Source organism: Ichthyenterobacterium magnum (assembly GCF_003610635.1).
Classification (GTDB): Bacteria; Bacteroidota; Bacteroidia; order Flavobacteriales; family Flavobacteriaceae; genus Ichthyenterobacterium; species Ichthyenterobacterium magnum.
Window position 1 is genome coordinate 288,358 of sequence record NZ_RAQJ01000002.1, and the last position, 57,671, is coordinate 346,028.

The 57,671-nt window shown below is 30.2% G+C and carries 46 protein-coding genes (2 of these 46 only partly in view); 22 read left to right on the plus strand and 24 right to left on the minus strand.

The annotated features are described in order from the left end of the window. From asnB (BXY80_RS07365) to BXY80_RS07410, 10 genes are all read right to left on the minus strand, one after another. On the minus strand, nt 1-1,289 hold the 5' portion of the coding sequence (gene asnB, locus BXY80_RS07365; RefSeq protein WP_120200621.1) for an asparagine synthase (glutamine-hydrolyzing). The gene continues 610 nt to the left of window position 1, outside the view; 1,289 of the gene's 1,899 nt are visible here — the first part of the coding sequence; the start codon lies at nt 1,287-1,289; its stop codon lies off the left edge, out of view. A gap of 2 nt (nt 1,290-1,291) precedes the next feature. Next, nucleotides 1,292-2,452 carry a glycosyltransferase gene (locus BXY80_RS07370; RefSeq protein WP_120200622.1) on the minus strand — a complete coding sequence of 387 codons (1,161 nt, stop codon included), beginning with the start codon at nt 2,450-2,452 and terminating at the stop codon, nt 1,292-1,294. Then, a complete protein-coding gene (locus BXY80_RS07375; protein ID WP_120200623.1) occupies nt 2,452-3,531 on the minus strand; it encodes a glycosyltransferase in 1,080 nt (359 codons plus the stop codon). The genes BXY80_RS07370 and BXY80_RS07375 overlap by 1 nt, the downstream gene beginning before the upstream one ends. Nucleotides 3,532-3,534: 3 nt before the next feature. Then, a complete protein-coding gene (gene asnB, locus BXY80_RS07380; protein ID WP_120200624.1) occupies nt 3,535-5,385 on the minus strand; it encodes an asparagine synthase (glutamine-hydrolyzing) in 1,851 nt (616 codons plus the stop codon). 79 nt (nt 5,386-5,464) lie between these two features. Further along, nucleotides 5,465-6,586 carry an O-antigen ligase family protein gene (locus tag BXY80_RS07385; RefSeq protein ID WP_120200625.1) on the minus strand — a complete coding sequence of 374 codons (1,122 nt, stop codon included), beginning with the start codon at nt 6,584-6,586 and terminating at the stop codon, nt 5,465-5,467. 53 nt (nt 6,587-6,639) lie between these two features. Next, complete coding sequence (locus BXY80_RS07390; RefSeq protein WP_120200626.1) at nt 6,640-7,632, minus strand: glycosyltransferase family 2 protein; 993 nt, start codon at nt 7,630-7,632, stop codon at nt 6,640-6,642. Nucleotides 7,633-7,638: 6 nt separating this feature from the next. Beyond that, nucleotides 7,639-9,165, minus strand: a complete 1,527-nt coding sequence (locus BXY80_RS07395) for a lipopolysaccharide biosynthesis protein (RefSeq protein ID WP_120200627.1) — start codon at nt 9,163-9,165, stop codon at nt 7,639-7,641. Nucleotides 9,166-9,207: 42 nt separating this feature from the next. Next, complete coding sequence (locus BXY80_RS07400) at nt 9,208-10,218, minus strand: glycosyltransferase family 2 protein (protein WP_120200628.1); 1,011 nt, start codon at nt 10,216-10,218, stop codon at nt 9,208-9,210. Nucleotides 10,219-10,359: 141 nt separating this feature from the next. Then, entirely contained in the window at nt 10,360-11,310 is a 951-nt protein-coding gene (locus tag BXY80_RS07405) for a glycosyltransferase family 2 protein (RefSeq protein WP_120200629.1), read from the minus strand. A gap of 7 nt (nt 11,311-11,317) precedes the next feature. Continuing rightward, entirely contained in the window at nt 11,318-12,406 is a 1,089-nt protein-coding gene (locus tag BXY80_RS07410) for a glycosyltransferase family 4 protein (RefSeq protein ID WP_120200630.1), read from the minus strand. A 453-nt stretch (nt 12,407-12,859) separates the two neighbouring features. Between BXY80_RS07410 and BXY80_RS07415 the strand changes: the two genes are divergently transcribed. After that, nucleotides 12,860-16,312, plus strand: coding sequence for a T9SS type A sorting domain-containing protein (locus tag BXY80_RS07415; RefSeq protein WP_162843284.1), 3,453 nt, complete (start codon nt 12,860-12,862; stop codon nt 16,310-16,312). 45 nt (nt 16,313-16,357) lie between these two features. Here the strand turns inward: BXY80_RS07415 and BXY80_RS07420 are convergent, their stop codons facing one another. The 5 genes from BXY80_RS07420 to porX all read right to left on the minus strand — a co-directional run bounded on the left by BXY80_RS07420 (nt 16,358) and on the right by porX (nt 20,927). Beyond that, entirely contained in the window at nt 16,358-16,729 is a 372-nt protein-coding gene (locus BXY80_RS07420) for a hypothetical protein (RefSeq protein WP_120200632.1), read from the minus strand. A gap of 19 nt (nt 16,730-16,748) precedes the next feature. Next, nucleotides 16,749-17,948: an alanine dehydrogenase gene (locus tag BXY80_RS07425; protein ID WP_120200633.1), complete on the minus strand. Its 1,200-nt coding sequence runs from the start codon at nt 17,946-17,948 to the stop codon at nt 16,749-16,751. A 68-nt stretch (nt 17,949-18,016) separates the two neighbouring features. Continuing rightward, nucleotides 18,017-18,574 carry a hypothetical protein gene (locus tag BXY80_RS07430; protein WP_245977205.1) on the minus strand — a complete coding sequence of 186 codons (558 nt, stop codon included), beginning with the start codon at nt 18,572-18,574 and terminating at the stop codon, nt 18,017-18,019. A gap of 269 nt (nt 18,575-18,843) precedes the next feature. Next, nucleotides 18,844-19,269: a tRNA (adenosine(37)-N6)-threonylcarbamoyltransferase complex ATPase subunit type 1 TsaE gene (gene tsaE / locus BXY80_RS07435; protein WP_120200845.1), complete on the minus strand. Its 426-nt coding sequence runs from the start codon at nt 19,267-19,269 to the stop codon at nt 18,844-18,846. A gap of 104 nt (nt 19,270-19,373) precedes the next feature. Continuing rightward, entirely contained in the window at nt 19,374-20,927 is a 1,554-nt protein-coding gene (gene porX, locus BXY80_RS07440; protein ID WP_120200634.1) for a T9SS response regulator signal transducer PorX, read from the minus strand. A 37-nt stretch (nt 20,928-20,964) separates the two neighbouring features. On the opposite strand from porX, the gene BXY80_RS07445 reads away from it, so the two are divergent. The 13 genes from BXY80_RS07445 to BXY80_RS07505 all read left to right on the plus strand — a co-directional run bounded on the left by BXY80_RS07445 (nt 20,965) and on the right by BXY80_RS07505 (nt 35,962). Continuing rightward, nucleotides 20,965-22,194, plus strand: a complete 1,230-nt coding sequence (locus tag BXY80_RS07445) for an HD domain-containing protein (protein WP_120200635.1) — start codon at nt 20,965-20,967, stop codon at nt 22,192-22,194. Nucleotides 22,195-22,218: 24 nt separating this feature from the next. Next, complete coding sequence (gene lpxD, locus BXY80_RS07450; protein WP_120200636.1) at nt 22,219-23,247, plus strand: UDP-3-O-(3-hydroxymyristoyl)glucosamine N-acyltransferase; 1,029 nt, start codon at nt 22,219-22,221, stop codon at nt 23,245-23,247. Further along, a complete protein-coding gene (locus BXY80_RS07455; RefSeq protein ID WP_120200637.1) occupies nt 23,234-24,640 on the plus strand; it encodes a bifunctional UDP-3-O-[3-hydroxymyristoyl] N-acetylglucosamine deacetylase/3-hydroxyacyl-ACP dehydratase in 1,407 nt (468 codons plus the stop codon). Before lpxD ends, BXY80_RS07455 begins: the two co-directional genes overlap by 14 nt. Nucleotides 24,641-24,650: 10 nt before the next feature. Further along, complete coding sequence (gene lpxA / locus BXY80_RS07460; RefSeq protein WP_120200638.1) at nt 24,651-25,436, plus strand: acyl-ACP--UDP-N-acetylglucosamine O-acyltransferase; 786 nt, start codon at nt 24,651-24,653, stop codon at nt 25,434-25,436. 47 nt (nt 25,437-25,483) lie between these two features. Continuing rightward, nucleotides 25,484-26,050, plus strand: coding sequence for an elongation factor P (efp, locus tag BXY80_RS07465; protein WP_120200639.1), 567 nt, complete (start codon nt 25,484-25,486; stop codon nt 26,048-26,050). A 6-nt stretch (nt 26,051-26,056) separates the two neighbouring features. Beyond that, nucleotides 26,057-26,992, plus strand: coding sequence for a UDP-3-O-(3-hydroxymyristoyl)glucosamine N-acyltransferase (locus BXY80_RS07470; protein WP_120200640.1), 936 nt, complete (start codon nt 26,057-26,059; stop codon nt 26,990-26,992). Further along, nucleotides 26,993-27,397, plus strand: a complete 405-nt coding sequence (locus BXY80_RS07475; protein WP_120200641.1) for a nuclear transport factor 2 family protein — start codon at nt 26,993-26,995, stop codon at nt 27,395-27,397. It abuts the gene before it with no gap. A 69-nt stretch (nt 27,398-27,466) separates the two neighbouring features. Continuing rightward, nucleotides 27,467-28,339, plus strand: a complete 873-nt coding sequence (gene sucD / locus BXY80_RS07480) for a succinate--CoA ligase subunit alpha (protein WP_120200642.1) — start codon at nt 27,467-27,469, stop codon at nt 28,337-28,339. 94 nt (nt 28,340-28,433) lie between these two features. Next, a complete protein-coding gene (locus tag BXY80_RS07485; RefSeq protein ID WP_120200643.1) occupies nt 28,434-31,403 on the plus strand; it encodes a M16 family metallopeptidase in 2,970 nt (989 codons plus the stop codon). A gap of 108 nt (nt 31,404-31,511) precedes the next feature. Next, a complete protein-coding gene (gene fabG, locus BXY80_RS07490; RefSeq protein ID WP_120200644.1) occupies nt 31,512-32,258 on the plus strand; it encodes a 3-oxoacyl-[acyl-carrier-protein] reductase in 747 nt (248 codons plus the stop codon). A gap of 4 nt (nt 32,259-32,262) precedes the next feature. Continuing rightward, nucleotides 32,263-34,296, plus strand: a complete 2,034-nt coding sequence (locus BXY80_RS13920; protein ID WP_162843285.1) for a VWA domain-containing protein — start codon at nt 32,263-32,265, stop codon at nt 34,294-34,296. Between the two features lie 10 nt (nt 34,297-34,306). Further along, nucleotides 34,307-35,122 carry a prohibitin family protein gene (locus BXY80_RS07500; RefSeq protein ID WP_120200645.1) on the plus strand — a complete coding sequence of 272 codons (816 nt, stop codon included), beginning with the start codon at nt 34,307-34,309 and terminating at the stop codon, nt 35,120-35,122. A 57-nt stretch (nt 35,123-35,179) separates the two neighbouring features. Then, nucleotides 35,180-35,962, plus strand: a complete 783-nt coding sequence (locus tag BXY80_RS07505) for a tRNA pseudouridine synthase A (RefSeq protein WP_120200646.1) — start codon at nt 35,180-35,182, stop codon at nt 35,960-35,962. Between the two features lie 53 nt (nt 35,963-36,015). Here BXY80_RS07505 and tsaD read toward each other — a convergent pair whose 3' ends face one another. After that, nucleotides 36,016-37,038: a tRNA (adenosine(37)-N6)-threonylcarbamoyltransferase complex transferase subunit TsaD gene (tsaD, locus tag BXY80_RS07510; protein WP_120200647.1), complete on the minus strand. Its 1,023-nt coding sequence runs from the start codon at nt 37,036-37,038 to the stop codon at nt 36,016-36,018. A 105-nt stretch (nt 37,039-37,143) separates the two neighbouring features. Between tsaD and BXY80_RS07515 the strand changes: the two genes are divergently transcribed. From BXY80_RS07515 to BXY80_RS07535, 5 genes are all read left to right on the plus strand, one after another. Then, nucleotides 37,144-41,550, plus strand: coding sequence for a translocation/assembly module TamB domain-containing protein (locus BXY80_RS07515; protein ID WP_120200648.1), 4,407 nt, complete (start codon nt 37,144-37,146; stop codon nt 41,548-41,550). Nucleotides 41,551-41,687: 137 nt separating this feature from the next. Continuing rightward, the gene (pfkA, locus tag BXY80_RS07520) at nt 41,688-42,674 is read left to right on the plus strand and encodes a 6-phosphofructokinase (protein WP_120200649.1); all 987 of its coding nucleotides are present in this window, start codon (nt 41,688-41,690) and stop codon (nt 42,672-42,674) included. 49 nt (nt 42,675-42,723) lie between these two features. Beyond that, nucleotides 42,724-43,725, plus strand: a complete 1,002-nt coding sequence (gap, locus tag BXY80_RS07525; RefSeq protein WP_120200650.1) for a type I glyceraldehyde-3-phosphate dehydrogenase — start codon at nt 42,724-42,726, stop codon at nt 43,723-43,725. 64 nt (nt 43,726-43,789) lie between these two features. Continuing rightward, the gene (locus tag BXY80_RS07530; protein WP_120200651.1) at nt 43,790-44,650 is read left to right on the plus strand and encodes a BadF/BadG/BcrA/BcrD ATPase family protein; all 861 of its coding nucleotides are present in this window, start codon (nt 43,790-43,792) and stop codon (nt 44,648-44,650) included. A 3-nt stretch (nt 44,651-44,653) separates the two neighbouring features. Next, nucleotides 44,654-45,016 carry a methylglyoxal synthase gene (locus tag BXY80_RS07535; RefSeq protein WP_120200652.1) on the plus strand — a complete coding sequence of 121 codons (363 nt, stop codon included), beginning with the start codon at nt 44,654-44,656 and terminating at the stop codon, nt 45,014-45,016. 2 nt (nt 45,017-45,018) lie between these two features. Here BXY80_RS07535 and BXY80_RS07540 read toward each other — a convergent pair whose 3' ends face one another. The 3 genes from BXY80_RS07540 to BXY80_RS07550 form a co-directional block, all read right to left on the minus strand. Continuing rightward, a complete protein-coding gene (locus BXY80_RS07540) occupies nt 45,019-46,743 on the minus strand; it encodes a sodium:solute symporter family protein (protein ID WP_120200653.1) in 1,725 nt (574 codons plus the stop codon). Nucleotides 46,744-46,849: 106 nt separating this feature from the next. Continuing rightward, entirely contained in the window at nt 46,850-47,272 is a 423-nt protein-coding gene (locus BXY80_RS07545) for a hypothetical protein (RefSeq protein WP_120200654.1), read from the minus strand. A gap of 144 nt (nt 47,273-47,416) precedes the next feature. Next, a complete protein-coding gene (locus BXY80_RS07550) occupies nt 47,417-47,641 on the minus strand; it encodes a hypothetical protein (protein WP_120200655.1) in 225 nt (74 codons plus the stop codon). Between the two features lie 236 nt (nt 47,642-47,877). Here BXY80_RS07550 and BXY80_RS07555 point away from each other — a divergent pair, with 236 nt between their 5' ends. Continuing rightward, a complete protein-coding gene (locus BXY80_RS07555) occupies nt 47,878-48,561 on the plus strand; it encodes a DUF2461 domain-containing protein (RefSeq protein WP_120200656.1) in 684 nt (227 codons plus the stop codon). Here BXY80_RS07555 and BXY80_RS07560 read toward each other — a convergent pair. Continuing rightward, complete coding sequence (locus tag BXY80_RS07560) at nt 48,554-48,961, minus strand: glyoxalase (protein WP_120200657.1); 408 nt, start codon at nt 48,959-48,961, stop codon at nt 48,554-48,556. The genes BXY80_RS07555 and BXY80_RS07560 overlap by 8 nt on opposite strands. A gap of 173 nt (nt 48,962-49,134) precedes the next feature. On the opposite strand from BXY80_RS07560, the gene BXY80_RS07565 reads away from it, so the two are divergent. Together BXY80_RS07565 and BXY80_RS07570 are read left to right on the plus strand one after the other, a co-directional pair. After that, entirely contained in the window at nt 49,135-50,031 is an 897-nt protein-coding gene (locus tag BXY80_RS07565; RefSeq protein WP_120200658.1) for a DUF72 domain-containing protein, read from the plus strand. Continuing rightward, on the plus strand, nt 50,032-50,418 hold the full coding sequence (locus BXY80_RS07570; RefSeq protein ID WP_120200659.1) for an acyl-CoA thioesterase: 387 nt from the start codon (nt 50,032-50,034) through the stop codon (nt 50,416-50,418). On the opposite strand, the gene BXY80_RS07575 is transcribed toward BXY80_RS07570, so the two are convergent. The 4 genes from BXY80_RS07575 to BXY80_RS07590 form a co-directional block, all read right to left on the minus strand. After that, the gene (locus BXY80_RS07575; protein ID WP_120200660.1) at nt 50,410-51,651 is read right to left on the minus strand and encodes a mechanosensitive ion channel family protein; all 1,242 of its coding nucleotides are present in this window, start codon (nt 51,649-51,651) and stop codon (nt 50,410-50,412) included. The genes BXY80_RS07570 and BXY80_RS07575 overlap by 9 nt on opposite strands. A gap of 9 nt (nt 51,652-51,660) precedes the next feature. Continuing rightward, nucleotides 51,661-51,942 (minus strand): DUF3817 domain-containing protein, encoded by a 282-nt coding sequence (locus tag BXY80_RS07580; protein WP_120200661.1) that lies wholly within the window; start codon nt 51,940-51,942, stop codon nt 51,661-51,663. A 47-nt stretch (nt 51,943-51,989) separates the two neighbouring features. Further along, a complete protein-coding gene (locus tag BXY80_RS07585) occupies nt 51,990-54,200 on the minus strand; it encodes a T9SS type A sorting domain-containing protein (RefSeq protein ID WP_120200662.1) in 2,211 nt (736 codons plus the stop codon). Between the two features lie 965 nt (nt 54,201-55,165). Then, on the minus strand, nt 55,166-57,671 hold the 3' portion of the coding sequence (locus BXY80_RS07590) for an HNH endonuclease (protein ID WP_120200663.1). Its footprint extends 26 nt past the window's final position; only the last 2,506 of its 2,532 coding nucleotides appear in the window; the start codon falls outside the window, past its right edge; the stop codon is at nt 55,166-55,168.

A 57,671-nucleotide genomic window follows, 5' to 3' on the forward strand; every position in this document is an offset into this window, starting at 1 on the left:
GCCTTAATAAGCTTGTTGAGTTTGTATTTAAATCCGCGATTATCATCCTTTCGGTTTAATAATTTTGAAGACCAATTATTTATAACACTATGAATTCCTTTAGGGACAATATTTGTGTATCTATTATTAAGTTTTCCAATGTAATATTTATTATAACCTCCAAATATTTCATCTCCGCCATCTCCAGTTAAAGCAACCTTTACATGAGATTTGGTGCGATTAGACACTAAATAGGTTGGGAGCGAAGACGAATCGGCAAACGGCTCGTCAAAGTTGTAGAGTATATCATCAATATGGTGCTTTAAATCATTTTCACTAATAATAAACTCATGATGATTGCTATTTATGAGTTTTGCAACAACCTGTGATTTATCTGTTTCATCATATGATTTCTTTTCAAAACCAATAGAAAATGTATCGATTTTAGAATCGGTTATATCTGACAGACAATATGAAACCACTGAAGAATCTACGCCACCAGATAAAAATGTTCCTAAAGGCACATCAGATATAGAACGACTTTCAACACTTTTATAAACACGGTCTTTTACTTGTACTTTGGCATCATCAAAAGTTATGTTTTGTAGTTTTGATTTTTGTTGTTTATGTATGGTTTTAATCTCAAATGTATTCAACTTTAAATCATAAGTCATAAAACTATTAGATTCTAACTTGTGAATACCATCATAGATTGTGTATGGTGCTGGGATGTATGTAAGTCTAAAAAATAGATTTAAGCCTTTGGTATTGATTTGCGGCTTGTAGTCAAGCATATTTATGATTGACTTTAGCTCTGAAGCCCAATAAAATTCGCCATCTTGAGCAGAATAATACATTGGTTTTTCCCCAAAATAATCTCTAGCAATAAATATTTTGTCACTATTTTGGTCATGAATACTCAAGCCATACATGCCATCGAGTAATTTAAAAGCATCGCTGCCTTTTTGTTCGTAGAGTTTTAAAATAACTTCTGTATCACTAGTTGTTTTAAAAGTTACACCATCAGAAATTAATTGTGTCTTTAGTTGTTTGAAATTATAGATTTCCCCATTAAAAACAATAGTAATTTTTTTGTCTTCGGAAAACATAGGTTGTTGGCCTGAGCTTAAATCAATAATAGATAAACGGCGCATTCCCATTGCCACAGTCATATTATCTGAATTGCTCACAGAAACACCATAATCATCTGGACCACGATGAATAATTAAATCATTCATCTTGGTTAAGGCTTCTTTTAGTTGCTGCGTACTAGTAGCTTTTTTAGATATAATACCGTTTATTCCACACATAACTATGAGTTTGTTAGTATATCTTTCATTTGGTTGTAAATTTTTGGCATATTATACATTTTAGCTCTTTTAAATGCTAGATCACTATATTTAAGACGTTCTTTAGGATGCTCTAAGTAATATTGAATTGCTTTAGACATTCCTAATGCGTCATTTACATTAACTAAAATGCCATACTTTGCTTTTATAAATTCGCCATCTTTAATAGTAACAGATTCATTATCATTGAGCATTTCTAAAGGACCAGATAAGCAATTTGTTGAAATTACTGGTAACCCAACAGAAAGTGCTTCAAGCAATACATTTGGAAAACCTTCAGTATCTGAAGACAAAATAAAGCAATCATGTTGAATTAAATGAGCTTTTATATCATTCACTTTTCCTAATTGATGAAAATTAGTATTTAAACCCAAATTTTTTGATTGTAATCTTAATGTTTCTGCTAATTCTCCATCTCCTAAAATAGTAAAATCAAAATCGCCAATTTGTAATAAACTCATTGCATCGAGAATCAGTTTCTGATTCTTAACGCTATACATTGTACCTGCATTAATTAATTTTAAATGCTTAGTTTTTTTAAAAGAACTAGAATTAATTTTAATAGTGTCATCTGTAGTAATTGGGTTGTAAATAACTTGCATAGGTATTTTTACCCCAAAATTTACTTTTAAATCTTCATTAATATGTACAGAATTTGAGAATAAAGCATCATTTCTGTTATAAAAAATTGGAAAAAAGAGTTTTGCCAGCTTTAATTGCATGTGCTTATCTTTATACATTACAGATGGATAACAACGTTCACTAATTACTGTGCGAACGTTTTTTAAACCCATATGAATAAAACTATTGATAATATTTGGAATAGGAAGTAATGAGAATGAAATATCTATGCCTTCATTTTTTATGAACCTTTTGTATTTTAAATACAGGCTAACAAAATTTTTAATCTTAAACAGGTAAGATTTTGATTTTTTTGTTTCAGGTTTTAAGATTAGCAGATTTACATCTTCTGGAATGTCATAATCAATATATTTATAAAAGATAACTAACGTGACTTCAAAATGATTTTTAAGTTCAGGTAATAACAAACTAATGAAACGCTCGGTTCCACCCATACCATAATCTATGGTTAAAATACTGAGTTTTTTCTTAGATTGTTTCATTATTGTTTTATTACCTTTTTTATAAGGTCTTCAAATTGTTTTATGATAAGATCTTTATTAAATTTCGAATATACACTTTGACTTACTGTTTGTGAATTTAAAGGGTTTTTGTTTAACTTTTTTAGGTAATGTAAAAACTCATCCTCATCTTTAGCTAAATACCCATTCACGCTATGTTCTATAATTTCATTTGTACCACCTATGGCATGAAAAGCAATAACTGGAGTACCAATAGCACAGCTTTCTAATAAAGCATTTGGGAATCCTTCAGCAAAAGACCCTTGTAAAAATACATCACTGGTTTCTAAATATTTTGGTATTTTATTTGTGTAATCTATAAGCTCAACTTGTGTTTTAAGACCTAGTTTTTCAATATGTTTTTTGATATTATTTTTCCATTCACCATTACCAATAATTGTATATCTAAATGGAGTTTTGAGTTTTGACAAAACATTAAGCAACCTTAAATGCCCTTTTTCTTCGTGTAAACGACCAACGGTAATATACTTTTTTACAGTATTGTTTTTTGTATGCTGTGATAGTTTAAATTCATCAGATATTGGGTTATTTATAGTTGTGATTTTTGACTTAGGTATTTTAAATTCTGTAATTAACTCTTGAGCCATATCATACGATTGACATATAATTGCATTAGTTCTTTTATTTGTTATTTTTTTCAGAATATTCCCAAAAAAGGATTTTTTTGATAAATGATATAACGCTGTTACTTTTTTAATGTTTGCTTCTCTGTTTATTAGTTTAATTTTAGGAAAACATAATAGTATAAGAGCTAATACAGTGTTTAAATGCGCCATACAACTAATAACCACATCTGGTCTTGATTTAGACATATGTCTAAATAGCTTAGTAAAACTCTTACTCACTCGAGGCTCATTGAGATAAACAACATTTAATCCATCAACATTGTATGCTTTATCTTTTTTGTAACCAATTACAATTAATGTGGTATTAAATTCATTACTATTTAAGTTTTTTGCTACTAGTGACATCACTCGCTCTGCGCCACCAGCGACTAAAGACGGCAAAACAAAAACTACATCTATTTTAGAGTTTTTCATCACCTATTTAATAGAATACGATTTACCATTATTATTTAACCACTGTTTTAGGACAAGAAGTTTCCAGATTAGAGGATATCTATCCCAAGAGCCATCCATATGTTGTTTAATCATAAATTGAACTTTTTCAGCATCAATACATGGTATTGATTTTAAAGATTTGTCATCAAGTTCATTTAATACATACTCTTTTAGGTCTTCTTTGAACCAACGAGAAAACGGCATAGTGAACCCAGCTTTTGGTCGATCAAAAATATGCTTAGGAACAGACTGATATAGGACATCTTTTAAAATGCGCTTCATATTTCCTTTATAGAATTTAAATTCTGTTGGAAGTGAATTAGCAAAATCTACAACGCGGTGGTCGAGCAGAGGCGCACGAGCTTCTAGTGAAAAAGCCATAGTAGCTCTATCTACCTTGGTGTTTATGTCAAAATTGAGATAGGTTTTTGTGTCAAAATCAGTAATACGTTCATAAAAGTTTTTGTTGTTATGAAAAAGGTATTTTAATTCATCAACATCTTTGTTATTATATGTTGTGTTTATATACGATTGGTCTACACCAGTCATTGCACTTAAATAGACTTCATTTTGATTCTTGTAGCGTAATGCTTTGGCAATAATTTTTAATCTGTAATTAGGAGCGAGTTCTAAAACACTAGCTCCTATTTTTCTTATTGGTAATGGAAGTTTATAAAACATCTTTCCTTTTTTTGCCCATTTATATCTATGATAGCCAATAAAACTTTCGTCACCGCCATCACCAGATAATGCAACAGTAACTTGTTTTTTTGTATGTTTTGCAAGTAACATAGAAGGAATTGCTGAAGAGTCTGAAAAGGGCTCATCATAGTAATGACAAAAATCTTGAATAAGATCCATACCTTCTTCATAATTGCATTCTATAACATTATGGTCGGTTTGTAGATGATCGGCAACTTGCTGAGCATATACGCTTTCATCAAATCCTTTCTCATTAAATTTAACTGAAAAAGTTTTTATTTTAGTAGATGAAGTCTGTGTTGCTATAGAAGCAACAAGTGATGAGTCTACACCACCTGAGAGAAATACTCCTACAGGAACATCTGCAAATAGACGAGATGAAACGGTGTCTTTTAAAATCTCTTTAAGCTCTTCTTTTGCATCTTCATAACTACCTTGATATGGCCTCTCATTTTTATAATCTATATCCCAATACGGTTCTGTTTTAAATTGACCTGAGTCTAAATTGAATGTAAATTTATGACCAGCTTTAAGCTTTTTTACTTCATTAAATATGGATTGTGGATCTGGAATATTTCCCCAAGCTAGGTAGTAAGCAATAGCTTTTTCTGAAATGGTAAGATTATCCATATACATTTGGATTGAAGAAATTTGGCTTGAAAACTCAAAATCTTTACCGTCATGATAATAATAAAACGGTTTTTTTCCTAATCGATCACGAGCGCCAAAAAAGAGTTGCTTCTTTTCGTCGTAAATTACAAAGGCAAACATACCATGAAAGTGGTGTATACAGTCTTGACCATATTCTAAATATGCTGCGCATAATACTTCAGTATCACTCGTAGTTTTAAATTTATAGCCTTTTTGAATAAGTGTTTTTTTGATGGATTTGAAGTTGTATACTTCACCATTAAATACTATATGAATATGATTGAAATAAGTAAAGGGTTGATCAGATCTTGGGTCTAAATCAATAATTGAAAGTCTATTGTGACCAAATATGACGTTTTGATTATTCTTGTTATAATATTTCCAGCCCATTTTATCTGGACCTCTAAAGGCTGTACGCTGTAATTTGTCTTTTACTTGTTGTTCATTATAATGAAGAGTAGTTCCGTAAATTCCACACATGAATGTTTATTTTTATTACAATTATTTAACAGCTCCTTAAATAAAGATGCTTTGATTTTTACTAGCAAATAAAAAATATTTAAGTTTCAATTTTTTTGGTTTCCATTTGATTTTCGATATCTGTAAATAGTTTTTTTTGTATAACTATTTGATACTGAATCCACATTGTTATTAATATTATATAGTAATTAACAAAGAAATTATGATCTGTTAGCAAGTATAAAGCTACTGCAATAGTTTGCATAATTAAATAAGGTGCTTTTTTAAACAAGAAGAAGCTCCAATAAAACAGGTAACCAATGTATGCTAAAAAGATAGTGAATGGAATTATGCCAGATTCACCAATAATCATTAAATAGGTATTATGTGTACCTTGACCTATCTTGCCAGAAAGAGTGCCATAACCATTTCCAAAAACTGGAGATTCTAAAATTTTATCATAAAATTTTGCCCATGTATAAGTTCTTGAGTCATCATTTATCTCATTTACTGATACACTTTTATTAGTAACAATATTTTTTAATTGTTTGAAACGTGGATTATTAAGCCCAACTACTTCATCAATAAAAACAAGAGAGCTAAATATTAAAACGCCAACTCCTAAAATTCTAATATTTTTTATACTAATTCTTAAAGAAATTATATTAAGTAAAAGCCAAATAACAACAAAAGTTCTTGAGAACGTAAGTAGACCCATTAAAGTAAAAACAAACTGTCCTAATAATTTTATGCTTGTATTTTTAAGACTATAAGCTAGTGCATATCCTGATATACATATAAACCCTGCTTGATTTGGGTTAAGGTAAAAACCAGAGTATCTCCCAAAATTAGAAGGGAATAAAAAAGCTTCAACAACTAAGCTTAAAGAGCCCAGAAAAATAAAAAAAGACAATTCTTCTTTACTTACTCTTTTTACGAGCTCGTATCCACCTATTACAAACACAAAATATTTTACTGTTTCACGGATGTAATCACTAAAAGGTTCATAATATTGAAAGCTTGAGATTATAAAGTAAAACAGCGAGAGTATTATAATCCACCAATTTGGAGTCGTCTTAGTTTCAAATAAGTAATAGAGCCCTAATAGTCCTATTGTACTATAGCTTAGTAGGCTTCCTAGGCTTGGGTTATAAGCAAAAAGAGCTATTGATGGTAAATTCCACAATAGCAGCATTAATAATATAATCCTAATAATCTTCATTTAAACAATTTAATAAATCAAATGTATTCCTTTTTTCTTTATTCATAACTATACTATTGTGTATCTGTTTTATAAGTCTTGTTTACTAGGAAGAAATAAAAACGGTAGAAATATTTTAGTTGTTTTGTATTTAATAACCTAACTATTGTTTTAAATGTTGAAGGTTTTTTAAAAAAGCTAAAATTATCATTATAAACTTGTTTTGCTTTAGTTTTCAATACGCCATCTTTATCTAAATGTGTGTTTATTTTAAGGTATAGGTTTTGAAAGTGATAAAGGCAGTTACCAATAATTCTATTTTTAATAAAATCATGTAAATCTATATCATTTGGAAATATATCTTTCATCTTTGTTTGCATATAAGTATTTGCTTTTAATGACAAAAATGTGTTTTTATTATAGTTCACTTTTGTTAATGAAGTAGTATTATCAACATTATAAAAATATAAGGGAGCGTTTATAAATACACCTTTATTGGCTTTAGTAATGATATCGGTGCCAAAAAATATATCTTCTACAAATGGAATGTTTTCATCAAACTTACAAGATGTTATTAGTTTTTTAGAATATAAATTTCGCATAACATAAAAACCGTAGTTAAAATAGTTATATAAAATTTCTTTTTTACCAAGCGCTATTGGTTGCATATTTTCTAGTTGTACTTCATTGTTATTTTTACTAGATTCTATAATTGTACAACTTGTTAAATCACTTTTATGTAATAGAGTTTGAGTAATTAAGGTCTCATACATTTTTTTATGAATATAGTCATCACTATCAACAAATCCAATATAACTACCAGTAGCTATTTTTATACCTGAATTTCTAGCGCCACTAAGCCCTTTGTTTTTTTGATGAATAACCTTTATTCTATTATCTTTTTTTGAATATTGATCACAGATTAAACCACAATTATCTGGTGATTCATCATCAACTAAAATAATTTCTAGTTGCGTATAAGTTTGATTAATTATACTATCAATACATTTGTGTATATACTTCTCTACATTGTAAATAGGGACAATTATGCTTATAGTTGGGTTCATTTCTTTCTATTTTAGTATCATAGCTATAATTCTCTTTACGAAATTTCTAAAACCTTGATTAAGTAAATATAATATTGAAACATATATTGCGAGTACACTTATTGATATTTTAATAGCATATAAAGTCCAATCAAAGTAATTTGTTGGTTCAGAATTGATAATATTTTGTGTTAAATATTGTATTAATAGAAAAGTAAATACGAATGAAATAATTAATTTAATAAAGCCTTTCCAATATTCCCAAACCGCTTTCTTAAAGCCTTGGCTGTACAAGTAATAAGGTTTCCATAAAACAACAATAAAAAATGTACTAATAAAGGTTCCTAAAAGAATACCTGTAATCCCTAAATACATTCCTAAAATAATTGATACAGCAAGGTTTAATAGCATTTCTGTTATAGGAGCCCAAGTATCTGCAAAAAGACCATAGCCATTAATAAAATCGTCTACTGGTTTTCTGCTTTGTGATATATAAGCATTAGCACACATGAGTAGTAATATATCTTCGCTCAAAATAAATTGCTCTCCAATCCAAATATTAATAAAAAAACCAATTAATAAATAAATAGTCATAAAAAGAAAACCTCCAAAAAAATGCCTAATAGCCATCATTTCCCAAAATACTTTTTTTGTGTTTTTAAAGTTATTTTCGGCAAGTAAATTACCGATACTTGCTTGGGTTCCTCCAAATCCTTTATGCACAAATGCTATTAGGTAATTAAAGATTAGTTGATAATTACTAAAAAAAGCTACACTTTCTAAGTTTACAAATATGTAAATTAATATTTGATCTGTTCCTGTTAGTACAAAAAAGCTAATTTTGTGAACAATAATTTGTTTAATCTTAACTAGTATTTTTGGATATTTTATATGTTTAGCTTCAGAACTCAAATTTACTTTTAGCCATGGATAGATTTTTTTTACGCGCCATCTAATGATGATTGCCGTAACAAAAGCAAAAACAAGTTCAATTGTAATCCATAAGTAATAATTAGAATAAAAATAAATGAGAATGATCTGTAGTAAAGATTTGAAAATTCCTGCGGTCTGAAAATATTGTGATATTAAATACTCTTTTTGATCGGCTTGAAATAAAGTTAAGTGGTAGTTTAGAAAATACCCAAGAAGAGTTGATGTAACAAATGTGAAAAAAGCAAAATAAATGAGAGTAAGAGAAAACGGAACATCTGAGAAGAAGATTGGAAAAAAGAATGATACTAATAAGCTAAGTAAGAGTATTATTAAACCTATCTTTCTATACAAGTTCCCAAAATATTGAATGAGTTGATTTATTTCTTTTTGATTTCCATCAAAAATAGGTTTGTACAAGGCATAACCAATTGCAGTACCAATACCCAATTCTACTAAGTTTAGAAATCCTAAAATACTTTGTAAAACAGAAATAAGACCAACAAAATCTGCTCCTAAATAGTCTAAAAATATTTTGCGTGAGAAAAACGCAACAAAAATTGTAATGGCATAGAAAAATAAGCCAACCTTTGCATTTTTTATAGACTTAGAAACTCTAGACATTTTTTATGAAATATTTTTTAGGTACTAAACTTAAATTTAAAACTATGAAAAATGTTTAGTTCTAAAAATTCTATGTTTTAATTTATTTAGTTTTATAATAATTTCAAATGAGACAATGGGTAATGATTTGGCAAGTTTTAAGTTAGAGCTATGCGTTTTGCTCTTAAAGTAATTCTCGTTAATTAGTTTTTTTAATCTTTTACGATGAATATAGTTTTGATCTAATTTTGGGTAATAGTTTAGCATTTTATAATGATACATTAATTCCTTTAAAACAAAAGATGACAGAATAGTTGTTAATTCTCTATTTTTTTCAACTTGGCTTAAGTCTTTTTCATAAGAGATAAGTGACATTACTTTTTCTTTTACAAATAAGCATGCTGTTATAGAATCATTAAAACGCTTTAAATTATAGGGGCTTTTTGTAATACCTTCTGGATTTGGTCTATAATAATAAAATGGATAATCAAAATATCCAAGTTTATTCATCTTTGAAATGTTTTCAAATAAAAAGTAAATATCTTCTGAAGTTTTATTTAGTAAAAATCTAGAATCATCAATTATTGATTTTTTAAATAATTTTGTACAGGCAGAGAACTGTGAAGTTTTTAAAACTCGTTTTAGAGTTTGCCAAGTATTTTCTATTTTTATTTTAGCATGCTCTACAGTATTATTTTTTTCAATATCAGACTCAGTGATACCACATTCTATCATATCTAATTGATATTTTTTAGCAATTTTAATCATGGTGTCGTACATATTTAAATCTACCCAATCATCACTATCAACAAATGCAATATAGTCTCCAGTAGCAATGTTTAAACCTGAGTTTCTTGCACCACTTAAACCTTTGTTTTTTTGATGTATAACAACTATTCTGTCATCTTTTAATTTATAGTCATCACAAATTTTTCCGCAATTATCAGGAGATTCATCATCAACAAGAATGATTTCAAGATTCTTGTATGACTGATTAATTATGCTATCTATACACTTGACTAAATAGTTCTCTACATTATATATTGGTACTATAATACTTATTTTCGGTTCCATTAAAAATTGGTTAACTTAATTAGTAGCTCTAATTAAAATTGAAAAAAATTGATTATACCTCATTTGTTTTAATTTTTATGCTAGAATATTTGGCTTTATTTATTTTAAATTGAAATAATTATGTTAATTTTTAATAGTATACTATATTGTTAATTTTCTAAATGGCCACAAGGATATAAATAAAAATTTTATAACTTTTGAATCTATAGCTCTTAAATAGTCTCCTAAGTTGTAGGGTAGATATTTTGATGCACGTAGCAAAACGTAAAGTTTTTTTAAAAAATACTTAGGGGTTTTAAAATGATACGCATTAAAAAACCAATTAAATCCCGCAATACTATCAAGAGCAGAACCATAAGATCTCTTGTCAACGCTAGTTGAACTTAGTGAATTTTCAATATCAACATGATAAATACGCAGGTGTTTATTAATATACTTTGTAATATACCCTTCTTTTGCAATTAAATTCCAAATAATGCTCTCAGGAATTAAGCCTTTTGAAAATATCTGACTATTTACATTTATTCCTTTTAAAATGTCTGTTTTAGTAAACCCCCATTTTTCCCCTTTAATGTTGTTTAAAGTGGTAGACTTAAAAGTATTACTAAAGTATGGTGTTTCGGGATATGTATCGCCAACTCTATTTCCAAATTGGTCTTCACATAAACCAGTAACTGCACAAACTTTATTTTTTAAATTAGTTGGAATGTTTAAATATTCTTCATTAAAAATTTTCAGTGCATTTGGGTGGCACTCATCATCCCCATCAAAAGTCAATAAAAACTCACCTTTTGCCAAAGAAATAGCTTGTATAAAGCACCCCATTTTATGTTGATTTTCTGGATTATTTATATAATTAATAGAAAGAGAAGAAGTGTTAGTCAACCGCTCGATTATTTCATGAGAGTTATCAGTAGATCCATCATTTATTATAAGCCACTCAAAGTTTTTATATGTTTGATTAATCAATGATTGATGTACTTTTTCAATTGATTTTTCACAATTAAAAACAGGTGTAAATATTGTGAATCTATATTGGTAGCTTTCTTCTTTTACTTTATTATAAGTAGGTATTAATTCTTTTAAATCCATAATTCTATTATATTAATTTTAGAATTAACTCATCCCATTTTCTAACTACATTTTCAGTTTGATATTTCTTGACACTAAGAAATGCATTCTCTCCAAATTTTTTACAAAGATTTTCTGAATGCATTAAATCTGTTAACTTTTGTTCTAATAAAAATTGATCATTAATGGGTATTAAATAACCATTGATACCATCATTGATGATTTCAGATGGACCATTAGGGCAGTTTGTTGAAATACAAGGTAACTGAAAATACATTGCTTCGGTTAAAACATTTGGGAAGCCTTCAGATTGAGATGTAAATGCAAATATTTTTGATGAGTTATAGTAGTTATATACTTTTGTGTCATTACCAACAAAAGATACCATAGATTCTATACCAAGACTTTTTGTTAAATTAATATAGTTGCTTTTTTCTTCACCATCACCAACAAATATAAGACGCCATCCATCAGTTTTAATGTTACTAAAAGCTCTTATTAGTAAATCTTGAGATTTATTCTTATCTAATCTACCAACATTTAAAATAATATTATCCTTATTAGGGTTTCTTTTTTTGTTGCGAGTTAATTCTTTGGATAACGGATTTGGAAGCACTATTAATTTTTTATTAGTAGTAAATTTGTTAAAATATGATTGATTTTGCTTAGTCTGTACTACTAAAAAATCAGCTCTTTTATATGTTTTTTTTCTTAGATAATTCCATAGTTTATTGAGAGTATAAATGTTTGGGTTTGAGCGTTCACTAATTATACAAGGGATTTTTTTAGACTTAGAGGCCAGAGTAGCTAATATGTTAGCTGTTGTGGTAAAACCAATAGTGAGCTCAATTTCATAATTGCTAATAATTTTTTTAATTTTTTTTAAAAGAAGGAAATTATTCCAAAGAGCTTGAAAAATGTTTACACTAATTAAAGGTTTTTCAGCACATTTAATGTGTTTGATAGCATTATTGAGATGATAAAATGGTTCTACATCCCAAAGTGTGATAATAATTATTTCATATTTATTACAAAGCTCATTAGCTAGTGTCGAAACAACGCGTTCTGCTCCACCAGATTCAAGACCAGGAATTACGAATGCAATTTTTTTTTTCAATATGAGATAATAATATATAAGGTAAATTAAAAGAACCTAAGCTGGTTAATAGTTTCAAATATATATAAAAACAACCTTTTTTAGTCATTTTATTGTTTGTAATATGGCTAATATAGAATTCTTAACGATTATAATCATTCTTCAATCTGTTTTCTATAAATGTTAAAGTTTTGTTTAAAACATCTTTTTAATGCATTTGGTCGTAGTTATGTTAATGTTAAGCGATGTTTTTGTTTTATTTCTACCATAATTTGTTATTGGTATTTAATATTTGTAAGAAAAAGATTTCTTATTAATTCATTACATCGAATAATTGATACTTTAAACGTTAAAACAAACATTTTTTATATAGATTGCCCAATATTATAGTGCCCCAAATATTAATAGCAAATGAAAACCCCAAATCCCCTATGCCAAATTATTGGCAAAAATAGATATTGCATAAAAACTTTATTGTATCTATTTATATTTAGTATTAGTAGTTATTCTTTTTCTCAATTAGCATTTCCAGAAGCAGAAGGATTTGGAAAACATGCAACTGGCGGAAGAGGTGGTGCAGTTATTAAAGTTACAAATTTAAATAACAGTGGTGCTGGTAGTTTAAGGCAAGCATTACAATACACATCTGGTGCAAGAACAATAGTTTTTGAAGTAGGAGGAACAATTACACTAACTAGTGCATTAAGTGTTACAAATGGTAATGTAACTGTTGCTGGACAAACCGCACCAGGCGGTGGTATATTAATTAAAGGTTCAATGGTAATAATTGAAGATTCTAATGTAATTATGCGATACATAAAATTTAGACCAGGACCTTCAGCTCCAGCAAATGAACCTGATGGTTTAAGTATTACAGCTTGGGGTAGTGATATAGTAGAAAATATAATAATTGATCATTGCTCAATTAGTTGGGCTCGGGATGAAAACTTTGATATTAGAGCTGTAAGCTCAGGGAAAGTTCAAAATGTAACGATACAAAACTCTATTATTTCTGAAAGCGGTTATGGGTCATTAGCAGGTCATAATACATATAACAAAACCTATTATAAAAACCTTTTTGCGCATAATCAAGATAGAAACATTACAACTAATTATCCTACTGATGGAGATTTTTTTGATTTTGAAATGATTAATAATTTAGTATACGGTTGTGGTTCTGGTCCAGGATTAGCATGGGGCTCTAAACACACAATATTAAATAATCATTTTAGAGAATCTAGTCAAGAATCTATATATAATATTATATGTGATTATGGTAGTGGTGGTGCAGGAACGCTTTCAGAAACTTATGCATATATATCTGGAAATATAATTCCAGCAGGAAAAACTGAATCAGCTTCAGTCATAGCTCCATATCTTCAAAGCACACCTTATGCTAGCTCAGGAATTGTACCAATGGAAGCCAACCTAGTTGCGGGTGATATCTTATCTCATGTAGGAGCTAGTTTACCTAATAGAGATGCTGTAGATATTAGACTTATTAATCAATATAATAATGGTAATGGTGCATTGGCTAGATCTGGAGTTTATCCGCAAATAGCAAATGGTACGGCTCCAGTTGATACTGATGATGATGGGATGCCAGATAGTTGGGAAATAGAAAATGGTTTAAACATAACTAATGCCTCAGATAGAAATATTGTTCAAGCAGATGGATATACCAATCTTGAATATTATTTAAACGGAATTTCCTTGCAGACGTCAGGCGTAACTGCCAATGCAGGAGCTGATGTAGAAACTTGCGAAGGCGAATCAGTAACCTTAACAGCAAGTGGTGGAACAAGTTATTTGTGGAATACAGGAGCCACAACCCAAAGTATAAATGTAAGCCCAAATACAACAACAACCTATACAGTTACAGCTTATAACTCATCAGGAACAGATTCAGATACAGATGCTGTAGAAGTAACAGTAAACTCAATTCCAACAGCTAATGCAGGTCAAGATGTAGAAACTTGTGAAGGTACATCAGTAACCTTAACAGCAAGCGGCGGAACAAGTTATTTATGGAATACAGGCGCAACAACTCAAAGTATAGAAGTAACACCAAATACAACAACAACATATTCAGTAGAAGTAACAGAAAATAATTGTTCATCAACAGATACAGTAGAAGTTGTAGTCAATGCATTACCAAATGTAAATGCAGGATTAGATGTAATTATTTTTGAAGGCGAGAGCACACAGTTAACAGCAAGCGGAGCAGATAGTTATTTATGGAATACAGGAGAAATAACCCAAAGTATAGAGGTAACGCCAAATACAACAACAACGTATTCGGTAACAGGAACAACAAATAATTGTTCATCAACAGATACAGTAGTTGTAACAGTAGAAACAGATACGGTTATAGCCAATGCAGGAGCTGATGTAGAAACTTGCGAAGGCGAATCAGTAACCTTAACAGCAAGTGGTGGAACAAGTTATTTGTGGAATACAGGAGCCACAACCCAAAGTATAAATGTAAGCCCAAATACAACAACAACCTATACAGTTACAGCTTATAACTCATCAGGAACAGATTCAGATACAGATGCTGTAGAAGTAACAGTAAACTCAATTCCAACAGCTAATGCAGGTCAAGATGTAGAAACTTGTGAAGGTACATCAGTAACCTTAACAGCAAGCGGCGGAACAAGTTATTTATGGAATACAGGCGCAACAACTCAAAGTATAGAAGTAACACCAAATACAACAACAACATATTCAGTAGAAGTAACAGAAAATAATTGTTCATCAACAGATACAGTAGAAGTTGTAGTCAATGCATTACCAAATGTAAATGCAGGATTAGATGTAACCATTTTTGAAGGCGAGAGTACACAACTTACAGCAAGCGGAGCAGATAGTTATTTATGGAATACAGGAGCCACAACCCAAAGTATAGAGGTAACGCCAAATACAACAACAACGTATTCGGTAACAGGAACAACAAATAATTGTTCATCAACAGATACAGTAGTTGTAACAGTAGAAACAGATACGGTTATAGCCAATGCAGGAGATGACGAAACCATATGCCATGGTTATGAAGTGATTTTAACTGCAACAGGTGGTGATAGCTATTTATGGAGTACAGGAGCTACAACTCAAAGCATAACAGTAAATCCTACTATTACTACAAATTATACCGTTACAGTTTTTGAAGGTAATAATCAAGATACAGATGACGTTACAGTGTATGTCAATCCAAATCCAAATGTGGCTATAGTTAATGGAGACAATGTAACCATTTTGGAGGGTGAATTTATAACACTTTCAGCAACAGGAGCAAATTCATATCAATGGAGTAATGGCGCAACACAACCAAATATAGCTGTTAGCCCTGGAGCAACTACATCGTACTCTGTTACTGGCTATATAAATAATTGCTTTGATGAAAAAACAGTTACCGTAAATGTTTTAGAAACAGTAGAAGCTAATGCAGGTAGTGATATTACAATTTGTAATACAGAAACAACTGTTCTTACAGCATCAGGAGGCGAAAGTTATTTGTGGAGTACAGGAGAGACAACTCAGAGTATAGAAGTTGCCCCAGATGAAGATACTGAATACTCGGTATTAGTTTATAATGAATTAGATGCAGATGAAGATGACGTTATGGTTTATGTTACAGACTGTAGTGTTGATTTACCTGAAGAAGCTGATGAGTTTGGGTTTTTAGTATATCAAGATGCTATTGCAGATGTCTTAAAAGTTAAAATATCAGGATTTCAAAATGCTAATGTTAATGGAGTATCCATTTATGATATATCTGGAAAGTTTTTATTAAGAGAAACATTTAATAATGTACAAGAATCAACTGTAGTTAGAGAGATTAATACGTCAAGCTTCTCTAGAGGAATATACATAATACAACTACAATATGATAATAAATCTATTGTTAAAAAAGTACCAATAAGATAATTTGCAAAAAAGAACGATAAATAAAACCTAGGATAAGCCTAGGTTTTATTTTATTATAATACTATTTATAGTTGCAATAGAATCACAATTTTTTATAAGTAATTTAATGTCTTTGTTGTCAATTTTATTTTCAATTAGGTATGTTTTACAGCCTTCAGATTTTGTATCACTTTCAGAAAAATTCACATTTCCAGTTTTTATCAACTTAGAAATAGCAAGTGTATCCAAATTAAATGTTTTCATAGTTTTAGTAGCTGCTTCAGAATAGAAACGCTTTTTAATTGAAATATTTTTGACTGTTCTAGCATTTGGACTATAATCACAAGATGTTTTTTTTCCACTTAAAAAAAAAGCTAATAATACTAATCCTATTGAGAATCCACCCAAATAGTAACCTACACGATGTATAAATTTCACAAGTTTTGTTTTTCGTTTGCTAGAAAATTAACAAATTAAGATCACTGCAATCTAAATCAAACCAATTGGCTACAGATTTATTAGTTAAAATTCCGTGGTAAAAATACAAACCATTTTTTAAACCACGATCAAATCGTATAGCATTTTCTATACCACCATCTTCAGCAATTTTTAAAAGGTAAGGTGTAAAAATATTGCTAATAGATACTGAGGCAGAACGTGAGTACCTTGCTGGGATATTTGGCACACAATAATGAGTAACACCGTTAACCTCAAAAGTTGGTTTGTCATGATTTGTAACTTCACTAGTTTCAAAACAACCTCCCATATCTATACTTACATCAATAACAACCGATCCATTTTTCATTTGATCTACCATTGCTTCTGTAACTATAATTGGAGACCTGTTTTTTCCTCTAACTGCACCAATGGCAACATCGCAACGTTTTAGCGCTTTTATTAAGTTTTTAGGTTGGATAGTAGATGTATATATGGTTCGCCCAAGATTTGATTGTACACAGCGAAGTTTTGTAATTGAATTATCAAATATTTTTACATTAGCTCCAAGGCCAATGGCAGATCTAGCTGCAAACTCACCAACAGTACCTGCACCAATAATTACAACCTCAACAGGAGGAACACCACTTATGTTTCCAAACATAAGCCCATTTCCGCCATTGATATTAGATAGTAATTCAGAAGCTATTAAAATGGATGCTGTACCTGCTATTTCACTTAACGAACGCACTGCAGGATAGGCACCATCATCATCTTTTATAAACTCAAAAGCTAAAGCTGTGATACGTTTAGATGCTAATGCTTCAAAATATTTTTTGTGTTGCGTTTTTAATTGTAACGCAGAAATTAATAAGGTTTGAGGGTTGATGAGTTTAATTTCATCTAATGATGGTGGCTCAACTTTTAATAAAATAGGGCAGGAGAATACTTTTGCAGTGTCTTTTGTAACTTCAGCTCCAGCCTCGCTATAATTTTTGTCTTTAAAATTTGCGCCTTCACCAGCTCCAGATTCAATCATAACACGATGACCGTTTGTAACTAATGCTGATACTGCATCTGGAGTTAAACAAACACGTTTTTCTTGAAAATGTGTTTCTTTAGGTATGCCAATAAAAAGGTTGCCTTTTTGCTTTAATACTTCTAATGTTTCTTCTTGCGGAAGTAATTGTGCTTTTGTAAAAGGGGATAATGATTTGCTCATTCAAGTTTAAATTGAAAACTCAAATTACAAATAAAAAATTGATTAATTAAAATATCAATGGCAACAAATTAAAAATATTGTTTAATTGTACCCCAAACACCTTTAGGTTTAATCATAAACTCTTCTTCGAGTTCTTGCATGGTTTTATCTGCATCATTTAGCTTATTAAACATTTTTGCTCTAATTAAATAAATTGAAGGGATAACAATAGCCATTACTGGTAACAAATAAAAAAGTTGATTTGTATCGGCAAATTGCATATCATCATTTAGTATAACTATAATTTGATAAATATACATTGCAATAGGTACCAATAAAGTATGATACCACCAGTGTCTATTTGTGAAAAACCAAATAAAGATTAAAAATAAAGGAATCAATTTATTGCTAAGTGTCCAAGCTAACACATAAACACTTTCATAATATAAACTATTGTATGTGAACAAAAAAGTGTTCCAAACCTGTTCATCTGGAACACTTTCATAAAATGTAAATAAATAGGGAGTAGTAGCTATAACTATCCCTATTAAAGTACCAAAAATTATATTTTTATTTTTGTACTCAATTTTGACATCCTCCAGGAACTTTGATTCTCGATTTGTGGATTTCTGTTTTTGTTTGATCATTTAAATTGATTAAGTCAGTTGCCTGAGCTGTAAACAACATTCCGCCAAACAAAGCAATTGCTAATACTAGTTTTTTTGATTTCATAATTCAAGGGATTTAATTAATTAATACTACAAATATATATGGACAATATTATGCAAGTAGTTAATTGAGTGTTAAAAACACGTGCTTAAATCACCTTTTTGTTACGGTTTTTCCGTACTCTTTAGAAATAACGTGGCGTGACGTTGCTAATTTTTTTTACAAATTTACTATAGCTTCATAGGTTTTACTGGGTTAATACTAATTTCTGGCTCAATTTGAGGGATCTTGAGGTATCTTTATTTGCTGTAATTGTAATAACATTTACATTATCATCTAAAAGATTCTGTATTTTTTCTGGCCACTCGATGAGTAACCAATTGTTAGAATATAAGTAATCTTCAAATCCAAAATTTAAGGCTTCAGTTTCATCTTCTATTCTGTATAAATCAAAATGATAAATGCTATCATTCTCAAGTTTATACTCATTAACTATTGAAAACGTAGGACTGCTTACAATATCATTACTACCTAATGCAACTACTAAAGCTTTTATGAGTGTTGTTTTGCCAGCTCCCATATCACCATCAAGTAAAATGATTTTTGAGGTTAACGTCTCTAAAATCCTACTTGCTACTGCATCTATATCTTTAATATTATAGTTTATTTCCAAAACTTTATTCAATAATTAGCTTAACTCAGCACAATTATAGTAATAAAATATGAGAAAAACTAGAAAAAAATGTATTTCATCGGATTTTTTTGCGTTACATGGATTTATTTAGGATTCATAACTACAAACGGAATAATCATTTCTTCAAGTGAAACACCTCCATGCTGATATGTGTTTCTGTAGTAACTTACATAATGATTATAGTTGTTTGGATATGCTAAAAACGAATCACCTTTTGCAAAAATAAATGAGCTACTCATAGTAATAGCTGGTAGCTGAATAGATTTAGGATCTTTTGCTGCTAAAACATCTCTGTCTTCGTAAGTTAAACTACGCCCAGTTTTATAACGCAAGTTTAAACTAGTATCACGATCACCTATAACACGAGATGGGTTTTTAACATTAATAGTACCATGATCTGTAGTCAATATTAATTTAAAACCTAAATGTTGAGCCTGTTGTATCATTTCTAGTAATGGTGAGTTTTTAAACCAACTTACAGTTAATGAACGATACGCTTTATCGTTAGAAGCCAATTCTTTAACAACATCCATTTCGGTTTTTGAATGCGAAAGCATATCAACAAAATTATAGACAATAACATTTAAGTCGTTATTTTTAAGTGTTTTAAAGTTTTCTACAAGTTTTTTCCCGGCTTTAAGATTGGTGATTTTATGATACTCATATTTTAAGTGCTGTAAACCGAGACGTTTAAGCTGTGCTTCTAAAAATTCTGCTTCAAACATGTTTTTTCCGCCTTCATCTATGTCATTTTTCCATAGTTTTGGATGCAGTTTTTCCATGTCTAAAGGAGTTAAACCAGAAAAAATAGCATTTCTAGCATATTGTGTAGCTGTTGGTAAAATGCTATAGAAAGGTTCTTCTGATGCTTTTTTATAGTAATTGTTTACTATTGGCTCAAATGCTTTCCATTGGTCATATCTTAAATTATCTATGACTATAAATAGAGTAGGTTGTTTATCACTCAGTTCAGGAACTACTCTGTCTTTAAATAAATTATGTGATAAGGTTGGGGCATCATTTTTGTGATTAAACCAAGACGCATATTCTTTGTCAATAAATTTTCCAAATTGTAAGTTGGCTTCGTTTTTTTGGGACTCTAATATCTCTGTCATTCCAACATCTTCAATGTCTTCAAGTTGTAATTCCCAATAGATTAATTTTTGATATAAATCTGCCCATTCTTCATAGCTATTTATCATAGACAGATCCATTGCTATTTTTCTAAACTCTTGCTGGTAGTTAGATGTAGTTTTTTCAGATACGAGTCTAGAATGGTCTAAATTCTTTTTTAAGCTTAATAAAATTTGATTTGGATTTACTGGTTTAATCAGGTAATCCGCTATTTTGTTACCAATAGCTTCTTCCATAATATACTCTTCTTCACTCTTTGTAATCATAACCACAGGAAGGTTGGCACGCTTTTCCTTAATTTCGTTTAGCGTTTCTAAACCCGTAAGCCCTGGCATGTTTTCGTCTAAAAAAACAATATCAAAATTCACATCATCTATAATTTCAATAGCTTCAGTGCCACTTTGGCAAGTAGTTACTTTGTATTGTTTTTGCTCTAAAAAAATGATGTGTGGTTTTAATAAATCAATTTCATCATCAACCCAAAGAATATTTATATTGTTCATGTATATTTGTTTAAATTTATATTGAAAACTCTAAAGTTTGAAAGCAAGTAACAAACTTAAAATCTTTAACGACCCAATTTACGGATTTATTACTATTCCAAATTCGTTAATTTTTGATTTAATAGAACATAAATATTTTCAACGTTTGAGAAGAATATCTCAAATGGGTTTATCGTATCTCGTTTATCCAGGAGCTCATCACACACGTTTTCATCATGCAATGGGTTGTATGCATTTAATGCAAAAAGCTGTTAATGTGCTTCGTTTTAAGGATGTAGCAATATCTAAAGATGAAGAACAAGCTTTATATATAGCAATTTTACTACATGATATTGGTCATGGACCTTTCTCTCACGCCATGGAGCATAGCATTGTAAACGGTATTTCCCATGAGGAAATATCACTATTATTCATGAAAGAGTTGAATGAAGAATTTAACGGAAGTTTAACGCTTGCCATTAAAATTTTTAATGGAGATTATAAAAGACCATTTTTATGTCAGCTTATTTCTAGTCAATTTGATATGGATCGGGCAGACTATTTAAAGCGTGATAGTTTTTATACTGGTGTAGCCGAAGGAAATGTAAATAGTGAACGTTTAATTACAATGATTAATGTTGTAGATGATGAGTTGGTGGTAGAAGAAAAAGGAATTTACAGTGTAGAAAAATTTTTAGTCGCACGACGATTTATGTATTGGCAAGTATATTTGCATAAAACAGGTTTAGTAGCAGAGCAATTGTTAGTTCGTGTTTTGCAAAGAGCTAAAGAGTTAACAAATTCTGGAGTAAAATTATGCTGTAGTCCAGCGTTGAGTTATTTTTTAGACAATGAAATTTCTGTAAGTAATTTTGATAAAAGCACATTAGATATTTTTTCAAGACTTGATGATACAGATATTGTTGCAGCCATGAAAGAATGGCAATATCAAGACGATTTTGTAATCAGTAACCTCTGCAGTATGATTATTAATAGAGATTTACTAAAAATTAAAGTTAAAAACAAACCTATTAAAAAAGAGCTATTAAATAAGCATATTAAAAGATTAGTAGATACCTATAATATTACAAAAAAAGAGGCTGCATATTTTGTGTTTAACGATAAAATTTCTAATCAAGCCTATCAAGCAAAAACACAGCACATAAACATTCTTCAGAAAACAGGAAAGGTTGTCGATATCACTAAGGCTTCAGGGCAATTTAATATTAAAGCACTTTCAAAACCAGTAACTAAATATTATATCTGTTATCCTAAAGAAAAACTTTAACACATTTTTCATACTTTTGCGAGGATGAATTTTACAGCAGAACAAATAGCAGGAATTTTAGAAGGTGATATTGTTGGTAACCCAAACGTTGAAGTTTCTAAGCTTTCAAAAATTGAAGAAGGTACTCAAGGCTCACTAACATTTTTAGCTAACCCAAAATACACGTCTTTTATATATTCTACTAAAGCATCGATAACTATTGTAAATAAGAGTTTCGAGCCAGAAGATAGAATCGAGACTACACTTATAAAAGTAGAAGATGCCTATAAGTCATTTTCAAAACTTTTAGAATATTATAATCAAGTTAAGCTTAACAAATCTGGTATTGAAGACCCATCGTTTATTTCTAAATCTTCAAAACTTGGAGAAAATATCTACGTAGGAGCATTTACATATATTGGTAATAATGTTACAATTGGAGATAATGTAAAAATTTTTCCAAATACTTATATTGGAGATAATGTTACTATTGGCAATAATACCATTGTATTTTCTGGAGCAAAAATTTATTCAGAATGTGTTATTGGAAATCAATGTGTTATTAACTCAGGAGCAATTATAGGAGCTGATGGTTTTGGTTTTACACCAAACGAAAAAGGTGAGTATAGTAAAGTACCACAAATAGGTAATGTAATTATAGAAGACTTTGTAGATATTGGTGCTGCTACTACAATAGACAGAGCAACACTTGGGTCTACAGTAATTAGAAAAGGTGTAAAGTTAGATAACCAAATACAGATTGCACATAATGTAGAAATAGGAAAGAATACTGTAATTGCAGCTCAAACTGGTATAGCAGGATCTACCAAAATTGGTAAGAATTGTCAAATAGGAGGTCAAGTAGGTATTGTTGGGCACATAACTATAGGTGATAATGTAAAAATTCAAGCGCAATCTGGCATTGGTAGAAATGTAAAGGATAATGAAGTTTTACAAGGCTCTCCAGCTTTATCTTATGGAGATTATAATAAGTCTTATGTATACTTTAAAAACCTACCAAAGATTGCAAAAACTATAAATGATTTAGAAAAAAAAGTAAATGGCAATAATTAAAACAGACGTTAAGCAAAAAACCATTAAAAAGGAGGTTTCGTTAACTGGTGTTGGTTTACATACAGGAAAAAATGTTACACTCACGTTTTGTCCTGCTCCAGCTAATTCTGGATTTGCTTTTAAAAGAATAGATTTAGAAGGCTCTCCTGTTATTGAGGCTGATGCAAATTATGTAACTAATACACAACGAGGAACTTGTCTTGAAAAAAATGGCGTTACAATTCAAACTTCAGAGCATGTGCTTGCAGCTTTAGTAGGTTTAGATATAGATAATGCTATAATAGAACTTAATGCATCAGAACCACCAATAATGGATGGTTCTTCAAAATTCTTTGTTGAAGCTTTAGAAGAAGCAACAATTATTGAGTTAGATGATTTTAGGGAAGAATATGTTGTTTCAGATGTTATTTCATATATAGATGAAGAATCTGGTAGCGAAATATTAGTCATGCCTGCTAAAGAATACCAAGTAACGACTATGGTAGATTTTGGTACTAAAGTATTAGGAACTCAAAATGCAAACTTAAATCACATTAGTGATTTTAAAAATAGTATAGCAGACTCTAGAACTTTTAGTTTTTTACATGAAATAGAAATGCTTTTAGAACATGGTTTAATAAAAGGAGGAGACCTTAATAATGCCATCGTTTATGTTGATAAAGAATTATCACCAGAAACGATGGAAAAACTTAAAGTAGCATTTAAAAAAGATACTATTGCCATTAAACCAAATGGTATTTTAGACAACCTTACATTGCATCACCCAAACGAAGCTGCAAGACACAAACTACTAGATGTTATAGGTGATTTAGCTTTAATTAGAACAAGAATAAGAGGTAAAATTATTGCCAATAAACCTGGTCATTTTGTAAATACACAGTTTGCAAAAAAAATGTCTAAAATTATTAAAAACGAAAGAAGAAACAATGTCCCTAATGTAGATTTGAATCAAGAACCATTAATGGATGTGAATCAAATCATGGATATGTTACCTCATAGACAACCTTTTTTATTGTTAGATAAGGTTTTTGAAATTACAGACTCAGGTGTGATTGGTATGAAAAACGTGACCATGAATGAGCCATTTTTTGCAGGTCATTTTCCTGGTGCTCCTGTAATGCCAGGTGTTTTAATTGTTGAAGCAATGGCGCAAACAGGAGGAATTCTTGTGTTAAGCACTGTACCAGACCCAGAAAACTATCTAACATTTTTTATGAAGATTGATAAAGTAAAGTTTAAGAAAAAAGTTGTACCTGGAGATACTTTAATTTTTAAATGTGACCTAATAACACCAATACGTAGAGGGATTTGCCATATGCAAGGTTATGCGTATGCAAATGGTAAGCTTTGTGCCGAAGCAGAATTAATGGCGCAAATATCAAAAGTAAAATAAATACTAAGAAATGAATCAACCTTTAGCTTATGTACATCCTGGCGCAAAAATTGCTAAGAATGTAGTAATAGAACCTTTTACAACCATATATAATAATGTAACTATTGGCCAAGGCACTTGGATAGGAAGTAATGTTACTATTATGGAAGGTGCTCGAATAGGAGAAAATTGTAATATTTTTCCCGGTTCAGTGATTTCTGCTGTACCGCAAGATTTAAAATATAGAGATGAAGATACACTTACTGTAATTGGCAACAATGTTACTATACGTGAATGTGTTACTATAAACAGAGGTACAACAGACAGGATGAAAACAGTTATTGGTAACAATTGTCTTATTATGGCATATTGCCATGTAGCTCACGATTGTATTGTTGGTAACAATTGTATTTTTTCTAATAATAGCACGTTAGCAGGACACATAACAGTTGGTGATTATGTGGTTTTAGCAGGCATGACTGCAGTACATCAGTTTTGTTCTATAGGCAATCATGCCTTTGTTACTGGAGGTTCTTTAGTTCGTAAAGATGTTCCTCCGTTTGTGAAAGCAGCAAGAGAACCATTGTCGTATGTAGGGATTAACTCTGTTGGATTAAGACGAAGAGGTTTTAGTACAGAAAAAATTAGAGAAGTTCAAGATATTTATAGAATTCTTTATCAAAAAAATTATAATAACACCCAAGCATCAGATTTAATTGAAGCAGAAATGGAAGCAACTCCAGAGCGTGATGAAATCCTACAGTTTATCAAAAATTCGCATCGCGGAATAATGAAAGGATATTTTAAATCAAATTAAATTTAGACAACTAACGTCTTAACGAATAACAACTTAATAATTAAAAAATGGCAAGCACATCAGATATTAGAAACGGATTATGCATTAGATATAATCATGATATTTTTAAAATAATTGAATTTTTACACGTAAAACCTGGTAAAGGACCAGCTTTTGTAAGAACAAAACTCAAAAGTGTTACTACAGGAAAAGTTATTGATAACACATTTTCTGCTGGACATAAAATTGAAGATGTACGTGTAGAAACACATAAATTTCAATTCTTATATCATGATGGAGAGTTTTTCCATTTTATGAATACAGAAGACTATAGTCAAATACAATTATTAGAAACAGCATTAGATAGACCAGAATTAATGAAAGAAGGCGAAGTTGTAACTGTAATTATAAATACAGAAGATAATGCACCGCTTTCTGTTGAGATGCCAGCAAGTGTTATTTTAGAAGTTACGGCAACAGAGCCAGGAGTAAAAGGGAATACTGCTACAAACGCAACAAAACCAGCAACTGTAGAAACTGGAGCAACTGTAAATGTGCCTTTATTTATTAACGAAGGTGATAAAATTAAAGTTGAAACTGAAAAAGGAACTTATAAAGAACGTATTAAAGAATAAATTAAATTGAAGTTCCCTAAAACACATACATTAAAAGAGATAGCAAAAATAATCAACGTAAATTACGTTGGTGATGACAATTTTCCTGTGCTTGGTATGAATGAAATTCATGTTGTAGAACCTGGGGATATTGTCTTTGTGGATCACCCAAAATATTATGACAAAGCGCTAGATTCTGCTGCAACAATAGTGCTTATAAACAAAAAAGTTGATTGTCCAGAAGGAAAGGCACTACTAATAAGCGATGACCCTTTTAGAGATTTTAATAAATTAACACTTCATTTTAAACCATTTCAACCCTCAAGTTCAGCAATCTCAAGCTCAGCTAAGATTGGAGATAATACTACAATTCAGCCAAATTGCTTCATTGGCAATAATGTTGTTATTGGTAATAATTGTACTATTCATTCTAATGTAAATATATATGACAATACAGTTATTGGAGATAATGTAACTATTCATGCAGGAGCCGTTTTAGGAGCAAGTGCATTTTACTATAAAAACAGACCTGAAAGCTACGACCAACTGCTATCAGGAGGTAGAGTTGTAATTGAAGATAATGTAGATATAGGAGCTTTGTGTACCATTGATAAAGGTGTCACAGCAGATACTATTATTGGAGAAGGTTCTAAATTAGATAATCAAATACAAATTGGGCATGACACTGTAATAGGAAAAAAATGCTTAATTGCATCTCAAGTAGGTATAGCTGGTTGTGTTATTGTTGAAGATGAAGTTATAATTTGGGGGCAAGTTGGTATTACTAGCGGAATTACAATTGGAAAAAAAGCTGTAATTTCTGCAAAAGCAGGTGTTAGTAAATCACTTGAAGGAAATAAAAGTTATTTTGGAGTACCGGCTGATGATTTTCGAAGTAAGTACAAAGAAATAGCTGCAATCAAAAAGATTCCTGAAATTCTTGAAAAACTTAAAAATTTATAAATGACTGCAAAAGAAGTTGCCAGAGCATTTTATGATTTAGATTTAGTAAAAGATACTAACGCTATTTCTCATTTTCATCCTGAATGTGAATTACAATGGAATAGCACTAAAGGGTTTACTACTTTTAATTATAAAGGCATAAAAAATATGTTAGAAGGTGTTCAAAACTCTTTTTTATCTTTTAAATACAGGCTAAGTCACCTATTAGAAGATGACAATATAATTACTGCTAGATATACTATTTATGTAACAGCTATTGAAACACCAGATATGGAACAACCTTTGGCACATTTTATTTCTATTTGGCATGTAAAAGAAGGTAAATTATTTAAAGGTTTCGAGATTAGTCAGCAAGTAGACGAAAGTGTCTCTAGTATAAATTCTTATTCAGAAATAAAAGTATAAAAGACTTTAAAAATAGATGGCAAAAAACTATTTTTGTCACGTTTTAAAAACATAAAAAAACAAACACAAATGAGCGTTTTAGTAAATAAAGATTCAAAAATTATAGTTCAAGGTTTTACAGGTAGCGAAGGGACATTTCATGCTGGGCAAATGATTGAATACGGAACAAATGTTGTTGGAGGTGTAACTCCAGGTAAAGGAGGTCAAACACACTTAGACAAACCTGTATTTAATACTGTTGAAGATGCTGTAAAACAAGTAGGAGCAGATACTACAATCATTTTTGTACCACCTGCTTTTGCTGCTGATGCAATAATGGAAGCTGCAGATGCAGGGATTAAAGTGATTATCACAATTACTGAAGGGATTCCAGTTGCAGATATGATTAAAGCTTCAGACTATATAAAAGGAAAAGAATGTCGCTTAATTGGGCCAAATTGCCCAGGTGTTATCACTCCAGATGAAGCAAAAGTTGGTATCATGCCAGGCTTTGTATTTAAAAAAGGAAAAGTAGGTATTGTTTCAAAATCAGGAACATTAACTTATGAAGCTGCCGATCAAGTTGTAAAACAAGGTTTAGGTATAACTACAGCAATTGGTATTGGTGGAGATCCAATTATTGGGACGACAACTAAAGAAGCAGTAGAATTGTTAATCAATGACCCAGAAACAGAAGCAGTTGTTATGATAGGTGAGATTGGAGGTCAGTTAGAAGCAGATGCAGCTAATTGGTATAAAGCTAGCGGAAGCAAAAAACCAGTTGTTGGTTTTATTGCTGGCGAAACAGCGCCTGCTGGACGTACAATGGGACATGCTGGCGCAATTGTAGGAGGTAGTGATGATACTGCACAAGCAAAAAAGAAAATAATGAGAAGCTGCGGAATTCATGTTGTAGATTCACCAGCAGAAATTGGTAAAAAAATAGCTGAAGTTTTAGGCTAAAATTTTGTTAAAGTATATACAAAACTATCACGTTATCATTCCGTTGGCTGTATTTTAGTCAACGGAATTTTTTTTAACTATAATCAATCTAAAAATGAAACACTTAAAAGTACTGTTATTACTTACTGTAGTTGCTTTTTTCTACAATTGTAAAACAGAAAAAAGCACAGAATTAGCTTATGCAGTAGAATCTCATAATGATGCAAATGGCATTAGTTATGAAACTGTAGGCAATGACCCAACAGGTTTACGATTATACACTTTAGATAACGGCCTTAAAGTATATTTAAGTAAAAATAACGACGAACCAAAAATTCAAACGTATATAGCCGTAAGAGCTGGTTCAAATTATGACCCAAAAGAATCTACAGGATTAGCACACTATCTAGAACATATGGTGTTTAAAGGGACAAGTAAAATTGGTACTTTAGATTGGGAAAAAGAAAAACAACATCTAGATCAAATCTCAATTTTGTATGAACAGCATAGAGCAGAAAATAATCCAGCAAAAAAATTAGAACTTTATAAAAAAATTGATGAAGTATCTTTAGAAGCTTCAAAATACAGCGTTGCTAATGAGTATGATAAAATGACAAGCTCGCTTGGAGCAACAGGAACTAACGCTCATACTTGGTTTGAAGAAACAGTATATAAAAATAAAATCCCAGCTAATGAACTTGGTAAATGGTTAGCTTTAGAAAAAGAGCGTTTTGGAGAATTAGTCTTACGTTTGTTTCATACAGAGCTAGAAGCTGTTTTCGAAGAGTTTAACAGAGGACAAGACAATGATGGTAGAAAGCGTTATGCCGCTATGCTTAGAGGATTGTTTCCAAACCATCCATATGGTCAACAATCTACAATAGGAATTGCAGAACACTTAAAAAACCCATCTCTTGTTGATATTAATAATTACTTCAATAAATATTATGTGCCAAATAATATGGCAATGGTATTAGTTGGTGATTTAGATTTTGATGAAACCATCAATAAAGTAAATGAGACTTTTGGAAAATTAAAAAAGAAAGAAGTAATTCATCCAACACTTCCTAAAGAAGAACCAATTACGTCTCCAGTTATAAACGAAGTTTTTGGCCCAACTGCAGAAAGTATTTCTATTGCATTTAGATCTCAAGGCGTAAATACCGAAGATCAAAAACTTATGACACTTGCTGATATGATTTTAGCAAACGGTAATGCAGGTTTAATAGACTTAAACTTAAATCAAAAACAAATTGTACAAAGAGCTGGCTGTTCTCCAACATTTTTAAATGATTATGGCTACCATTCATTTAGTGGTTCACCAAAAGAAGGACAAAGTTTAGATGAAGTTAAAGATTTGTTATTGGCTCAAATTGAAAAACTTAAAAAAGGTGAGTTTGAAGATTGGATGATTGATGCTGTTGTAAACGATTTAAAATTAAGTCAAACACAACAATATGAAAACAGTACAGCTTTAGCTTCTATGTATTATAATGCATTTATACATCATGAAGATTGGGCTAACAAAGTGAAGTTTTTAGATGATTTAAAAAAGATATCAAAACAAGAATTAGTAGATTTTGCTAATCGTTTTTACAAAGACAACTATGTTGTAACATACAAACGTCAAGGCGAAGACAAATCTATTGTAAAAGTTGCAAACCCTGGTATTACTCCAGTTCATGTTAATAGAGATAAAAGCTCTCAATACATGCAAGACTTCAATAAAATTCAGTCTGAACCATTACAACCTAAATTTGTAGATTATAAAAAAGAAATCAAAGCTTCTAAACTTGATAACGGTATTGAAGTTTCTTATATAGAAAATGAGTTAAATGATTTATTTGATTTAAATATCATTTTTGATATGGGAAGTGATAATGACAAGAAATTAGGCATAGCTGTTGGCTATATGGAGTATTTAGGAACAGATAAGTATACAGCAGAAGAAATTAAAAAAGAATTCTACAAACTAGGAATTGATTACTACGTTAATTCTGGTGCCGAAAAATCTTATGTTGGTTTAAACGGTTTAAAAGAGAATCTGCCTAAAGGTTTAGAACTATTAGAACATGTATGGTCTAATGCAATTCCAAATCAAGAAGCCTATGATAGTTACGTGGACCAAATCATAAAAGGTAGACAAAACGGAAAGACACAAAAAGGGAATATTCTTTATGGTGGTTTAATGAACTATGGTAAATATGGTGAAAATTCTCGTTTGAGAAACATTATGCAAGTCAATGAATTAAAATCCATTAACCCTCAACAATTAGTTGATATGGTTAAAGATTTAAAAAACTATAAGCAGCGTATTTTTTATTACGGAAAAGATATAGATGCAGCCTTAACTGCATTAAACACAAACCATATAGTGCCAAGCGAATTGAAAAATTACTCTGAGCCTATGGTTTATAATGAAAAAGAAACTGGTGGTAATGTGTACTTTGTAGATTTTGATATGGTACAATCTGAAATGTTATTTCTTGCAAAAGGAGAACCTTTTAAAGCTGAAAACATGGCAGCTTCAACATTATTTAACACCTATTTTGGTGGTGGTTTATCATCAATTGTTTTTCAAGAGATTAGAGAATCTAAGTCATTAGCATATTCTGCATGGTCTAGCTATTCTAACGCATCTAAAAAAGACGATTCAAATTATGTAATGGCATATATTGGTACACAAGCAAATAAAATGCCTCAAGCTGTTGAAGCTATGATGGAGTTAATGACTAATATGCCAGAAGCAGAAGAGCAATTTAATGCAGCTAAAGAAGCAACGCTTAAAAAACTAGCTGCGCAACGTATTACTAAGTCTAATATATTTTGGAATTATGAACGTCTTCAAAAATTAGGAATAGATAATGATAATAGAGAAGAGATGTATAATACGATTAAAGATATGACTATGGAAGACCTTAGAAATTTCTTTAATACAAATATTAAAGGAGAAAACTATAACGTTATGGTTATAGGTAATAAAAATGATATCGACTTTAATTCATTAAACAAGCTAGGTAAAGTACAAGAAATGGACGTCGATTATCTATTTAATTACGAAAAACCTGAAGATATAAAACTATAAAATTGCATATCGCACTGTTAAAAACCTCACAAGATTTTGTGAGGTTTTTTTATTTCATGCAACTTGTAATTGCTATATTTGATGTACAACTAATCACAAATTACAGGCATGAAATTATTACAAGGAAAAACAGCAATAATAACAGGAGCTAGTCGAGGAATAGGTAAAGGAATAGCAGAAGTGTTTGCGCAACATGGTGCAAATGTAGCGTTTACATATAGCTCATCAGTAGAGGCAGCAAATCAATTAGAAAAAGAATTAAATGCTTTAGGTGTTAAAGTCAAAGGTTACCAAAGTAATGCAGCAAACTTTGATGATGCTCAAAAATTGGCAGAAGACGTTTTAGAAGAATTTGGAAGCATAGACGTGCTTGTAAATAATGCAGGAATTACAAAAGATAATTTATTGATGAGAATGGGAGAAGATGACTTTGATAAAGTAATCGAAGTTAATTTGAAGTCTGTTTTTAATATGACTAAAGCAGTACAGCGCACAATGCTTAAGCAACGAAAAGGCTCTATAATTAATATGAGTTCTGTTGTTGGTGTAAAAGGTAATGCAGGTCAAACAAATTATGCCGCATCTAAAGCAGGTATTATTGGTTTTTCTAAATCTGTAGCTTTAGAGTTAGGATCTCGTAATATTAGAAGTAATGTCATTGCACCTGGTTTTATTGAAACAGAGATGACAGCAAAGCTAGACGAAGACACAGTAAAAGGATGGCGTAATGCAATTCCTTTAAAACGTGGTGGATCACCAGAAGATATCGCTAATGCATGTGTGTTTTTAGCAAGTGACATGAGTGCTTATGTTACTGGGCAAACACTTAATGTAGATGGCGGAATGCTAACATAAATTAATGCAAACAGAAACCTTATTATATATAGTATTAGCTGGAATTATAGCGCTTTCATTAGCGCTTTTTCAGTATATATATAAATCAAAAAAGAGGTCACCAATATATATAGGGCTTACCTTTTTAAGATTTCTTACTATATTTTCGGTATTGTTATTATTAATTAATCCGAAATTTGATAAGGTTACTTATTATAACGAAAAACCAAATTTGGTTGTAGCTATCGATAATTCTGAATCTATAGCTTATCTTAATCAAGATGAAAAAGCAAAACAACTTATTGAAGCACTTAAGAATAACGATTCATTACATAAAAACTTTAATGTAGAGTTTTATTCTTTCGGAAAAGATTTAAGTACTAATGATACTTTAGCGTTTAATGAAAAGCAATCAAATATGGCATTAGTGTTTGAACGCTTATCTGATGTTTACAGCAACACCATATCGCCAACGCTTCTAATTACAGATGGTAATCAAACCTATGGGAATGATTATGAGTTTATGACTAAAAGCTATAAACAACCTATTTTTCCTATTATACTTGGAGATACAGTTAAGTATACTGATATTAAAATTCAGCAATTAAATGTAAATCGTTATGCGTATTTAAAAAATAGATTTCCAGTAGAAGTTATAACAACCTATAATGGCAATTCTAATATTAATACACAACTAAAAGTTTCATCAGGAACAACAACAGTATACTCTCAAAACTTAAGTTTTAGTAGTTCTAAAACATCAGAAATAATTAACTTCACGTTACCTGCAAATAGAGTAGGTGTAAGGAGTTATAAGGTAGAATTGATTCCGTTAACTAATGAAAAAAATACAGTAAATAATGTTAAAAATTTTGCTGTAGAAGTTATTGATCAAAAAACCAATGTGGCAATAGTCTCAGATATTTTGCATCCAGACTTAGGCGCTATAAAAAAGGCAATAGAAAGCAATGAGCAACGAAAAGCTACAATTTTAAAGCCGCTTGATTTTTTAAATAAATCAAATGAGTTTCAATTGGTTATTGTATATCAACCAACAAACAACTTTAGAGCTTTATTTTCAGAAATTAATAAATTGGGCTTAAACAAAATGGTCATTACTGGGCCAAAAACAAACTGGGCACTTTTAAATCAATTACAAAGTAATTATAATCAGGAAATTACAAATCAAACAGAAAACTATCAACCAAATTTAAATCAAAATTATGCAACATTTATAGTAGATGATTTAAATTTTGGAGATTTTCCACCATTACAATCAGAGTTTGGTGAAGTAACTTATAATAATTCTATACAAACAATTTTATTCAAAAACATAAATGGCACTCAGCTTGAAGAACCATTATTAGCTACTTTTGAAACTAACGGAAAGAAAGAAGCACTATTAGTAGGTGAAGGTATTTGGCGTTGGAGAGCACAAAGCTTCTTAAATAAAAAAACATTTAACGCATTCGACAATTTTTTCGGCAAACTTATTCAGTATTTAAGTACAAACAAAAAGAGAAGCCGTTTAAATGTTGATTATGAATCTTTTTATAACGGAAATGATAACGTAAAAATTGATGCTCAGTTTTTTAATAAAAATTATGAGTTTGATGTCAATGCAAATCTAAATATCATATTAAAAAACAAGGCAACAGATATTACAAAAACATTTCCATTTGTATTAAAAAATAATGCATACCAAGTTGATTTAAGTGGCTTAGATGCTGGAGAATATAGTTTTGCAGTAAATAATGCATCTGAAAACATTTCTAAATCTGGTAAGCTTAAAATTTTAGAATATAATGTAGAGCAACAATTTTTAAATGCTAATGTAACAAAGTTGCAACAGTTAGCTACTAACAGTAATACAAGGTCATATTTTATTGATAATGTTGACGCTCTAACAAATGATTTAATAACAGATTCTAGATTTGTAACTATTCAAAAAAGCAGTAAAAATATTGTACCTTTGATTGATTGGAAATATCTACTCGCATTAATATCACTTTGTCTAGCATTAGAGTGGTTTATTAGAAAATATAACGGATTAATTTAAACAAAAAAGCATGGAAAAATTACCAAAAATTGCATTACCTATAGTATTTGTAATTGTAGTCTTAATTATTTTATTAGCAAAATCTGCAGTAACTATAGGCTCTGGAGAAGCTGGAGTTTTATATAAAACTTTTAATAATGGAGTTGTTACAGACCAACCACCTTTAGGAGAAGGATTTCACGTTATTGCACCTTGGAACAAGGTAATTGTTTACGAAGTACGTCAACAAGAGTTATTCGAAAAAATGAAAGTATTATCATCTAACGGATTAGAAATTCAAATAGATGCTTCTGCATGGTATCAACCTGTATATAATGAATTAGGAAAACTGCATCAAAATTTAGGCGAAGGATATTTACAACGTGTAATTCAGCCTGCAATTCGAAGTGCAGCAAGAAGTGTTATTGGACGTTATACGCCAGACGATTTATATTCAACCAAACGTGATGCCATTCAAGTTGAAATTTATGAAGAAACCAAGAAAATACTTGATAAACAATACGTTCAATTAAATGAGGTGTTAGTAAGAGATGTAACTTTACCTCCAACAATTAAAGAAGCTATTGAGCGTAAATTAAAGCAAGAACAAGAGTCATTAGAATATGAATTTAGACTTGTTACGGCTGCAAAAGAAGCAGAAAAAGTAATTATTGAAGCTAAAGGTAAAGCAGATGCAAACCGTATTTTAAGTGCATCTTTAACAGATAAAATTTTGCAAGATAAAGGTATAGAAGCTACAATAAAATTATCAGAATCTCCAAATAGCAAAGTGATTGTAATTGGATCTGGAGATAGCGGAATGCCAATTATACTTGGTAATCAATAAGTAATATTAAAACAAAAGCCTTGATGTATATTCAGGGCTTTTTTATGCCTTGTTCTTATGTTTAACAAACGTTTTTATTATTTAGTTAAAGTTCAATATTTGGGCTATCGTTTTCATGGTTGGCAAAAACAGCCAAATGTTAAAACGCTACATTTAATGATTGACAGAACGTTTAAATATATTTTAGAAGACAAACGTTTTAAAACGCTTGGTGCCGGTAGAACAGATGCAATGGTTTCTGCAAATGAGTCTGCTTTTGAGTTGTTTTTATATGAAAAAATTGAAAACGAAACAGAATTTTTAGCACTCTTTAATCATAATTTGCCACAAGATATTAGGGCGTTGTCGATTGAAGAAGTTGATGAGAATTTTAATATTATACAGAGTTCGAAGGTTAAAGAATATGTGTATCTCTTTTCTCATGGTCAAAAATGTCACCCATTTTGTGCGCCAATTTTAACAACAATTAGAGAATCTTTAAATATTGAACTCATGCAGCAAGGCGCGAAGCTTTTTGAAGGCGAGCATAATTTTAAGCCTTATTGTTTTAGAGCTACAGATAATGGGCTTTATAATCGTGACGTATTGAGCTGTGAATTAACAGAGAACAATTTATTTACAGCAAATTTTTTTCCAGAAGATTCTTATATGTTAAAAGTAAAAGGCAAAGGTTTTGGTCGTAATCAAATACGGTTAATGATGGGTGTTTTAATTAAGTTGGGTAGAGGAGAAATTACACTAGAATATATTAAAATGTCATTACTACCAGAAAGTACTGAAGTTATGGATTACATTGCTCCAGCTTCAGGTCTAATTTTGAATAAAACAGAGTTTGAGTAGAATAATTTCATTTACTCATTATTGAATACTGCAACTGAAACTGTTCACTGATTTTATATTTTTAAGCGAGCAGAAGCCATTACATTTTGCCCTGCATAATTACCTTCTAAATACTTAAGGTGTCCAACAATAGCAATCATTGCAGCGTTATCTGTTGTGTATTCAAACTTTGGCACATAGGTAGTCCAACCAAATTTTTGTTCACCATCTTTTAGGGCTTGTCGTATTCCTGAGTTTGCAGAAACTCCACCACCAATGGCAATATGGTTGATGCCAGTTTGTTTTGTGGCAAGCTTTAGTTTATCAAGTAAAATACCAATAATTGTATATTGAATTGATGCACAAATATCATTCAAATTATCTTCAATAAAATTAGGATTTGCTTTTACTTCACGTTGAATAAAATATAGAATTGCTGTTTTTAAACCTGAAAAACTAAAATTTAAACCATCAACTCTTGGCTTTGTAAATTGATATGCTTTTGGGTTGCCAAGCTTTGCGCGTCTATCAATTTCTGGTCCTGCAGGATAACCAAGACCAAGAATTTTTCCGCTTTTATCAAAAGCTTCACCAACAGCATCATCAATAGTTTCGCCTATAACTTCCATATTAAAATAACTACTTACTTTAACTATTTGCGTATGACCTCCAGAAATGGTCATCGCTAAAAAAGGAAAAGGAGGTTTTGTAAATTCAGGTTCTTCAATAAAATGTGCCAAAATATGCGCTTGCATATGATTAACATCGATTAAAGGAATTTGCAACCCATATGCTAAAGATTTTGCAAAAGAAGTACCAACTAATAGAGAGCCCATTAAACCAGGACCACGAGTAAATGCAATGGCGTTTAATTGTGACTTATCTACATTTGCTTTCTTAAGCGCTTGATGCACAACTGGAACTATGTTTTGTTGATGTGCTCTAGAAGCTAATTCTGGAACAACACCACCATATTCTGAGTGGATGTTTTGATTAGCTACAATGTTGCTTAATATTTTTCCGTTAAGCATTACAGCAGCCGCAGTATCATCGCATGAAGACTCAATAGCAAGAATATATATATTTTGTGAACTCATTAGTAAAAATTAGGCACAATAATTGTTAATTTTGGGTTCAAAGTTATAACTTTAAAACGTATCAAAAAATTCTTAAAAATAGTATCCAAAATTCTAGCAATTCTTTTGCTATTATTCATCATTTTGGTGCTTATCTTTTCTATTCCTGCTGTCCAAACTAAAGTTGGAAAATATTTCACGAAACAAATTAATGATGATTTCGGTACAAATATTAACATTGGTAAGGTTGGTTTACAATTTAATGGTGATGTTGAGCTTAAAGAGATTTATATAGCAGATTATAAAAATGATACTTTAATTAATATTGCAGAGCTTAATACTTCAATAATAAATGCCAAAACATTATACAACGGTAATTTAGCTTTTGGTGATATTGATATTATAGATTTAACACTAAATATTAAAACGTATCAAGGAGAAGAAGATACCAACCTAGATGTTTTTGTTGCGCGATTTGATGAAGATAACCCAAGAACAGAGCGTAGTAGTTTTTTGTTGTCGTCTAGTGATGTGTCTATTTATGATGGTACATTTAGACTTATAGACGAAAATAAAGAAATTCATAAAATTTTAGAATTTAAAGATCTAAACATTAACGCTACTAATTTTTTAATAAATGGTCCTGACGTTAGTGCAAGAATAAACACACTAGCTTTTATAGACAGTAGAGGCTTGGCAATAAAAAATATGGTTACAGATTTTGACTATACTTTAGACCATATGAGTTTTAATAATTTGGATATTAAAACTGAAAACTCAAATTTAAAAGGAAACCTTAGATTTAATTATAGTCGTGAAGATTTTGCAAATTTTGAAGACAAAGTACAAGTTGTTGCAAGCTTTAAAGATTCGAGTGTATTATTAGATGAGCTCAATACATTTTACAATGAGTTTGGAACTAATCAAAAAGCAAATTTTAGTGTCGATCTTTCAGGAACATTAAATAATTTAAATGCCAAAAATCTAGATTTAAAAACAAGTTCTAGAACAAAAATTGTTGGCGACATTATTTTTAAAAACCTGTTTAATAGTGAAGATGATAATTTCTCTATGGACGGAAAATTTAAAAACCTTAGTTCAAACTATTATGATTTAAGAGCCTTGTTGCCAAATATTCTAGGAGAATCAATCCCTACAGTATTCTCAAAACTAGGCAATTTTACCATTCGAGGAAATTCATTTGTAACATCTTCTACAATAGATGCAGACATAACTATTAATACAGAATTAGGCTTAATAACATCAAATATGAAAATGACTCATGTTGATGATATTGATAATGCAAATTATATTGGCAATGTGGTTTTCGATGAGTTTGATTTAGGTTTGTTGCTAAACGACCCTAAAGTTAAAATGACCTCTTTTAATTTAGATGTAGATGGTAAAGGCTTTACAGTAGATAATCTTAGCACAAATGTAAAAGGCCAAGTGTTTGGATTAGACTACAATGGATACAATTATAAAGACGTAGATATTTCTGGAAAACTTGGTAATAATATTTTTAATGGAGTTTTAGAATCTAATGATGAAAACCTTAAACTAAAGTTTAACGGCCTTGCAGATTTATCTAAAGATGTAAAAGCATTTGATTTTACTGCAGATGTAAAATACGCAAATTTAAAAGTTCTAAACTTTGTTACTAAAGATAGCACATCAGTATTTAAGGGTAATGTTGCTATGTCTATGAAAGGCTCCAGTGTTGATGATGCCTTTGGTGAAATTAAATTTAAAAACACAACTTATATTAACCAGAATGACAGCTATTATTTTGAAGATTTTGCAGTAAAATCAAAATTCGAAAACGATAAACGTATTATAGATATTAACTCTCCAGATATCATTAAAGGAAGAATGAGTGGTAATTTTAAGTTTAAGGATATCGTTAAACTTGTAGAAAACTCAGTAGGTAGTATTTACACAAACTATATCCCTAATGAAATTGGCGATAATCAATATGTAGATTTTAACTTTAAAATTTATAATAAAATAGTAGAAGCTTTTTATCATGATTTACAACTAGCAGCAAATACAACAATAAAAGGAAGAATCGAAAGTGATGAGAAAAAATTTAAAGTAGATTTTAAATCACCTCAAATAAAATTGTTAGATAATTTTGCTAATGCTATTTCAATTAAAATTGATAATAGTAACCCACTTTTTAATACATATATAGAAGTAGATTCAATAGGAACAAAATACTACGATGTTTCAAAATTTAATTTAATCAACGTAACACTAAGAGATACTTTATTTATAAAGTCTGAATTTAAAGGAGGTAAAGGCAATACTGATGATTTCGATTTAAGCATGTATTATACTATAGATGAAAATAATAAATCAGTAGTTGGCTTTAGAAAATCTGATGTAAAATTTAAAGGAAACGATTGGGTAATTAATGATAAAAAGGACAACCTAAATAAGATAACTTTCGATAGAGATTTTAAAACATTCAATATCAATAAGATAATTATGAATCATTATGATGAAGCTATAGATTTGGCTGGTAATATTGTAGATTCAAACACTAAAGATTTAGAATTAAATTTCACCAATGTCGATTTAACAAAAATCACACCCAGAATAGATAGTTTAAGTTTAGCAGGTAATATAAACGGAAAACTGAAAGTCTTACAACAAGAAGGTGTGTATTTACCAAAATCTAATATTGTAGTTAATGATCTAAAGGCTAATGATTTTGAGTTAGGCGATTTAAAAGCAAATATTGCAGGAAATAAATCGCTAACAAGTTATAATCTAGATATACAATTAGAAAACGACAACCTAAAATCCCTAGTTGCAAAAGGAGATATAGATGTTAATGGTAAAAATTCTAGTATAGATGTAGATGTTACTTTCGATGAATTTTTATTAGATCCATTAAATCCATTTGGAGAAGGTGTTATCACTAATATAAGAGGTTTGGTTACAGGTTATGCAAATGTTTCTGGTAAACTTAGTAAACCGCAAATAGATGGCAATTTAGTTTTAGACAATGCAGGCATAACCATACCTTATTTAAATGTAGATTATAGTTTTGATTTTGATTCAAAAGTAAAATTACAAAAACAAGAATTTGTATTTCAAAATGTTGAGATTACCGATTCAAAATATTTTTCTAAAGCTAATTTAAATGGGTTTATATCTCATCAAAATTTTTCAGATTGGATCTTAGGTTTGGTATTAGATACAGATAGACTTCTTGTTTTAGATACAGACGACTCAGAAGATGCACTATATTACGGAACTGGTTTTGTTGAAGGTGAAGCAGAAATAAAAGGACCAACAGACGAATTAAAAATTGTATTTAATGGTAGTACAGAAGAAGGAACAATCTTTAAAATTCCATTGAATGATTATGAAACCTATGGTGACAACTCATACATACACTTTTTAAGTCCAGAAGAAAAAGAAGCACGACTGAGAGGAGAAATTGTTAGAGACACAAATCTTAAAGGTTTAGAATTAGAATTTAATTTATTTGTTAATCCCTATGCAGATATAGAAATTGTAATAGACAGACAATCAGGCAGCACTATACAAGGAAAAGGAAATGGGAATTTATCATTTCAAATAAATACAAATGATAAGTTTAGAATGTGGGGCGATTTTTCAATTACTCAAGGCGTTTATAATTTTGCTTACGGAGGCTTAATTCAGAAAAAACTTGAAGTAGAAGAAGGTGGTAAAATTGAATGGGAAGGAGATCCGCTAAAAGCACAAATAGATTTAAAAGCTATTTATAAAACAGAAGCAAATCCCTCAGTTTTACTAGATAATCCAATAAATAGGAGTATTCCTGTTGAAGTTGAAATTAATCTTTTTGGTCAATTAGAACAGCCAGAATCTGAGTTTACGTTTAACTTTCCAAGCGTTAGTTCTAGTATTAAATCTGAGTTAGATTATCGATTAGAAACTAAAGAAAGTCGCTTTACACAAGGTACGTTCTTACTTGCAACTGGTTCTTTTCAAAATGCAATAGGATTTGGTCAGCAAGCTTATGGTACAGTTTCAGACAAAGTAAACGCGCTTATCAATAGTTTAATAACAAATGACGATGGTAAAATTCAGCTTGGCGTTGATTATAGTGTAGGAGAAGTAACCACAGATTATCAAACCGATGATAGATTAGGACTTACCTTAAGCACAAGAATAAGTGATAGAGTTTTAATTAATGGTAAAGTTGGTGTGCCTATTGGAGGCGCAAGTGAAACTGTTATTGCTGGTGATGTACAAATAGATGTTTTATTAAATGAAGAAGGAACATTGACTGCTAAATTTTTTAATAGAGAAAATAACATTAGAAATTTTGGTGAAGAAATTGGTTATACACAAGGCTTAGGTTTATCTTATAATGTGGAGTTTGATAATTTTAAAGAACTTTTTCAAATCATCTTTTCAGGAAAAAATAAGAAGAAAGAAAAAAAACCAGAAAAAGAAGAAGAACAAACTAAAGATGAGAACTTCCCAGATTTCATAAATGTGAAATCAAAACCAAAAAAAAAGAACAAATAATTGGTTTGAAATTTATCAAATCTCTGCTTTTTTATTAACGAAAACATCAGAGTTTTACTACTGTTGTTAAATTATCACAAATAGTATATGCTTTCTAGTTTTTGTTTACTAGCTTTACTTTATCAAACAATAAATACATGTCAAAAAGTATAAAAAAAATAGGAGTTATGACCTCTGGAGGTGACGCTCCAGGAATGAATGCAGCCATTAGATCTGTTGTTAGAACATGTGCTTTTCATAATATAGAATGCGTAGGTATTTATAGAGGTTATGAAGGTATGATTGAAGGCGATTTTAAGCCTATGAATGCAAGAAGTGTAAAAGGCATTATAAATAAAGGCGGTACAGTTTTAAAATCGGCTCGGTCAAAAACATTTATGACTAAAGAAGGACGTAAAACAGCATATCAAAAACTAACTGAAGCTAATATAGATGCTTTAGTAACTATTGGAGGAGATGGAACATTTACTGGAGCAATGGTATTTAATCAAGAATACGATTTTCCAATAATGGGAATACCAGGAACAATAGATAATGATATTTTCGGTACATCGCACACCTTAGGTTACGATACAGCTTTAAATACAGTTGTTGAAGCTATAGATAAAATAAGAGATACCGCTAGTTCGCATAACCGATTATTTTTTATTGAAGTTATGGGACGAGACGTTGGACATATTGCACTAAACGTTGGTGTAGGAGCTGGAGCTGAAGAAATTTTAATTCCTGAAGAAGATTTAGGTCTTGATCGTCTTTTAGAATCGTTGCGTAGAAGTAAAGCATCTGGAAAGTCATCAAGTATAGTAGTTGTGGCAGAAGGTGATAAAATAGGAAAAAATGTTTTCGAATTAAAAGACTATGTTGAAGAACATATGACAGAATACGAAGTAAGAGTTTCTGTTCTTGGTCATATGCAAAGAGGTGGTTCGCCTTCGTGCTTTGATCGTGTTTTAGCGAGTAGAATGGGAGTAAAGGCTGTTGAAAGTTTATTAGAAAATAAAACAAATTTTATGGTAGGCTTGTTACATGATAAGATTGCATTAACACCTTTAGATAAAGCTGTAAAAGGGAAATCAGAAATAAATATGGAACTCTTAAGAGTGTCAGATATAATGACAACTTAATAGTACATAAAAACAAATAATAGAATTAAATAATAATAAGAATAAAGAAATGTCAAATTTAAAATTAGGAATAAACGGATTTGGAAGAATTGGAAGAATCGTTTTTAGAGCAACAGTAAAAAGAACAGATGTAGATGTAGTAGCGATAAATGATTTGTTAGATGTAGAGCATTTGGCATACCTATTAAAATATGATTCGGTTCATGGAAATTTTGATGGTACCGTAGAAGTTGTTAATGGCCAATTAGTAGTTGACGGAAAAACAATTCGAGTAACTGCAGAAAGAGACCCAAAAAACCTAAAATGGGATGAAGTAGGCGCAGAAGTTATTGCCGATTGTACAGGAATATTTACAACATTAGACACTGCAGATTATCATATTCAGGCTGGAGCTAAAAAAGTAGTGATTTCTGCACCAAGTAAAGATGCTCCAATGTTTGTTATGGGTGTAAATGATGGTGATCTAAATGATAGTCATGCTATTGTGTCTAATGCTTCATGTACTACAAATTGTTTAGCGCCTTTAGCAAAAATTGTTGATGATAACTTTGGTATTGAAGAAGCTTTAATGACAACAATACATGCTAGTACTGCTACACAATTAACTGTAGATGGACCATCACGTAAGAATTATCGTTTAGGGCGTTCTGCAATTAATAATATTATTCCAACTACAACTGGAGCAGCTAAAGCAGTTGGTAAAGTAATTCCAAAATTAGACGGAAAATTAACAGGAATGGCATTTAGAGTTCCAACAGCAGATGTATCTGTTGTAGATTTAACTGTAAGAACAAAAAAAGAAACGTCATATGAAGCTATTAAAGCAGCATTTTTAAAAGCTTCTAAAGAAGAATTAAACGGAATATTAGGATATACTGAAGATGCAGTAGTGTCTCAAGATTTTGTAAGTGATACACGTACATGTATTTTTGATGCTGAAGCAGGAATAGAATTAAACTCTAAGTTTTTCAAATTGGTTGCTTGGTATGATAATGAATTTGCTTACTCTAACAAATTAGTAGATTTAGCTCAAAAAATTAATTCACTTTAATAACAATATAGTTTCCGCAGTATTTTATATAGTTTAAAATACTGTGGTTTTTTATCTTTTATTTATGATTTTAATAGTTGATAGTGGTTCTACAAAATGCGATTGGATCGCAGTTGATAAAAACGGACAACAACTTCTTGAAAAAATAAGAACTAAAGGTTTAAATCCTGCCATTTTAAAAGCAAAGAAGCTAAGTAAAATCATTAAAAAAAATGAAGCGCTTAAAGCACACAGGTTAAGTGTAAGCCATGTATTTTTTTACGGTGCAGGTTGTGGCACAGAAAATCCAAAAAACTTATTACATGATGTATTAAAATCAATTTTTATTAATGCAGAAATTGATGTACAAGAAGATACTATGGCAGCAGTAAGAGCTTCAATTAATCATGAAAATGAAGCAGCAGTAGTATGCATAATGGGTACTGGTTCTAATTGTAGTTATTATGATGGTAGTAAGTTGCATCAACGTGTTACATCTTTAGGTTATACAATTATGGATGAAGCTTCTGGTAATTATTATGGTAAGCAATTAATTAGAGACTATTATTATGATAAAATGCCAGAATCCATAAAGGTCTCATTTTCAGACAAGTTTAATCTTGATGCAGAATACATAAAATACAATTTATACAAACAACCAAATCCAAATGCATATTTGGCATCCTTTGCTGAGTTTATGTTTTTAAATAAAGACTCGAGTTATGTAAAAGACTTGATTAAAGATGGCTTTAGGTTATTTGCTGAGCATATGATTTTACAATTTTCTGATGAGATAAAAACAGCTCCTGTGCATTTTGCAGGTTCAATTGCGTTCTTTTCTCAAAATGAAATTAATGAAGTTGCTAACGAGCTAGGATTTAAAGTAGGTAATTTTGTAAGACGCCCAATTGAAGGTTTAGTAACTTACCATACTAAAAATCTATAAATCATGGAAATTGCAATTATTGCTCATAACGGAAAGAAACCAGAAATGGTTCAGTTTTTAAATGAGCACAAAGATATACTTCATCAAAAAGACATCAATTTAGTATCTACCGGAACAACTGGGCAAAAAGTTGAATTAGCAGGATTTAAAGTTCTTAAGCTATTGTCTGGACCATTAGGTGGCGATGCACAAATTGCAGCTAGAGTAGCAGAAGGTAAATGCAATATGGTTATATTCTTTAGAGACCCTTTAGAAAAACATCCACATGAACCAGATGTGTTGATGTTGCTACGGTTATGCGATGTACATGATGTGCCATTAGCAACTAATCCTTCAACTGCAAGCTTATTAATTAAAGCACTATAAATTTAATTGTTCTTTAGTGATTTAATAATTACAAATCCGCAAAGTATAGTTACTACTAATAAACCTACGGCTAGTAATGTTTTTCCGTAAATAAAATTACCAATAGCAAATAAGGTACAATACACGCCAATTACACCACAAAAGAATCCGAGGATTTTCATTCCGAAACCTTTAAATTTTGATTCATCTCCAAAAATTAAAGCGTTAAAAGAAGTAAGCGTATCATCATCTGTAGGTTTTGTTAAATAGGTTACAATAATCCAACCTATAGTCGTTACTACAACACCAAATACTAGTTGCCAATGACCAGCCATTTCAACCATAGGTGTATCTAATTTCCCGTTAATAAAGAAAAACAAAGCGATACCAAATGATAAAACCATAGCTGCAATTTCGCTATACGGATTTATTCTACTCCAAAACCAGCGTAGTATAAATAACAAACCAGTACCTGCGCCAATTTGTAACATTAAATTAAATGCATCACGAGCCTCTTCTAAAACAGTTGCAAGTAAAGCAGCTAAAACCATCATGACTACAGTAGAAATACGACCAATTAATACTTGTTCTTTTCCAGAAGCTTCTGGTTTAATAAAACGGGCATAAAAATCATTAACAACATAGGAGCTTCCCCAATTTAAATGTGTTGAGATTGTGCTCATAAATGCAGCTATTAAAGACGTTATTACAATACCTAATAAACCAGCTGGTAAAAACGTAAGCATAGCAGGATAGGAGAGATCATTTTTAACAAATGAACTTTCAAGATTTGGAAATGCAGCTTGCAAACTTTCTAAGTTTGGAAATATAATAATTGAAGCTAATCCAATAACAATCCATGGCCATGGACGTAATGCATAATGTGCAAAATTAAAAAACAGAACTGCCCAAGTGGCATGCTTTTCATCTTTTGCAGCTAACATTCGTTGTGCAATATATCCGCCACCACCAGGTTCTGCGCCAGGATACCAAACACTCCACCATTGTACAGCTAAAGGAATTATAAGCAATGGGATTAATAATTCGGGATTAGAAAAATCTGGAAGCATTGCTGTTTTTTCTGCTACAGCTGGTGTAGATAGTAGGTTTTTAAGACCTCCAATTTCTGGCATATTTACAATATGTATTGTTGCCCAAATACTACCAACCATTGCAATAATAAATTGCACAAAATCGGTCAGTAATACACCTTTTAAACCTCCTAATGTTGAATATATAACTGTAACTATAGATGCAATAAATAAAGTTTGAAATGTGGTAAACCCAAACATAACGTGGCCAATTTTTATAGCAGCTAAGCATACATTAGCCATAATTACAATATTGAAAAATACACCTAAATAAATCGCTCTAAAACCTCTAAGAAACGCTGCACTTTTACCACTATAACGTAATTCATAAAACTCTAAATCAGTAGTAATACCACTTTTTCGCCATAGTTTAGCATAAAAGAATACGGTTAGCATACCTGTTAATAGAAAACTCCACCAAATCCAATTACCAAAAACACCATCTTCTCTTATAACTCCAGCAACAAAATTTGGTGTGTCGGCAGCAAAAGTAGTTGCAACCATACTAACACCTAATAACCACCAAGGCATATTTCGACCAGAGAGAAAAAATGCTTTAGAATCTTTTCCTGCTTGTTTTGATACATAGATACCTATAGTTGCAAATAGGATTAAAAAAAAGATAATAATAATCCAATCGAGTGTTGAGATAACCATTTAATTGAGAATGAATGTTAGTTAAACAAATCTAATATTAATTATGAAATAAAAAAGGCATTAGAAAAACTCTAACACCTTTTTAAATAATTGATTAGTTGTATTGTTATGAAATCCAAGTTTTTGAAATGGCATTTTTTGCAAACCAAACAAGAAATATGGCAATTAAAATTATCATTATTGGCATTATTTTATCAACACCTTCAATAGTTACCATTAAATACACTTGCTGTATTGTTGCACAAATTGCAGAGATTACAAGTAAAATATAAGCCCATTTTTTTCTTAGCAATAAAGCTAAACATCCTAAGACTCCAGCAAATACTGCTATTGCAAAAAGAGCTGTGTACCAAGCTGGATGCTCGTATAAAAATTCTGCTTGTTGTTCTTCTGGTAAAGCAGCAATCATTTCATCAGTAATAAAAGCTTGAGCTAAATAAGCCATTACGCCCATAGCATTCCATATAAGTGCAATAACACTTATAATCCAAAACCAAATTGGAGGTTTGTTAGTCGATAAATCTGTCATAAATTATTAGTTTTTGTTAGTTAATGTTTATTAAAATCTTAACAATTTATGAAATTTAATATAAAGTCAATAAAAAACTCATTCAGATTTAACTAAATTGTTAAAAACTGAATGAGTTTTAATCTTTTTATTTATATGTAAAAGTTAACTCTCTACAACGTGTACTATAGGTGTTTTATTTACCCATTTGCCATTTTTTGATTCTCCAAGAATAATAACATCTTTAGTGAGTTCATATTCTTTAATCGTTCTTAGCATTTGTGCTTTAGTATCTCTATGCAGTTTTATCCCTGAATTTTTACCTCTATTTCGTATTTCAATATAAAATCCATCTCTGAATTTAATTGGTTTTGTTGGTGGTCTTCCCATGTATCTCTAAATTTTAAAAAGGATTTAAATTGCATATTAGTAAAAATTATATCCAAATGCAAACCCTCGGTATTATTAATGCAAAGATAATACCATATAAACTATTAGTGAACTCCTTTTTATAGTATTAAGTTATTTGTTTATTCAAATATCCTATTCAAGTCTAAAATTAGTTTTAACAGGATTCACAGTAGTTTTTTCGTATTTTTATTTTTTGTAATATTAAATAGAAGAAGATGTCAGAACAAAAATTTTCAAAAGAGGTTTTAGTTTTTTTTAAAGCTTTAGAAAAAAATAACAATAGAGATTGGTTTAATGAGCACAAAAGGGATTTTAAATCTATAGAAGCAGGAGCCAAAAAAGCATATAATAGTTTGTACGAAGCTTTAAATGTTCATGACGAAATCGATAAATTTAAGTTGTTTAGAATATATAGAGATGTTAGATTTTCTAAGAATAAATTGCCATATAAAACCCATTTTGGAGGTTCGTTTCATAGAAAAAAACCAGAATTGAGAGGTGGTTATTATTTACATATTCAGCCAAATAACGAAAGTTTTATAGCAACTGGTTTTTGGGAGCCCAATAAAGATGATTTGTTACGAATTAGACGTGAATTTGAAAGAGACGACCAAGACATTAGAAAAATAATTAATGATAACGCATTTAAAAGTATTTGGGGTGATTTTGTTGGAGATGAGCTAAAAACTGCGCCTAGAGATTTTGATAAAGAGCATCCTGCTATAGACTTGATTAAAAAGAAGCAATACATATTTACTAAGAAGTATACAGATAAAGAAGTAACCTCAGACGGTTTTATAAATAATGTAGATGCCGCATTTAAAGCTATACGACCATTTTTTGATTATATGAGTGATGTATTAACAACTAACTTAAATGGAGAATCACTAATTAACTAGCAACCTTTATACTTAAAAGCTGAATGTGATTGATAAGTCTATCTTTTACAATATGCATCATACGTTTATTTAATGCCGAAGAATTTTTAATGTAAAGTTTATATTCTTCAATGGTAAATTGACCAATAATCATTCCTTTAATAGAGTTTCTAAATTTCATGTCTTTATGAATTGCATTCTCTATATAATCTAGTTGTTTAGGTAATGACAAATCATAAAAAACATTTTTATGCTTCACTATATAGTTTTTAAAAACTTCAATAAACAGTTCATCTTGTAATTTAATAATTGGTCTTAAAGTAATATTCTGAAAACGTTCATCAGCACTCATAGTATCAAATAATAATGCTGAAGAGATAATTGGACGCATTTGTTTTAAGTCTGTAGATCGGTTTGTCATGGCTTTAGTTTTTATAAAAATAGAAATAATGAATTTTGAATATTGGCAGCTATTAATTTGATGTTAACATGGTTATTAACAAATACAGAAATCAAATAGAACTATTTGGCTTTATTATATGATTACTATAATTATGAAAGCTTAAAAAAGTATCTTTGATAAAAATGTAGCACATGAAATTTGGAAGTGTAGATAATCCGCAAGACATAGACTTTACTTTACCAAAAGACCATATTGATACAGCTCGAGTTTTAGATGCTGTAAAAGATGATAATGTTCCAGAAATTTATGTTGGTTGTGCCAAATGGAATAAGGCAGACTTAAAAGGATTTTATCCTAGAGGAACAAAAGATGAGCTCAGCTATTATTCGTCTCAATTTAATTCTATAGAGTTAAATGCAACGTTTTATAGAATATTTCCTGCTGAACAATTTGCAACTTGGTATGATAAAACACCAAGTGGATTTAAATTTTTTCCGAAACTAAATCAAGAGATTAGTCATTGGAAACGCTTAAACGAAGTGCAAGCTGTTGTAGAAAACTATTTGTATAACGCATCAAATTTAAAAGAAAAGCTTGGGACTATCTTTTTGCAAATGCATTCAAATTTTGCACCAAAAGATTTTGATAGAGTAGTGGCTTTTGCTGAAAATTGGCCAAAGGAAGTTGATTTAGCTATTGAGTTTAGACATACAAATTGGTATAATGATGAAGCAGTAGCAAATCAATTATTTGATTTGTTAGAAAAAAATAACATCTCTAATGTAATTGTAGATACCGCCGGACGTCGTGACTTAATGCATATGCGATTAACAAATCCCAAGGCTTTTGTACGCTATGTAGGTGCAAATCATGAGAGTGATTATACACGTTTAGACGATTGGGTTTTGAGACTCAAAGAATGGCAAGACCAAGGAATTAAAGAAATTGATTTCTTTATTCACCAAAATATAGAAAAAGAATCACCATTACTTTCAGCCTATTTTATAAAACAATTAAATAAAACTTTAGGGTGCCATTTAAAAGTACCTAATGAAGCCGATAGTAATGCACAACAAATATTATTATAAATGAGATTTCATACACGTAAATGGGTAAAACCCGAAGATTTAAATCCTAACGGAACTTTGTTTGGAGGACAATTATTAGCATGGATAGATGAAGAAGCTGCTTTATATACTATTATTCAGCTCGAAAACTCGAAAATTGTAACCAAATACATTTCTGAAATTAATTTTATGAGTTCAGCTAAACAAGGTGATATTGTAGAAATAGGAATGGAGGTTGTTAAATTTGGAAGATCATCTATAACCATGAAGTGTGAAGCACGTAATAAGATGACACGAGAAACGATTCTAACTGTAGATAATATTATTATGGTAAATCTTGGTAAAAATGGTAAACCATCACCACATGGTAAAACAAAAGTTGAATTTGTAAAAGATAGATTAAGCTAAACTATTGCCAGAAGACAACTCAAACAGTTCTAAGTCAAAATACGGAACAGCTGCAAGCATATGATCAAATATATCAGACATGATATACTCATAGTTTTCCCAACGTTTATCACTACTAAAAGCATAAATCTCTAAAGGAATACCCTGAGATGTTGGTGCCAATTGGCGTGTCATTATTGTCATTTCTTTATTGATTGCAGAATGAATTTCGATATATGACTGAATGTATTTTCTAAACACACCAAGGTTGGTTAAGTTTCTTCCATTAATTAATAAAGTTTTATCAATATTTTTTGATTGATTATACGTGTTAATGTCTTTTTGTCTATCAGTTAAATAGTTAGAAATAAGCTCAATATTTTTTAGCTTCTCAACATGTTCTTCAGATAAATAATGAACACTAGTAGCTTTTAAAATAATAGAGCGTTTAATACGCCTACCACCAGAAGCAGTCATACCTCTCCAATTTTTAAAAGAATCAGAAATTAAAGCATAAGTAGGAATAGTAGTTATTGTCTTGTCAAAATTTTGAACTTTTACAGTAGCCAAATTAATTTCGGTAACATCACCATCTGCGCCATATTTTTCGAAGGTTATCCAATCTCCAATACGAACCATATCGTTTATAGAAACTTGTATACTTGCAACAAACCCTAAAATAGTATCTCTAAACACTAAAATAATAACAGCAGATGCAGCTCCTAATGTAGTTACAAACTTCCAAAACGAAATACCACTAATAATTGCAAAGGCAGAAAACAACCCAATAACCCAAGCAAATATCATAAATACCTGTATGTAGCTATCTATAGGTTTGTCTTTAAACCGTGGTAATGTTTTTAAATAATCTTTAATAGAATTTAGAACGCTTCTTGCTATCCAAAGGGTTAGGATGATTCCAAAAACCTTAAGTCCTTTTTCGATAATATTTTCGATATACTGAAAATCATAAAACACTATCGGAATAAATTCTATAGCTATTAATAAAGGAATTATGTGTGCTATATTTCTAGGGACTTTATTTTTAACTAAGATGTTATCAAAGTTTGATTTTGAACGGTATGCAAAACCATTAAAAGCGTTTACTAAAAGTTTTCTAATTAAGAAATCTATTACAAATACTATTATTAACAGCGCTAATAATAGAGCAATCATATTCATATATTTTGCTGAACTATCTGTTATGCCGACTGAAATTAAATAATCGTATAGTAAGTGATGAATCTTATTCATAGACGCAAGTTACTTCAAATATTTTTTGTCGACATAAAAAGTACCAAAAGGAATAATAGAAGCTAAAAGCACATTGCGCAATGTTTTACCTTTCCATTGTAATCTTGAACCTATAATAACAGCTAAAACTATATAAGCTATAAATAGTAAACCATGTGGCATGCCCAGCATTTTTACATATTGTGGGTCGCCAAGAAACCATTTTATAGGTGAAGCAATAAAGAGTAAAAGTATGTATGATACACCTTCTAAAAAGGCAATAACTCTAAAACTGTTTAATAAAGAAAGCATATGGTATTTTATTTAAATGCAAAAATACCATACGCATTATGATTGGTCTAATTTTTTATAACTTTTTTAACGAGAACAACCTCATTTGCAGCATTTAAAATTTTTGCAAAATACAACCCAGATTGAAGTGTTGCTAAGTTTAGTGTTGTTGCACTATTATCTATTAAAGTATTGTAAACTTGTTTGCCTTCTAAACTAAATAATTTTAATTGTAATACTTCATTTTTAGGATTAGCTATTTGAAGTTCATTATTAAAAGGAATAGGGAAGAGGCTAATTTGGTTTTCTAAAACTGAAGGGTTTGTAGATAGTGTATCATCAAAATATTCTAAAGCTAAATTAAAAGATTCTATGCCAATTTTCTCGCCAATAATTCGTCCTCTAATATCATCAATTGGAGGATGAATTCCGCCCCAAATTCTTGATAAACTTGTTTGATCTGAAGCATCACGATAAGTTGCCCATTGTAAAGTTAAATTGGTGCTTGGACCTTCTTCAAAAACTAAAAAATCATTTTGTACAACATCGAAAGTTCCCATTCCACCAGGAAAAAAAGGGTCACCAGTAAGCATCGTTAGTACTTCTGAAGCTGCTCTAGAAAAAGTAGAATGGCCAGATACATAACCTGCAAAAGGAGGCGTTACAAAAGTACCTCTTTGATATGGCCACCAATGTGTGCCTAAAATCCAATCTACACCAGCAATATCTGTATCTGGATCGGTAATAAAATCAGGTCCTTTCCATGCGTAAGTTTTTATTTTTCCAATATTTTCTGGTGCGTTTTCTGCTAATGGGTCACCAGGTTCAATAATTTCAATTAAACCAGGAATAAGAGGTAAACCATGTGGATCATAGCTTGCTATTCCTTCAGGTGTTGTATTATCGGTACTTTGCCCTTTACTTGCCATATAACGAATGGCAGAAATTGGACGAATAAAATCGTAATAACCTTTTATTCCCCAAGTATTAATTGCAGAATCATGCATGGCACCACCTAAAGTTAAATAAGATTTCACATCCCATTGTAAATCATCTAATAATGGGCCTTGTCCACCCATTTTTTTTACAACATCAGGATGGTCACTAACATAATTCATAATAGTAAACCAGTGTCCTGGCGGTGTTTCAGAATCAGGGCCATCTGCCCAAAACTCTGCGAGAACTCTAGCATAATCTGAACGTTTAACCATTTGAGGTGTATAAGCTAAACCAGTTGAAGGATTGATATTATGACCTGTACTTGCATCACCACCAGCAGCAAAATCATAAAAAGTTTTATACTCTTCAAACGTTTCTGGAAAATTATTAATATCAAAATTTCCAATTGCACCAGGTGAAATATCTATCATAATATCATTAGCATTGTTAGGGTCTAAGTGTGAAGACCAAGCTATTACTAAAGCAAAATGCCATTTATAGGGATCGTCAATACCATCTTCATTATTTGAGTTTTGAATATAAACCGGCGGTCCTGGATTATTATATACATAACAATCAAAGCCATTATTTAAAACCTGTAAATCTTCATTTTTTAAACAAAAAGGAGAAACTTCACCCCATTCTGGGCTTAAAAAAGCTGGAGTATCAGACGGAAAAACATTTCCACTTTGGTCTACAAACGTATCAAAAGCCAATGGTTGCCATACATTAGGATCTATAGAACCATTATCTTGGTACAATTCTAAAATTAGTGGTGTATTTGATGGTGTATAATAAATATTTGCATAATCGTTTTGGTCATTTGATTTATCTTGATTACCAAAAACAATCATTTCACTAGCTAAATAATTACCTAAAGCAGCATAAGATCCTGAGCTATAATCGATAGAAGTGAAGTTCTTGTCATAACCATAACTAGTTAGTTGGTCTTCAAAACTTTGAAGCACACTTAAACCTCCTGGAGAATTTGAAAATCTATAATTAAGCAATCGATACATAGCATAACTAATAATTTCATGTCTTGCATCATCTTTATCTTGAGCACTAACAGGAATAGTAATACCAGAAAAATTGCAAGTATATCCATTAAAGTTTTTTCCTAAAAAAACAGTTGTAGCTTGAGTATCAAATATTGCCCAAGCGTCATACATAAGTACAGATGTATGAAATAGATTTCTTGCATGAACTGTTGGTCTTGCATAATCTGAACGAATAGCATCTAGTAAAACATCATTCCATTCACGAGCAACAGAATGTTGCCCATTAGTATTGAATGAAAAAGTGATTAATAGTACAAAAAGAAATGTAATTTTTTTCATTGGTAATCAGTAGGTTAATTGTTTATTATTTCAAAAATAATAAAGTTTTTTGTAAATGTTTAATTAATCGCTTAAATGATTAATTTATTGGTTAAGGCTAAATTTAGATGCTTAGAGTATTATAACACAAAACTCTATTTTACATAATATAAATTATAGTACACTTTTAATATTGGATTATCCAGTGGATGATTCAATATTAAAACAACATTTAGTTATAGATTTGATGTGTGTTACTATGTAGCTATAATGATATTATGTAAAATATCCCAGAAGCATTCGTTTTCATTAGAATAATTGGAACTTGGGTCATTAATCTAATAAGCGGTTTGCTTCGCAGCGTTTATAAAACATTTGTATCTATAATTAGCCGTTATGTAAAATAGCCGCTACCAAGCGCTCGATTGTTTTATAAAATCAAATTGTTATCACAATTTATTTTACACACAATTATCCATCGCTTGCCAACGCCAAAAAAAGCAAAAGCTGTTAGCATTGTATTTATAATTCGTTTGCAATTGAAATTCTCATTGTAAAAAGTTTTCAGAAACTTCAAGTTAACATTACGCAACAGTACAAAATTTTCCCTTGCTCAATTCCTTGCTTAAAAATTTCTGTACACTTGCTTTATCCTTGCTTCCATTAGAATATTCTTTTAATTGTAAATCCTAATATTATGTAAAATAGAAATTGAAACTGTAGGATTTCTTAAGGTCTTACTTATCTTTTTTTCTTGATAAAAAAAGAAACAAAAAAATCAAGACTGCATAAAACTTTGGAAACAATTAACGGTTCGTTACGCTATATTTTAGGAAACATTGTAACTAACCAAGATTACTAAAGAAAATGCCTTAAAACATAGAAATACCATGAAAAATAGTAACTAAACCCCTAAAATATGGTCGCTCCATTCACCTATTGTTTTAACCAAAGTTTTATGAGGTCGTTTTTAAATAAAGAAACCATTAATGTTTTCTATTCTTATTTAACCATTTATTGAATACTTTTTTTTGTCCAGGAAGTATTTTATCCAAAAGCATAATTGATTCATTTACTTTGCTCAAATCTTTTAAATTACCGATTTTTTGTTTTAAAACACTCTGTCTTTGTTTATCTACTTCATTAACAAACCCTGTCATGTCATAATAATTTGACATTATGTATAAAATTTTTGCATATTGATTAAAATCAAAAGAACTCCTTACTTTCTCCATATTTTCTATCATATCATCTAATAATACTTCTCTTGCTTCATCAATGTTTTTATAATGTGAACCAATAAAAAGAATGGTTATATGTTTATATGATTTATTATCATATTTTACTATCTTTTTTGATAAATTAATATAGGCTTCATCTTCAATTAATAAAAGAATTTTAAAAGTAGATATAGGATATAATTCAACATATAATTGAAAATTGTTAAGGAAAAATCTAATATTTAAATAGTTAATTCCTTCAGATATTTTTTCATAGTTTATTTGATATTTTTTTGAGAATAATTTTAATATATCAAAGCTATATCTATTAATTGCTCCAAATAGTTCAAATAAATTTACACTATTAGTACTCATACTTTTTAATTCTTCATAAAATGTATCTGATTTAATAAGCTCATTCATTAATTCAAATCCTCTTATTTGATTTATTTTATGTAAAGAGTTGAAAAAATGACTAATTTCAGAAATATTGGACCTGTAAATCTTGGATAAAATTGAATTGTTATCAGAATCTTGTAGTAATTTTAGAGCTAAATTTTGCTCACCAAGATTAAACAGAAATGCAATTCCTTGTCTAAAGCCGGTTAAATTAGCATTATTAAAAAAATTGCAAATTTCATTATAATGAAAAAGTTCTTTTATATAGTCATTTCCAGTCGGTTTTAGATTTCTTCTATAACTGGCATAATAAAATGAAAACATTTCATTATTTAAGATTTTTTTAGAATTCTTACTTTCAAGAATGAGTTTTTTAAAATAAAAATTAAATAATTCTGGTGCATAAATGGAAACACGATTAATAAAAACAAGAGTTTCATTTACATCACATTTAGAATAATATTTAAGCAAAATATTTTCAATTTCTTTATTTAATAAGTCAGAATATATTTTCCCTTTAGATAAGAAATGAGTTATTAAATGATGCGTATTATCAGGATATTCAACGTTTTCAAAAAGTTTTAAATATTGTTTCAAGTTTGAATCAATGAAGGTTTCTAAATTGTCGAACTTTTTATCAACTCTTTCAGTAGAATATTTATAATATGATTCTAAATATAAATTAGCTGTTTTTGAATGTTCAAAGTATAGAGTATTATTATACCTGAAAATAATACCATCTTTTTCTAATTTCAATGTCTCATTTTCATATTTAGGGATTGTTTCAAATGGAATTTCAAAAGAGTATAAAGACAGATAAATATTTAGACAATTAATTGTTTCTTTATTGAGTTTAAGGTATTGTCTTTGATAGAATTCTTGCAGCATTCTTTCCTTACCAATTTTACTTAAAGTTTCCTCATTTTCCCATAATTTTAAATACGCTTTTAAGGCAATTAAATTATCACCAACATGTCTAATTATCTTGGAACTATTACCAACATAATATTGTCTTGAATTTTTGGATATATAATATTTTTTATACTTCTTAATTATGTTTTCAATTTTTTTGGACATCTTAATAACCCCTAAATCAAGAGATAAATTCTCGAATTCATCAAAAAAATTTGAATTAAATGTGTTAGAGAAATCTAAATGGCTTGAAATATTTCTGGATAAAAACAAAAAGCATGAGGGAGAATTGTTGTTTACAAAATAATATTTGATTTTTGAAGCGTTTTCAATGTCTAAATGACAATCATCTATGATGAATAGTATATTCTCATCACGCATATTATTGAGCGATTCAACTATTTCATTTGCACTAAACTTATGATATTTAAAGCTATGATAAAGTACAGAATAATTACTTTCTTTGAATTTTTGTGCAATTTTAAGTGCATAAACTGTTTTACCTATAGCAGGTTCGCCTTTTATTAATGCCGAATTATTGAGTATAAGTCTGCGAAATATCCTTTCAATTTCGTCTTGCTCTGCTTGAGTAAAGGCGACTAAATTGTTAGAAAATAATTCTGAAAAACTCTTATTAGTAACTTTATCTATACTTTGGAAAACAGGTAAATACCTTTTATTATATTCTTCAATATCAAAATATTTAACTTTTCCTTCAGCTACAATTTTATACCAATTATCTCTATGCTTTCTTAATTCTTCTAACGAGTATTTATTTCCTTTAGGTTCTTTGTTATTGTAGTGTCCTGCTTCACTGTGACAATCAAAACACAAAGGGATTGCATTTTCAAAACTATTATCATTTGAAATATAATAAGGTATAATGTGATGAACCTCTATATTTCTTCTTGCAGTTTTATGACAAACACAGCAATGGCGTGCTGATGCAACTAACGCTTGA

Coding starts and splice junctions, on each gene's coding strand:
- BXY80_RS07395 (WP_120200627.1), bottom strand. CDS start 9,165: ATGTCTAGAGTTTCTAAGTCTATAAAAAATGCAAAGGTTGGCTTATTT.
- efp (WP_120200639.1), top strand. CDS start 25,484: ATGGCAAGCACATCAGATATTAGAAACGGATTATGCATTAGATATAAT.
- BXY80_RS07530 (WP_120200651.1), top strand. CDS start 43,790: ATGATTTTAATAGTTGATAGTGGTTCTACAAAATGCGATTGGATCGCA.
- BXY80_RS07400 (WP_120200628.1), bottom strand. CDS start 10,218: ATGGAACCGAAAATAAGTATTATAGTACCAATATATAATGTAGAGAAC.
- BXY80_RS13920 (WP_162843285.1), top strand. CDS start 32,263: ATGCAAACAGAAACCTTATTATATATAGTATTAGCTGGAATTATAGCG.
- BXY80_RS07475 (WP_120200641.1), top strand. CDS start 26,993: ATGACTGCAAAAGAAGTTGCCAGAGCATTTTATGATTTAGATTTAGTA.
- BXY80_RS07385 (WP_120200625.1), bottom strand. CDS start 6,586: ATGAAGATTATTAGGATTATATTATTAATGCTGCTATTGTGGAATTTA.
- BXY80_RS07545 (WP_120200654.1), bottom strand. CDS start 47,272: ATGACAGATTTATCGACTAACAAACCTCCAATTTGGTTTTGGATTATA.
- BXY80_RS07555 (WP_120200656.1), top strand. CDS start 47,878: ATGTCAGAACAAAAATTTTCAAAAGAGGTTTTAGTTTTTTTTAAAGCT.
- asnB (WP_120200624.1), bottom strand. CDS start 5,385: ATGTGTGGAATTTACGGAACTACTCTTCATTATAATGAACAACAAGTA.
- BXY80_RS07560 (WP_120200657.1), bottom strand. CDS start 48,961: ATGACAAACCGATCTACAGACTTAAAACAAATGCGTCCAATTATCTCT.
- BXY80_RS07535 (WP_120200652.1), top strand. CDS start 44,654: ATGGAAATTGCAATTATTGCTCATAACGGAAAGAAACCAGAAATGGTT.
- BXY80_RS07500 (WP_120200645.1), top strand. CDS start 34,307: ATGGAAAAATTACCAAAAATTGCATTACCTATAGTATTTGTAATTGTA.
- BXY80_RS07485 (WP_120200643.1), top strand. CDS start 28,434: ATGAAACACTTAAAAGTACTGTTATTACTTACTGTAGTTGCTTTTTTC.
- BXY80_RS07405 (WP_120200629.1), bottom strand. CDS start 11,310: ATGGATTTAAAAGAATTAATACCTACTTATAATAAAGTAAAAGAAGAA.
- BXY80_RS07375 (WP_120200623.1), bottom strand. CDS start 3,531: ATGAAAAACTCTAAAATAGATGTAGTTTTTGTTTTGCCGTCTTTAGTC.
- BXY80_RS07565 (WP_120200658.1), top strand. CDS start 49,135: ATGAAATTTGGAAGTGTAGATAATCCGCAAGACATAGACTTTACTTTA.
- BXY80_RS07585 (WP_120200662.1), bottom strand. CDS start 54,200: ATGAAAAAAATTACATTTCTTTTTGTACTATTAATCACTTTTTCATTC.
- sucD (WP_120200642.1), top strand. CDS start 27,467: ATGAGCGTTTTAGTAAATAAAGATTCAAAAATTATAGTTCAAGGTTTT.
- BXY80_RS07370 (WP_120200622.1), bottom strand. CDS start 2,452: ATGAAACAATCTAAGAAAAAACTCAGTATTTTAACCATAGATTATGGT.
- BXY80_RS07425 (WP_120200633.1), bottom strand. CDS start 17,948: ATGAGCAAATCATTATCCCCTTTTACAAAAGCACAATTACTTCCGCAA.
- porX (WP_120200634.1), bottom strand. CDS start 20,927: ATGAACAATATAAATATTCTTTGGGTTGATGATGAAATTGATTTATTA.
- tsaD (WP_120200647.1), bottom strand. CDS start 37,038: ATGAGTTCACAAAATATATATATTCTTGCTATTGAGTCTTCATGCGAT.
- pfkA (WP_120200649.1), top strand. CDS start 41,688: ATGTCAAAAAGTATAAAAAAAATAGGAGTTATGACCTCTGGAGGTGAC.
- BXY80_RS07575 (WP_120200660.1), bottom strand. CDS start 51,651: ATGAATAAGATTCATCACTTACTATACGATTATTTAATTTCAGTCGGC.
- BXY80_RS07580 (WP_120200661.1), bottom strand. CDS start 51,942: ATGCTTTCTTTATTAAACAGTTTTAGAGTTATTGCCTTTTTAGAAGGT.
- BXY80_RS07570 (WP_120200659.1), top strand. CDS start 50,032: ATGAGATTTCATACACGTAAATGGGTAAAACCCGAAGATTTAAATCCT.
- BXY80_RS07540 (WP_120200653.1), bottom strand. CDS start 46,743: ATGGTTATCTCAACACTCGATTGGATTATTATTATCTTTTTTTTAATC.
- BXY80_RS07455 (WP_120200637.1), top strand. CDS start 23,234: ATGGCAATAATTAAAACAGACGTTAAGCAAAAAACCATTAAAAAGGAG.
- fabG (WP_120200644.1), top strand. CDS start 31,512: ATGAAATTATTACAAGGAAAAACAGCAATAATAACAGGAGCTAGTCGA.
- lpxD (WP_120200636.1), top strand. CDS start 22,219: ATGAATTTTACAGCAGAACAAATAGCAGGAATTTTAGAAGGTGATATT.
- BXY80_RS07505 (WP_120200646.1), top strand. CDS start 35,180: ATGTTTAACAAACGTTTTTATTATTTAGTTAAAGTTCAATATTTGGGC.
- BXY80_RS07550 (WP_120200655.1), bottom strand. CDS start 47,641: ATGGGAAGACCACCAACAAAACCAATTAAATTCAGAGATGGATTTTAT.
- gap (WP_120200650.1), top strand. CDS start 42,724: ATGTCAAATTTAAAATTAGGAATAAACGGATTTGGAAGAATTGGAAGA.
- BXY80_RS07430 (WP_245977205.1), bottom strand. CDS start 18,574: ATGATCAAACAAAAACAGAAATCCACAAATCGAGAATCAAAGTTCCTG.
- BXY80_RS07390 (WP_120200626.1), bottom strand. CDS start 7,632: ATGAACCCAACTATAAGCATAATTGTCCCTATTTACAATGTAGAGAAG.
- lpxA (WP_120200638.1), top strand. CDS start 24,651: ATGAATCAACCTTTAGCTTATGTACATCCTGGCGCAAAAATTGCTAAG.